Annotated in this window: 62 protein-coding genes and 1 pseudogene (1 of these 63 running past the window's edge); 30 read left to right on the forward strand and 33 right to left on the reverse strand. The window is 60.9% G+C overall.

Features of this window, described 5'->3' with window-relative positions; translation table 11 throughout:
* The first annotated feature begins 501 nt into the window (after positions 1-501).
* A complete protein-coding gene (locus tag GFM02_RS32080) occupies positions 502-687 on the forward strand; it encodes a hypothetical protein (RefSeq protein ID WP_017959487.1) in 186 nt (61 codons plus the stop codon).
* Between the two features lie 610 nt (positions 688-1297).
* Here the strand turns inward: GFM02_RS32080 and GFM02_RS32085 are convergent.
* From GFM02_RS32085 to GFM02_RS32120, 8 genes are all read right to left on the reverse strand, one after another.
* Positions 1298-1498 carry a hypothetical protein gene (locus GFM02_RS32085; RefSeq protein ID WP_168304912.1) on the reverse strand — a complete coding sequence of 67 codons (201 nt, stop codon included), beginning with the start codon at positions 1496-1498 and terminating at the stop codon, positions 1298-1300.
* A 317-nt stretch (positions 1499-1815) separates the two neighbouring features.
* On the reverse strand, positions 1816-1998 hold the full coding sequence (locus tag GFM02_RS32090) for a DUF3606 domain-containing protein (RefSeq protein WP_168304913.1): 183 nt from the start codon (positions 1996-1998) through the stop codon (positions 1816-1818).
* A gap of 128 nt (positions 1999-2126) precedes the next feature.
* A complete protein-coding gene (locus GFM02_RS32095) occupies positions 2127-2363 on the reverse strand; it encodes a hypothetical protein (RefSeq protein WP_017959490.1) in 237 nt (78 codons plus the stop codon).
* Positions 2364-2570: 207 nt separating this feature from the next.
* Positions 2571-3014 carry a pyridoxamine 5'-phosphate oxidase family protein gene (locus tag GFM02_RS32100; RefSeq protein ID WP_168323925.1) on the reverse strand — a complete coding sequence of 148 codons (444 nt, stop codon included), beginning with the start codon at positions 3012-3014 and terminating at the stop codon, positions 2571-2573.
* A gap of 61 nt (positions 3015-3075) precedes the next feature.
* Entirely contained in the window at positions 3076-3222 is a 147-nt protein-coding gene (locus tag GFM02_RS32105) for a hypothetical protein (protein ID WP_017959492.1), read from the reverse strand.
* Positions 3223-3293: 71 nt separating this feature from the next.
* A complete protein-coding gene (locus tag GFM02_RS32110; protein ID WP_168323926.1) occupies positions 3294-3656 on the reverse strand; it encodes a hypothetical protein in 363 nt (120 codons plus the stop codon).
* Between the two features lie 70 nt (positions 3657-3726).
* Positions 3727-3990: a DUF1488 domain-containing protein gene (locus GFM02_RS32115; RefSeq protein WP_003546348.1), complete on the reverse strand. Its 264-nt coding sequence runs from the start codon at positions 3988-3990 to the stop codon at positions 3727-3729.
* A 140-nt stretch (positions 3991-4130) separates the two neighbouring features.
* Positions 4131-4430, reverse strand: a complete 300-nt coding sequence (locus GFM02_RS32120) for a hypothetical protein (protein WP_168323927.1) — start codon at positions 4428-4430, stop codon at positions 4131-4133.
* Positions 4431-4619: 189 nt separating this feature from the next.
* On the opposite strand from GFM02_RS32120, the gene GFM02_RS32125 reads away from it, so the two are divergent.
* Positions 4620-5024 (forward strand): hypothetical protein, encoded by a 405-nt coding sequence (locus GFM02_RS32125; RefSeq protein WP_168272372.1) that lies wholly within the window; start codon positions 4620-4622, stop codon positions 5022-5024.
* A 71-nt stretch (positions 5025-5095) separates the two neighbouring features.
* Positions 5096-5461 carry a hypothetical protein gene (locus tag GFM02_RS32130; RefSeq protein ID WP_168323964.1) on the forward strand — a complete coding sequence of 122 codons (366 nt, stop codon included), beginning with the start codon at positions 5096-5098 and terminating at the stop codon, positions 5459-5461.
* A gap of 139 nt (positions 5462-5600) precedes the next feature.
* Here GFM02_RS32130 and GFM02_RS32135 read toward each other — a convergent pair whose 3' ends face one another.
* Entirely contained in the window at positions 5601-7106 is a 1506-nt protein-coding gene (locus tag GFM02_RS32135; protein ID WP_168323928.1) for a Do family serine endopeptidase, read from the reverse strand.
* Positions 7107-7715: 609 nt separating this feature from the next.
* On the opposite strand from GFM02_RS32135, the gene GFM02_RS32140 reads away from it, so the two are divergent.
* From GFM02_RS32140 to GFM02_RS32150, 3 genes are all read left to right on the forward strand, one after another.
* Positions 7716-8705 carry a LacI family DNA-binding transcriptional regulator gene (locus GFM02_RS32140; protein WP_348644004.1) on the forward strand — a complete coding sequence of 330 codons (990 nt, stop codon included), beginning with the start codon at positions 7716-7718 and terminating at the stop codon, positions 8703-8705.
* A 37-nt stretch (positions 8706-8742) separates the two neighbouring features.
* Positions 8743-9153: a GNAT family N-acetyltransferase gene (locus tag GFM02_RS32145; RefSeq protein WP_168323930.1), complete on the forward strand. Its 411-nt coding sequence runs from the start codon at positions 8743-8745 to the stop codon at positions 9151-9153.
* 125 nt (positions 9154-9278) lie between these two features.
* Complete coding sequence (locus tag GFM02_RS32150; protein ID WP_168323931.1) at positions 9279-10199, forward strand: LysR family transcriptional regulator; 921 nt, start codon at positions 9279-9281, stop codon at positions 10197-10199.
* On the opposite strand, the gene GFM02_RS32155 is transcribed toward GFM02_RS32150, so the two are convergent.
* A complete protein-coding gene (locus GFM02_RS32155) occupies positions 10200-11153 on the reverse strand; it encodes an NmrA/HSCARG family protein (protein ID WP_168323932.1) in 954 nt (317 codons plus the stop codon).
* Between the two features lie 269 nt (positions 11154-11422).
* The gene (locus GFM02_RS32160) at positions 11423-12397 is read right to left on the reverse strand and encodes a quinone oxidoreductase family protein (RefSeq protein WP_168323933.1); all 975 of its coding nucleotides are present in this window, start codon (positions 12395-12397) and stop codon (positions 11423-11425) included.
* 69 nt (positions 12398-12466) lie between these two features.
* Between GFM02_RS32160 and GFM02_RS32165 the strand changes: the two genes are divergently transcribed.
* Both GFM02_RS32165 and GFM02_RS32170 read left to right on the forward strand, forming a co-directional pair.
* Positions 12467-13378: a LysR family transcriptional regulator gene (locus tag GFM02_RS32165; RefSeq protein ID WP_205930557.1), complete on the forward strand. Its 912-nt coding sequence runs from the start codon at positions 12467-12469 to the stop codon at positions 13376-13378.
* Positions 13379-13486: 108 nt separating this feature from the next.
* Entirely contained in the window at positions 13487-14026 is a 540-nt protein-coding gene (locus GFM02_RS32170; RefSeq protein ID WP_020049046.1) for a hypothetical protein, read from the forward strand.
* Between the two features lie 2 nt (positions 14027-14028).
* Here GFM02_RS32170 and GFM02_RS32175 read toward each other — a convergent pair whose 3' ends face one another.
* The 3 genes from GFM02_RS32175 to GFM02_RS32185 form a co-directional block, all read right to left on the reverse strand.
* Positions 14029-14622: a hypothetical protein gene (locus GFM02_RS32175; RefSeq protein WP_020049047.1), complete on the reverse strand. Its 594-nt coding sequence runs from the start codon at positions 14620-14622 to the stop codon at positions 14029-14031.
* A 99-nt stretch (positions 14623-14721) separates the two neighbouring features.
* Complete coding sequence (locus GFM02_RS32180) at positions 14722-15153, reverse strand: GFA family protein (protein WP_080646647.1); 432 nt, start codon at positions 15151-15153, stop codon at positions 14722-14724.
* Between the two features lie 307 nt (positions 15154-15460).
* Entirely contained in the window at positions 15461-16102 is a 642-nt protein-coding gene (locus GFM02_RS32185; RefSeq protein WP_020049049.1) for a peroxiredoxin-like family protein, read from the reverse strand.
* Positions 16103-16563: 461 nt separating this feature from the next.
* On the opposite strand from GFM02_RS32185, the gene GFM02_RS32190 reads away from it, so the two are divergent.
* Positions 16564-16902, forward strand: a complete 339-nt coding sequence (locus tag GFM02_RS32190; RefSeq protein WP_026265055.1) for a hypothetical protein — start codon at positions 16564-16566, stop codon at positions 16900-16902.
* 230 nt (positions 16903-17132) lie between these two features.
* On the opposite strand, the gene cysN is transcribed toward GFM02_RS32190, so the two are convergent.
* The 3 genes from cysN to GFM02_RS32205 form a co-directional block, all read right to left on the reverse strand.
* Positions 17133-18629 carry a sulfate adenylyltransferase subunit CysN gene (gene cysN, locus GFM02_RS32195; RefSeq protein WP_131641531.1) on the reverse strand — a complete coding sequence of 499 codons (1497 nt, stop codon included), beginning with the start codon at positions 18627-18629 and terminating at the stop codon, positions 17133-17135.
* 1 nt (position 18630) lies between these two features.
* Positions 18631-19584 carry a sulfate adenylyltransferase subunit CysD gene (gene cysD / locus GFM02_RS32200; protein WP_003546395.1) on the reverse strand — a complete coding sequence of 318 codons (954 nt, stop codon included), beginning with the start codon at positions 19582-19584 and terminating at the stop codon, positions 18631-18633.
* A gap of 152 nt (positions 19585-19736) precedes the next feature.
* The gene (locus tag GFM02_RS32205; protein WP_020049052.1) at positions 19737-20495 is read right to left on the reverse strand and encodes a phosphoadenylyl-sulfate reductase; all 759 of its coding nucleotides are present in this window, start codon (positions 20493-20495) and stop codon (positions 19737-19739) included.
* Positions 20496-20915: 420 nt separating this feature from the next.
* On the opposite strand from GFM02_RS32205, the gene GFM02_RS32210 reads away from it, so the two are divergent.
* Positions 20916-21362, forward strand: a complete 447-nt coding sequence (locus GFM02_RS32210; protein WP_168287940.1) for an RrF2 family transcriptional regulator — start codon at positions 20916-20918, stop codon at positions 21360-21362.
* A gap of 43 nt (positions 21363-21405) precedes the next feature.
* Here GFM02_RS32210 and GFM02_RS32215 read toward each other — a convergent pair whose 3' ends face one another.
* Entirely contained in the window at positions 21406-22167 is a 762-nt protein-coding gene (locus GFM02_RS32215) for an SDR family NAD(P)-dependent oxidoreductase (RefSeq protein WP_168323965.1), read from the reverse strand.
* 156 nt (positions 22168-22323) lie between these two features.
* Here GFM02_RS32215 and GFM02_RS32220 point away from each other — a divergent pair, with 156 nt between their 5' ends.
* The 5 genes from GFM02_RS32220 (at position 22324) to GFM02_RS32240 (ending at position 24987) form a co-directional block, all read left to right on the forward strand.
* Positions 22324-23184 carry a LysR family transcriptional regulator gene (locus GFM02_RS32220; protein WP_246792551.1) on the forward strand — a complete coding sequence of 287 codons (861 nt, stop codon included), beginning with the start codon at positions 22324-22326 and terminating at the stop codon, positions 23182-23184.
* Between the two features lie 111 nt (positions 23185-23295).
* Positions 23296-23682 (forward strand): DUF6152 family protein, encoded by a 387-nt coding sequence (locus tag GFM02_RS32225; protein ID WP_168323936.1) that lies wholly within the window; start codon positions 23296-23298, stop codon positions 23680-23682.
* A 22-nt stretch (positions 23683-23704) separates the two neighbouring features.
* Entirely contained in the window at positions 23705-24178 is a 474-nt protein-coding gene (locus tag GFM02_RS32230) for a DUF6644 family protein (RefSeq protein WP_168323937.1), read from the forward strand.
* A 109-nt stretch (positions 24179-24287) separates the two neighbouring features.
* Positions 24288-24575, forward strand: a complete 288-nt coding sequence (locus GFM02_RS32235; RefSeq protein WP_168323938.1) for a type II toxin-antitoxin system HigB family toxin — start codon at positions 24288-24290, stop codon at positions 24573-24575.
* Positions 24576-24579: 4 nt separating this feature from the next.
* The gene (locus tag GFM02_RS32240) at positions 24580-24987 is read left to right on the forward strand and encodes a helix-turn-helix domain-containing protein (protein ID WP_077975883.1); all 408 of its coding nucleotides are present in this window, start codon (positions 24580-24582) and stop codon (positions 24985-24987) included.
* A 67-nt stretch (positions 24988-25054) separates the two neighbouring features.
* On the opposite strand, the pseudogene GFM02_RS32245 reads toward GFM02_RS32240, so the two are convergent.
* Both GFM02_RS32245 and GFM02_RS32250 read right to left on the reverse strand, forming a co-directional pair.
* Positions 25055-25222 (reverse strand): annotated as a pseudogene (locus tag GFM02_RS32245) (choline dehydrogenase); the annotation flags it as partial.
* Positions 25223-25309: 87 nt separating this feature from the next.
* Positions 25310-25849, reverse strand: coding sequence for a MarR family winged helix-turn-helix transcriptional regulator (locus GFM02_RS32250; RefSeq protein WP_168323939.1), 540 nt, complete (start codon positions 25847-25849; stop codon positions 25310-25312).
* Between the two features lie 89 nt (positions 25850-25938).
* Here GFM02_RS32250 and GFM02_RS32255 point away from each other — a divergent pair, with 89 nt between their 5' ends.
* On the forward strand, positions 25939-26739 hold the full coding sequence (locus tag GFM02_RS32255; protein ID WP_168323940.1) for an SDR family NAD(P)-dependent oxidoreductase: 801 nt from the start codon (positions 25939-25941) through the stop codon (positions 26737-26739).
* A 94-nt stretch (positions 26740-26833) separates the two neighbouring features.
* Positions 26834-27931, forward strand: coding sequence for an NADH:flavin oxidoreductase/NADH oxidase (locus tag GFM02_RS32260; protein ID WP_168323941.1), 1098 nt, complete (start codon positions 26834-26836; stop codon positions 27929-27931).
* Positions 27932-28163: 232 nt separating this feature from the next.
* Here the strand turns inward: GFM02_RS32260 and betA are convergent, their stop codons facing one another.
* The 3 genes from betA to betI all read right to left on the reverse strand — a co-directional run bounded on the left by betA (position 28164) and on the right by betI (position 32102).
* Positions 28164-29816, reverse strand: coding sequence for a choline dehydrogenase (betA, locus tag GFM02_RS32265; RefSeq protein ID WP_168323942.1), 1653 nt, complete (start codon positions 29814-29816; stop codon positions 28164-28166).
* 199 nt (positions 29817-30015) lie between these two features.
* Positions 30016-31479, reverse strand: coding sequence for a betaine-aldehyde dehydrogenase (gene betB, locus GFM02_RS32270; RefSeq protein ID WP_168323943.1), 1464 nt, complete (start codon positions 31477-31479; stop codon positions 30016-30018).
* Entirely contained in the window at positions 31476-32102 is a 627-nt protein-coding gene (gene betI / locus GFM02_RS32275) for a transcriptional regulator BetI (RefSeq protein WP_168323966.1), read from the reverse strand. The genes betB and betI overlap by 4 nt, the downstream gene beginning before the upstream one ends.
* Positions 32103-32255: 153 nt before the next feature.
* On the opposite strand from betI, the gene GFM02_RS32280 reads away from it, so the two are divergent.
* The 4 genes from GFM02_RS32280 to GFM02_RS32295 all read left to right on the forward strand — a co-directional run bounded on the left by GFM02_RS32280 (position 32256) and on the right by GFM02_RS32295 (position 36332).
* On the forward strand, positions 32256-32810 hold the full coding sequence (locus GFM02_RS32280) for an HdeD family acid-resistance protein (protein ID WP_168323944.1): 555 nt from the start codon (positions 32256-32258) through the stop codon (positions 32808-32810).
* Between the two features lie 214 nt (positions 32811-33024).
* Positions 33025-33264, forward strand: coding sequence for a ribbon-helix-helix domain-containing protein (locus GFM02_RS32285; RefSeq protein WP_168323945.1), 240 nt, complete (start codon positions 33025-33027; stop codon positions 33262-33264).
* Between the two features lie 113 nt (positions 33265-33377).
* A complete protein-coding gene (locus tag GFM02_RS32290; RefSeq protein ID WP_131666770.1) occupies positions 33378-35255 on the forward strand; it encodes a bifunctional diguanylate cyclase/phosphodiesterase in 1878 nt (625 codons plus the stop codon).
* Between the two features lie 78 nt (positions 35256-35333).
* Positions 35334-36332, forward strand: coding sequence for an NAD(P)H-quinone oxidoreductase (locus tag GFM02_RS32295; RefSeq protein ID WP_168323946.1), 999 nt, complete (start codon positions 35334-35336; stop codon positions 36330-36332).
* Between the two features lie 70 nt (positions 36333-36402).
* Here GFM02_RS32295 and GFM02_RS32300 read toward each other — a convergent pair whose 3' ends face one another.
* Complete coding sequence (locus tag GFM02_RS32300) at positions 36403-37842, reverse strand: MFS transporter (RefSeq protein ID WP_168323947.1); 1440 nt, start codon at positions 37840-37842, stop codon at positions 36403-36405.
* 92 nt (positions 37843-37934) lie between these two features.
* Between GFM02_RS32300 and GFM02_RS32305 the strand changes: the two genes are divergently transcribed.
* The gene (locus GFM02_RS32305; protein ID WP_205930559.1) at positions 37935-38567 is read left to right on the forward strand and encodes a helix-turn-helix transcriptional regulator; all 633 of its coding nucleotides are present in this window, start codon (positions 37935-37937) and stop codon (positions 38565-38567) included.
* A 25-nt stretch (positions 38568-38592) separates the two neighbouring features.
* Here GFM02_RS32305 and GFM02_RS32310 read toward each other — a convergent pair whose 3' ends face one another.
* A complete protein-coding gene (locus GFM02_RS32310) occupies positions 38593-39804 on the reverse strand; it encodes an MFS transporter (protein ID WP_168323949.1) in 1212 nt (403 codons plus the stop codon).
* Between the two features lie 278 nt (positions 39805-40082).
* Between GFM02_RS32310 and GFM02_RS32315 the strand changes: the two genes are divergently transcribed.
* A complete protein-coding gene (locus GFM02_RS32315) occupies positions 40083-41090 on the forward strand; it encodes an asparaginase (protein ID WP_168323950.1) in 1008 nt (335 codons plus the stop codon).
* A 131-nt stretch (positions 41091-41221) separates the two neighbouring features.
* Positions 41222-41962, forward strand: coding sequence for a hypothetical protein (locus tag GFM02_RS32320; RefSeq protein ID WP_168323951.1), 741 nt, complete (start codon positions 41222-41224; stop codon positions 41960-41962).
* Here the strand turns inward: GFM02_RS32320 and GFM02_RS32325 are convergent.
* Positions 41937-42692, reverse strand: a complete 756-nt coding sequence (locus tag GFM02_RS32325; protein WP_168323952.1) for a DeoR/GlpR family DNA-binding transcription regulator — start codon at positions 42690-42692, stop codon at positions 41937-41939. The two genes, GFM02_RS32320 and GFM02_RS32325, sit on opposite strands and share 26 nt — an antisense overlap.
* A 143-nt stretch (positions 42693-42835) precedes the next feature.
* On the opposite strand from GFM02_RS32325, the gene GFM02_RS32330 reads away from it, so the two are divergent.
* Both GFM02_RS32330 and GFM02_RS32335 read left to right on the forward strand, forming a co-directional pair.
* A complete protein-coding gene (locus tag GFM02_RS32330; RefSeq protein WP_168323953.1) occupies positions 42836-43192 on the forward strand; it encodes a DUF4406 domain-containing protein in 357 nt (118 codons plus the stop codon).
* A 364-nt stretch (positions 43193-43556) separates the two neighbouring features.
* The gene (locus GFM02_RS32335; protein WP_168323954.1) at positions 43557-44177 is read left to right on the forward strand and encodes a glutathione S-transferase family protein; all 621 of its coding nucleotides are present in this window, start codon (positions 43557-43559) and stop codon (positions 44175-44177) included.
* Here GFM02_RS32335 and GFM02_RS32340 read toward each other — a convergent pair.
* The 4 genes from GFM02_RS32340 to GFM02_RS32355 form a co-directional block, all read right to left on the reverse strand.
* On the reverse strand, positions 44162-44527 hold the full coding sequence (locus GFM02_RS32340) for an MmcQ/YjbR family DNA-binding protein (protein ID WP_168323955.1): 366 nt from the start codon (positions 44525-44527) through the stop codon (positions 44162-44164). The genes GFM02_RS32335 and GFM02_RS32340 overlap by 16 nt on opposite strands.
* Before the next feature lie 109 nt (positions 44528-44636).
* Positions 44637-45356, reverse strand: coding sequence for a hypothetical protein (locus GFM02_RS32345; RefSeq protein ID WP_168323956.1), 720 nt, complete (start codon positions 45354-45356; stop codon positions 44637-44639).
* Positions 45353-45922 carry a hypothetical protein gene (locus GFM02_RS32350; RefSeq protein ID WP_168323957.1) on the reverse strand — a complete coding sequence of 190 codons (570 nt, stop codon included), beginning with the start codon at positions 45920-45922 and terminating at the stop codon, positions 45353-45355. Before GFM02_RS32350 ends, GFM02_RS32345 begins: the two co-directional genes overlap by 4 nt.
* A gap of 150 nt (positions 45923-46072) precedes the next feature.
* Positions 46073-46270, reverse strand: a complete 198-nt coding sequence (locus tag GFM02_RS32355; protein WP_168323958.1) for a hypothetical protein — start codon at positions 46268-46270, stop codon at positions 46073-46075.
* A 167-nt stretch (positions 46271-46437) separates the two neighbouring features.
* Between GFM02_RS32355 and GFM02_RS32360 the strand changes: the two genes are divergently transcribed.
* On the forward strand, positions 46438-47334 hold the full coding sequence (locus GFM02_RS32360; RefSeq protein WP_168272718.1) for a LysR substrate-binding domain-containing protein: 897 nt from the start codon (positions 46438-46440) through the stop codon (positions 47332-47334).
* 3 nt (positions 47335-47337) lie between these two features.
* On the opposite strand, the gene GFM02_RS32365 is transcribed toward GFM02_RS32360, so the two are convergent.
* Together GFM02_RS32365 and GFM02_RS32370 are read right to left on the reverse strand one after the other, a co-directional pair.
* Positions 47338-48003, reverse strand: a complete 666-nt coding sequence (locus GFM02_RS32365; protein ID WP_168323959.1) for a glutathione S-transferase family protein — start codon at positions 48001-48003, stop codon at positions 47338-47340.
* 369 nt (positions 48004-48372) lie between these two features.
* Positions 48373-49740: a TIGR03808 family TAT-translocated repetitive protein gene (locus GFM02_RS32370; protein ID WP_168323967.1), complete on the reverse strand. Its 1368-nt coding sequence runs from the start codon at positions 49738-49740 to the stop codon at positions 48373-48375.
* Between the two features lie 255 nt (positions 49741-49995).
* On the opposite strand from GFM02_RS32370, the gene GFM02_RS32375 reads away from it, so the two are divergent.
* Complete coding sequence (locus tag GFM02_RS32375) at positions 49996-52293, forward strand: putative bifunctional diguanylate cyclase/phosphodiesterase (RefSeq protein ID WP_168323960.1); 2298 nt, start codon at positions 49996-49998, stop codon at positions 52291-52293.
* Positions 52294-52398: 105 nt separating this feature from the next.
* On the opposite strand, the gene GFM02_RS32380 is transcribed toward GFM02_RS32375, so the two are convergent.
* Positions 52399-53370: a glycerophosphodiester phosphodiesterase family protein gene (locus tag GFM02_RS32380; protein ID WP_168323961.1), complete on the reverse strand. Its 972-nt coding sequence runs from the start codon at positions 53368-53370 to the stop codon at positions 52399-52401.
* 111 nt (positions 53371-53481) lie between these two features.
* Here GFM02_RS32380 and GFM02_RS32385 point away from each other — a divergent pair, with 111 nt between their 5' ends.
* Together GFM02_RS32385 and GFM02_RS32390 are read left to right on the forward strand one after the other, a co-directional pair.
* Positions 53482-54288, forward strand: coding sequence for an alpha/beta fold hydrolase (locus GFM02_RS32385; protein WP_168323962.1), 807 nt, complete (start codon positions 53482-53484; stop codon positions 54286-54288).
* 88 nt (positions 54289-54376) lie between these two features.
* Positions 54377-54512: the 5' portion of a ligase-associated DNA damage response exonuclease gene (locus GFM02_RS32390; protein ID WP_168323963.1), read on the forward strand. Its footprint extends 875 nt past the window's final position; only the first 136 of its 1011 coding nucleotides appear in the window; it begins with the start codon at positions 54377-54379; its stop codon lies off the right edge, out of view.

Consider the following 54512-nt stretch of genomic DNA (forward strand, 5'->3'; position numbering starts at 1 on the left):
CGACGTGATGCGGTGCTGCGCAGCCGAAATGGCTCCGCACCGCAACCCGCCGCTACCGAACCAACAACAGCAACCAAAAACCGCTGGAGCGAACTCAAAACTGGATAAAACTTGGGGGCAAGGTCAATGAATATGCAAAGAGCCGTTCATTTGCGCGAGGCTTGGCATGCTGATGCTCCATTAAAGTTAGGCGGTTCGCCAAGCACAGCGCGGGTCAGGCCCCGTCGACCTCTCCATCTTCGTCGAGACTATGCGGGCCTTCAGTTCGCTGTTGCTGTTGCCGCTTTCGGCCAGAGCCGGGCCAAGGTTTTTCTCAGGCCATGCGCCCGGCCTTCCACGCTCGCCTCGGCGGGCCTTTTTGTTTTCAATCACAACCCTGGAACCGTCCCTCGGTGGTACTCCTGCTCGCCCCAAAAACGGCGCAAACCAACTCCTAAATTTTAGACATCCCTAACGAACAAAACGGCGGCCTGCTGGTTTTCCTCTCAGGAGGAAACAGACATGAAGAGCATGAGCAATCGCCAAGTTCGCATTCCCGGCCCACGAGAGCACGATGTTGCGGAGCATTGCCGCAAGTTTGGGATCGGCCCGGCAGAGGAGAAGAAGCTGAAGAAACTTCTCGGGCCGCGAGCGCCGCTCCATGAAATCCAGGCCAATGCTCCGCCGCGGCAGCCAAGGTGGCGTTAGTCCAAGCGCGAAGCGGTTTCCCCCGGGAATTGCATGAGACAAAAGGTCAGAGCGGTTCAGCTTCCATGAAAGCTGAACCGCTCTGAGTCGTGAAGGGGTCGCAAAAACCTGTCCATCTGATCGTTTCACGCCGCATTACGGCATTGATTCAAAGATTGAGCGAAACGGAGCAGCGCTGTGAATGTGGGTGAAAGAGGTTCTATTGCCAGGCCTTTCAATCATCGATCTTGTTTAAGATCTGGGCCGGCTGCCCGGCCAGCTCCACTCCGACTCGCTCAAAGCCCTGCTCCAGCGGGGTTTTTCGTTGGCGTTGTCGTGTGCCTATCGATCTTCACCCGGGCCGGAGTCTATTGGTGTGCCGGCCGCAATCGTGCCGGGGCAGGTGCCGATGGCCCTTCCGCGAATTTTTCGGGATCGTGGTGCCGTCGCTCTGCCGGGAACTTCCGGCAATATCAGGGGTTTTGCCGGCGGATCGCGCGGCAGGTCTCGTCTCCTGTACCACTGCTACCCCTGCAGTTGCTGCGCGGTCCACTGATGCAAGACGGAAGGCGTTTTGCTCTCGGTGATCGCCAGGGCGCAAAGCCGTACAGTTGCGCGCCCGCAAAGCGTATCAACGCCGTGGTTGCCGCGACAGCATGAGGATATAATCGTCGGCGATATCGGCAACCACCATGGCGGCTTCCGCGGCCGTGTATCCCTTGCCGATGGCGTCGCTGACGATCTTCATCACGGCAGGTTCAAGTGCTTCCCGGCAGTCGTACAGGCTTTCGACATGCGGGCATTTTGGACGAAATTCCAAGACGTTGTTCATCGCATACCCTCCATTTGATTTGAGCTCGGCCCCAGAATGGAAGCTGGCCTCTCCATGGGAAAGGCCAGGCTTGCGGTTCCGGCGAGCTGCTTCAGGAACCAGAAGTGTTGTCGTGAAGCTACGATGGCATAGAGGCTGATGTATTCAAGCGGATGCTGATGTTAAGGTAAGCCAGTAGGGTTAATTCGTCCACTGATGTTGCACTGTGGCATCGCAAGCAGATGCAAAGCCGGCAGTCGCGAATACAATGTCATCCAAACGTTGCTGCGGTATTGGGATGACGAACTGCATGAGCGCCTGCCAGACCATATTCTGCCCTAGACGCTGATACGCCGGCCGGCCTTGTCCGCCTCTTTGCGATTGGCGCCGTGTTTTTCGATGATGTCCTTGGCATCCTCGTTGGAAATGCGATGTTTCTTCGCGAAGTAGATGACGTCGTAGGGCCCGTCAGTCACGGCCGCTTTGGCAGGCTGGGCCTTTTTCGTTGTGTCATTGGTCATGATATTTCCTTTCAAGGCAATGTGGCGCCGGACATCAGGACATGTCAGCACCTATTCTCTCCGGAACGAGGATCGGAGAACCGGCACTCTCAAGCCGGCATCGGTCGAAGAATTGGCTTCGCGCCGTTTTATCGATGCGCTCGGGCCGTCATATGTTTTTCCCAGATCTGCGTTGCCTGCGCTGCCGTGCCGGTCTTGTGGAATCGCAGCAGGTGCAGTCCTTCGTTCCGTCGTTTTTCGTTAAAGGCGCTGTTTTCGTAGTCGGTGCCTTCGACAATGCTCTCACTTTGAAGAACGGCCTTCAATTCCTGCACGTAGTGCCCAGTGATGTTGAAAAGGGCTTCATTCTCAGGTGCGTCTGTCATCATTTTCCCTGTGGGTGGTCGTGTGGCATTGAACGCGATGCTGCTTCAGCAAGCCGCGTTGGTAAGATGCATCAAGCAATCCGCGCCCCTATGGGAAGGCTGGTATCGGACAGCGCTTAGCCGTGTCTGTTTGGAGTTCCATATATCGTGCAGCAAAGCCGCGCCGAGAATCGACGGTAGAGGCGCAGCAGGTCTGAAGGCGGCACCTTAAACCACTTGTCTCCCCGATACCATCTCAATCGAAATGCCGAAGAATATGGAGGGAGCAGGGCCGTCTTCGCTTTCCGAGTTTAAGGCAAGCGATCCGGGTTCCCACCAAAACGATTGCTTCTGCAGGAGAGACCAGGCGTGGAGGCGTTCGTCATGCCGGGCCGGCGTATCGGTCAGCTCATCATAGGTGCCCTGAACAAGCACGCTCTTCCACGTTCGGTTTTCGCCGAATTCTTCAACCTGAACACAGGCCGGTGAATGAGCCCGCAATAGGTCAATCTTCAGGCCCGGCATTGAAAATACGAAAAGCCGGGCTTTTTCATAGGCATACTGGATGGGAACGATATAGGGATATTTTTCGCCCAGGCATGCCAGATGGCCACGGGTGTGGCCTGCCAGAAAGGCGAGGCAATCTTGTTCACCCATTTCTCGCAGTTGCATCGCGCTATCCACTTCGTTTGATAGGCAGCGTCTTCGGCTCGCGGCAACAGTCTTTGCAGCGCTACCAGAACACATCGTTGAGAATGATATAGACGATAAAGGCCAGACAGATTGCTGGTGTCGATTTGACCAGAAAGTCGATGTACCGGAACCTGCCGATATGCTGGGCGAGGCGTTTCCACGAATGGATGTTGACCGTGGAAGACATGATGCCCTCCTTTGGTTGGGGCCGGATAACTCTGATTACCCCGGGAAGCAGCGCCCGTTCACAAGCTGCCACTACACCAGATATGGGCGCCAATCAGCTGCACTACAAGGCGTGGCGGATTGCCGGTCCGGCAGCGAGATCCCGCTGCTGTGCACGATCGCAAAGGGCGGCGCGGAGGTGCCAGGATTGCGGGGCACTTCCATACGCGATTGCGCTTCTACCTCAACCATTGCTTCGATCAGTTTCAGCCGATCGAGTTTCCGCCGTTGATCGTCGTAGAGCCTGCTGAGCAGCGCATAGGCCGGCCCGGAGGGTCTGCCTTTGCGCAATAGTTTCCTGATCACCATTTCCTGATCGGCAACGCGATGCGCCGCCTTCACGATATGGCGACGCGCCAGCTTCAGGTCTTTCGGGCGGTATCGTGTGGAAACCATATGCTTTGCTCCCCTGTCTCATCCGGCAGTAGCAGGATGACGGCCGTTTCGCTCGGTGTTCCCCCCGCGACTAGCGAAAATCCGCGGCCGTGAGCGTGAAGTTGTTTCCGCGTCGATGCTGATAGGCTCTCGATGCGGCCTCCTGAATGGAAGAACGCGCCGCATCAAAGGCATTGAGATAGGCGGCCTCGGAAGAGTTCTGGGTGATCGCGCTGCCGAGGGCTGCTTCTTCGACCAGAAACCGGACTTCGAACATGCCGTCATAGCCGGTGAAGCGGACGCCTTTTCTCGCTTCGTCGAAGCTGCGGCTTCTGTTGGGGAAAATAAGTGTCATTGCGGTTGTCCTTGGAAGTGGGCGCGGCCGACCTGCGGAACTCGGGCACCGGTGATGATGATGGATGCACGAGGGAGTGAGCAGCTTGATGCCAGATGGTTGGCCATCAGCCTGCCTGCATGTCCGGGCGTCGGCAGATCTCAATGGATGGTCTGCACGATGACCCGGTTTTCAAGCAAAGCTTCCGATGTCTTGATCAAGCGCATCGTACCCGTGATAACCTCATCGGAATAGAGCGAATCCGCACGGGAAATTTCGTCCGTCATATCGCGGAGAACTTTGTTGATCTCCAGCAGAGGCGGCACGAATTCCACCAATCCGGCGGCTGCCAGCCCGTGCGTCAGGCGCGCGACCGCCTCTCGCAAGTGATCGACCAGCGCACGCCTTTCCACCGGCAATGCCGACGGCTTTGTGAGGGTCGCTTCATCGTTGAACTGCATGATGCGAATCCTCCTATAGCTAAAATGGGTTCCGCCACGCCATTATCAATGGCCGCCGCGAATGAGGTTGCGGTCAGCCGGCAATAAGCGCAAGCTAATTTATCGGCGGGCACGATACGGGCACCGCTGCTTGGGGCGCGGCAGGAAATCTGCCGCCAGTCAACCCTAGCCCCAACGAAGGAGGACGCCATGTCTTCCACATCAGATCAGTTTTTCGATATCGCCAATTTGAGAATGCTCGATCGTATCCTGCGAAAGGCCGGCTTTCGCGGCGGCGAAACCCACGCGGCCGATGAGGGTGAGATCACCGCCACAAGTTTCCTCATCGGTTGTTTCCAGATGGGCATCGTCGATGAGGCCGCGTTGAGGTCGTCGCTGAAAATGTATCTCGCGACACAGTTGAGTTCAGGCCCACTTCCGCAAGCAATGGAAGACGCCTCCTTTGCCCGATGGCAGGATGACGGCGGTGCCCCGGTGAAAGCCCATCGGATCGCGCGGTATACGGCGTCCGGGCGTGCGGACGCACCGCTGCGGCCGCCGGCCTACCGCTTTCCCAAAACCAGGCTGCCTGAACGAGTATCCGAGATCCCGTGAACGGGCCTGCGGCGATGTCGCCGGCAACCCCGATCGATCGTCGTGATGACATGACGAACAAGGAAGAAGACATGTCTGGGATTCACGCCGATCAAAAGGAGAGGGCCAGGAAAAGCAAAATCATCGCTTTCTTGCGGAAAATCGCAACCTTAAGCCCGACTGCAGACGATCTCATAGCGCAGGCGCGTCAAGCGCGGTCATCGTCAGCGGAGGAGGGGATCGATAGTGCCGCCTATGGTCTGGCGCGTCCACACAAAGATCCGTTCGATAACGCGACGGCATTCAGTGCTTCCACCTATGACCATGACCTCCCGACGCGGCAGCAATTGGAGGCCGCGCAACGCAGCCACTCCGACGCGATAAAGCAGCAAGAGGCAAACCGCCAAACAGGCAAATTTCATAGGCGTGCAAAGCGGACGAAGCTGAAATCTCCCTGAGCAGGAGATAGAGGGGCGGACGGCGCCCTATAGATCTTTGCCGACTGAGCGGTGCTTGGCTTCTGGTGTCTCCGCTCCGTCCGTCGAAAAGCCCGCCTCAGGCAGGCTTTCCTGTTTTGCGGCAAAGCTCAGGCCACCGTCAGGCAGCCCCAAACGGCACGGCGACAAAAGTCTTGATGCCGTCGCGTTCGACGAGCAGCAGCACCGACTTGCGGCCGGCCTTACCGGCCTCAGTAATCGCAGTCTTGACGTCGCGGGCATTGTGGACCGGTCTGTCATTCACCGAGACGATGACATCGCCCGACTGGATGCCGGCGGCAGCCGCAGACTTGTCCGGGGCGACCTTGGCGACCACAGCACCGCTGATCGAGCGCGGCAGGTTGAGCTCTTGGCGCACGTCGGGCGTCAGATCGGCAAGGCCGATGCCGAGGCTCGGCTGGCCGGTGCTCTGGTCTTGGGCGTCCGGGTTCTCAGTCGCCGCCTGCTTCTGGCCTTCCTCATTGGTGCCGACGGTGACGTTGAGATCGATCGTCTTGCCGTCGCGCCAGACGCTGAGGGATTTTTTGGCACCCGGCGAAAGGTCGGCGACCAGGCGCGACAGGTCCTTCGGCGTCTTGACGCTCTCGCCGCCGACTGAGGTGACGATATCGCCGGGCTTCAGGCCGGCATGGGCGGCCGGCGTATCGGCAGTGACGGCGGCAACCAGCGCGCCGCCGGTCTTGTCGAGGCCGACGGCATCGGCGACATCCTTGGTGACCGGCTGGATCTGCACGCCGAGATAGCCGTGATCGATCGAGCCGTCCTTCTGCAGCTTGGCGACGATCGCCTTGGCCTCGTCGGAGGGAATGGCGAAACCGACACCGACGCTGCCGCCGTTCGGCGAATAGATAGCGGTGTTGATGCCGACGACATTGCCGTTGCGGTCGACCAGCGGACCGCCGGAATTGCCATGGTTGATCGGCGCGTCGATCTGGATGAAATCGTCATAGGGCCCGCTGTGCAGGTCGCGGCCGCGCGCCGAGACGATGCCTGCCGTCACCGTGGTGCCGATGCCGAAGGGATTGCCGATCGCCAGAATCTGGTCGCCGAGCTTCAGCCTGTCGGAATCGCCCCAGGCAATGGTTTGCAGCGGCTTGCCCGCCTCTATCTTCAACACGGCGACATCGGATTTCGGGTCGGTGCCGATCAGCTTGGCCGGCAGTTCCGTGCCGTCATCCAGCGTCACCTTGATGTCGACGGCATTGTCGATGACATGGTTGTTGGTGACGATCACCCCGTCGGGGCTGATGATGAAGCCGGAGCCGAGCGCCATCGCCTGCTGCGAAGGCCGCTTCTGCGGTGCCTGGCGCGGCAGCGGGATGCCCTGATCCTCGAAGAACTGGCGGAACTGCTCGTCCATCGGCGATTCCTGCTCTCCGGCGCTGACATCGGTCGCCTTCATTGTCGTGGTGATGGTGACGACGGCAGGCTTGTCGGCATCGACGATGGAGGCGAAGGAGCCGCTCGGCGCGAGAATGCCGCCGGTATCAGAGGGCGCGGCAACGGCGTTGGAGGCGTTGATGGCGAAGGGCAGGCAAGCTGCGCCGGCGATGATGGCTGCCCCGACAAGGGCTGCGGTGCGATGGTTGCGGAGGATGTGTGACACGGTGGTGATCCCTTGGGCGGTGGTCCCTTGCGAGAGCGTTGGCTTTGGATGGCGTCGTGGTTCCATGTCCTGGGACCTGGCGTCGGATGGCGTTTGGCGCCAATTCCTCTTGGGAACGCGCAGTCGTCGGGGCGGCGACGGGGGGAAGAGAAGAATTGGCGCTCGGGATTCATATGATCCCGCCCTGCGGATTTACAAATTAAAGTTTGATCATGTTTATATTGCCGATTTGTAAGATATGACTGGAATTTAATCTTCGCTGCCGATGCGCTCGGGCGACTGGTGCTCTCCGAAGATCCCGGCGCGACTTTCTCTCGCATCGTCTCCTCCACAATGTTTTCATTAGAAAATAAACGAACTTATTCGCGGGAAGCAGTGATCCGATTGCCGCATACGCCCGTAATTTGCCGAAAGACGATCCTGCTGCTGTTTCCGGAAATTATGGTCCCGGATCCTGTTGCGAATATAAAATGTTAGTAGACTCTAAATTATTTCTTCTTCAGAAAGTAAAGATCGCGAATCGAGAACTAGCGAGTCTCGCGGGCGACATACAATGGGGCGGTGAGGACGGCAGTGGAGCGGGGGCGGAAGGCCAGGCGCGGCGCGCATGTGAAGTTGAGCGATGTGGCGAAAAAGGTTGGGGTCAGCCCCATCACGATTTCGCGCGCGCTTCGCAATCCTGAAATCGTCTCGGAAGATTTGCGCGAGGTTATTCTGCGCACGGTAGACGAGATGGGGTATATCCCCAATCTTGCCGCCCGGGCGCTGGCCGGCCGCCACAACGGCACCGTCGGCGTCATCACGCCCGCTTTGCACCGGCCCGCCTTTGCGGGCCTGATGATCGGCATCGAGGATCGCTTGCGCGCTACCGAATTCGGTGTGCAATATTCCAACACGCTCCACCATGCCGATCGGGAGGCTGGCCAGCTGAAATCCTTCCTGATGCAGAAGCCGGCCGGCGTTATCATCGCCGGTGCCGAATCCTATCATGACCTTCTGCCGCTGATCGAAAATGCCGCCTGTCCGATCGCCCATATCACCGATCTCAGCCAGGAGCCGGAAAGGCTGGTCGTCGGCCTTGATCATCATGCGGCAGGTGCCGAACCCACCCGTTTCCTGCTGTCGAGGGGCTATGAGAGGATCGCCTTCATCGGCGGCAGCACGGATCTTCGCTCGCGCCGCCGCAGGGAGGGCTATGAAGCCGCGATGCGCGAAGCCGGCCGTTTCGATCCCGAACTTGCCATCGGCGCGGATGCGGCGGGCACCACCGGTCTCGGAAGGGAATTGTTGACCCGCCTGTTGCTGCGCGTTCCTGATGTCGATGCCGTCTTTGCCCAGAACGACGAACTGGCGCTCGGTGTGCTCATCGAATGCGGCGTGCGCGGCATCCGCGTGCCTGAGGATTTCGGCATCTGCGGCTTCAACGATCTGGAATTTTCGGCGTTCACCGAACCGTCGCTGACGACGGTGCACATACCGCGCTACGATATCGGTTACCGCGTCGCCGATATGCTGCTGCGCGCCGTCCGCGACGAGCCGCCCGGCGAAGACAAGGTCGATTGCGGCTTCTCCATCATCCCACGCGGCTCGACGCGGTAATTTGGTACGGTCTGCGACGATAAAGATGGAGCGAGCTTTGCTAAGAAGAGCGGTCATTTCAGACGTCCCTCGACTTAAGGCTATTCGGGCATCCGTCACTGAAAACGTCCTTGGCGATCCGTCCAATGTCCTCGATGTTCACTATGAATGGTTCGTCGCAAACCCCGGCATTTTCGCGTGGGAAGAGCAAAACGAAATTGTCGGCTTTTCTGCCGCTGATCCACGAGATGGCAGCATTTGGGCGCTTTTTGTTGTTCCCGGATTTGAAGGAAAAGGAATAGGTTCCGTTCTCTTCCGCGAAGCTTGCAACGTTTTGAAAGCCGCCGGTGTCCACCGTGCCTGGCTTACAACCGATCCAAACACGAAGGCGGAGCGGTTCTATCGGAACTCGGGATGGGAAGTGGCCGGGACGAAAGACAATGAGCTGCTCTTTGAGCGCACCCTCTGATCCATCCGTCGTGCGGGCCCCGCCCGCCTCGCCGGAATATGCCATCGAACTGCCGGCGCATGCTCGAACTAGGCATAGCCCAGATTATTCCCATACCGAGGGAATGACGATCACTGTGCTGAAAAATGGATAGGGTGGGACTGTCTCTCGACAGGATGCGTACCTTTGTTCGCGTCGCCGAACGCGGCAATCTGTCGATGGTCGCCAGAGAGCTGGGTATTGGTCAATCCACCGTGACGCGGCACCTCAATGAGCTTGAGGAGGCTGTCGGCGTGCCGCTACTCAGCCGAACCACGCGTCGCGTCACCCTGACCGATGAGGGCAGCCGCTATTATACCAACTGCCTGCAGATATTGCGCCTGGTCGAACAGGCTGCCGAAGAAGCAAGAGATGCCCGTCAGGCTCCCGCGGGCGCTGTTCGGCTTTCCTGTACGGCAGCGCTCGGTGTGATGCACATCACGCGCCTGCTCTTTGATTTCCAGGACAAGCATCCGGACATCCGGGTCGACCTCAACCTGACGGACGAGCGTATCGACCTGGTTCGCGAAGGCGTCGACGTCGCACTCCGTCTTGGGCCTCTCGCCGACAGTGCGATGAAACTTCATGCGCTCGGCGAAAGCCATCGGCTGTTGGTGGGCGCTCCGGCCTATTTGTCCGTCCACGGACGGCCGGAGCGCCCCGCCGATCTGTCACGCTACGAAACCGTCATAATGTCCAATGTGGCAGGCAGCGATCAGCTTGATCTTTCCTCTCCCGATGGCACAAGCCTGATGATCCCGGTGAGCGGCAAGCTGCGCGTCGATCACGGGCTTGCGGCGCGCAGAGCCCTTGCCGCCGGACGCGGCATTGGTCCCGCACACCTCTGGTTGGTTCACGATCTTCTGGACGACGGGCAGCTCGAGGTCTTGCTTGGCGACTATCGTCCTTTACCGGTTCCGGTGAGTTTGCTGATCGTTCCAGAGCGCGCCGCCATTGCCCGCGTTCGGCTTCTCGTCGACTTTCTTGTCGCCGAGGTTTCTAAATTGCCGGGAATCCGGCCGTCGTGATTAGAATCCGAAGGAGCGTTTATCGCCACGCCACCCCGTCTTCCGCAGATACTGCTCCCAGTTGAGCGTGGCGGGGTTCAGGCGACGGCTCCATTCAAGATCGTGCTCCTTGCCGAAATAGCCATATTCGACAGCATATTCCACCATCCCGAGAATCTCTCGAACGAGAAGTTCATTGGCGGCAAACTCTGGAAAATAGCGCAGCAGGCCATCCCTGGTGAAAGCGTTTCGATACTCGGCCTTGAGCCCGGTCACACGCTGAAAGGTTTCGACCATCTCCCGCGGAGAAATGATATCCCCGACGATCGGCAGCGTTTTCCCATTGTAACGCTCGGGGTTTGAGAAAATTTCGAGGACCACCGGCCCGGTTGCCGTCAGCGGATCGACAAAAGGCGCTCGGAAATCTTCGGGAAGATAAATCGGCAGCAGCAGCGTATCGCCCTCCATGCGCGGCACATAATATTCGAGAAGATTGGTGTAGAAGAACGCCAGCATGACGAAGGAATGAGAAATAGGCAGGCCGCGAATATGGTCGGCAACGCGCGCCTTGTCGGTAAAATGCGGCGCATACTTCGTCCCGCCGGTGATCTTGTCGACATTCTCGAGCGTGCTGAAAACAATATGCCCGACGCCGGCCTCCACGGCGGCATCCGCCAGTTGCTGCCCGAGAGGAGCCTCGATTGTCTCCGGCGGGGCGATCGGCGGCGTCATCAAAAATGCGCCGTCCGCGCCTTTGAATGCAGCAACGAGGTCCTTCCGAAGGCCAAGTTCCAGAGGGACGGTGACGATCTCAGCGCCGAGTTTCTCCAGGCGCAAAGCTTCAGGCGAATCCTTTTTCCGGGTGAAAGCTCGCACCCGGAAACGTTGGCTCTGAAGGAGTGCCGCGGCGACGCTGCGCCCTTGTTTGCTCGTTGCGCCGGCAATCGCGATCAGTGGCTTTTCATGTGCAGACATAGAGCTTTAAACCTTTCCCTGTCATTGACGCCGGCTACGGTGCCAGGCGTCGTTTTGCGGAGAGCGCTCGGCCTGTGCCGAGAGCCCACCTCGATGGCGGGCACCGTATCGCAACAGGTTCTATGGCTGTAGATCTCTGAAATACATAACATAATGCCATTTTTCGGATAAATGGCTGCCAGCCAGACGCGGACACAAATCGGTTCGCCTCTGGATCGGATGCGCCTAAAGCGGTCCATGGATTCTGCCGGCGCTCTTTCTCCGAGCAATCAAGGGATCAGCAGGATACTGCCCGCCGAGCGTCCGGATTCCATCTCTTCGTGCGCCTTCGCAACATCGGCCAAATGATATTCGGCGCCGATCTGCGAAACGATCCCTGTTTCCATCGCATCGACGGCAGCGAGAGCAGCCTCGCGATACTGTCCGATGTCAGCGCACCAGGCCATGATGCTCGGATGGCAGAGCGCCTTGCCCGGGCGAAGTTCCTCGACAGGTACCGGCGGAATAGCGCCGGCGGCCTGACCGATGGTGACAGCCATGCCGAATGGGCGGACAGAGCGTATGCTTTTGAGAAGCGTGTCGCCGCCGATCCCGTCATAGGCGACGTCGACGCCAAGCCCGTTCGTCAACCGCTTCACTTCCGCGACGATATCGGCGCCTCGTCCAACGATAAGGTGATCGGCTCCATAAGATGCGGCGAGTGCAGCCTTTTCGGAAGAGCCGGCCGTCCCGATCACCGTGGCATCGAGCGACCTGGCCCAACGAACGAGGATGCTCCCAAGCCCGCCCGCGGCCGCATGGATCAGAACCTGAGTGCCTGCACGCACATCATAGGTCTTTTTCAACAGCATATAGGCGGTCATGCCTTTGAGCAGCGAACTCGCTGCCGTTTTCGCCGAAACGGCATCCGGAAGCTTGATCGCCCTTTCGGCGGCAATATTCCTGGTGGAGCGATAGGCGCCAACCGGCGGCCCTCCATAGGCAACGCGGTCACCTTTTTGGAAGATGGAGACGCCAGGACCGACATCGTCGACGATGCCCGCCGCCTCGGCACCGATCACCGAGGGGTAGGAAGGCATGGGGTAGATGCCCTTTCGATGATAGACATCGAGAAAATTGGTTCCGATCGCCTCATGACGGATTTTTATCTCGCCATGACAGGGAGGTTCTGAATGGTGATGCTCCTCAACATGGAACTGGGTGACGTCACCTGGGGCATTCAGCCATACGATTTGGTCGGTCATCTCTCGTGCTCCTTCATGGGCACAAATTAGGCGATGGCATGATGTGTGAAAATTCCCTATTGTTTCACAATGATTGGGAGAGAATTAACAAAACTCGACTGGGACGACCTTCGGCATTTCCTGGCGCTCGCGCAGTCCGGAACGTTGCTTGGTGCAGCAAAGCAGCTCGGCGTCGAACACGCGACGATCAGTCGGCGCGTTTCGTCGCTTGAAGCCAGTCTCGGACGCAAGCTGGTCGACCGCCGCGGACGGCGCATCGTTTTGACCTCGGAGGGAGAGCAGGTTGCCAGGCACGCAGCTCTTGTCGCGGCGCAGACCGCGGCAATCGAGCAGCTTGGCCGCAGCAGCGCCACGGAATTGCGTGGCCATGTGAGGATCAGCGCGCCTCCCGCTCTCTCAAGCGTGCTGCTGGCAAAGCCGATTGCGGCAGTCAGGCGAAGCCATCCCGGTGTTGAGGTCACGCTCGTCGGAGAGAAACGCCTCGCCTCCCTGAACAGACGAGAGGCAGATATCGCCGTGCGCATGTCGCGTCCCGAGGACGGCGATTACGCCATCGTCAAGCTCGGCGAGACCAGCTTCCATCTCTACGCATCGAAGACCTATCTCGAAACGGTTCCACCGTCGGACTGGACCTTCATCGGTTACGACGAAACTATGAACACGTCACCGCAACAGCTGCGGCTGATGGAACTCGCCGCCGGCCGGCCGATCGCCGTGCGGTCGTCCGTTCTGGAGTTTCAGGCCGCAACCGCAAGTCTTGGCGCCGGTGTCGTCATGCTCCCCGATTTCGCCGTCCTGGAGTCCGGCGGTCTCCAGCGCATTGAGACCGAACATATTTTGACAAGAGAGATCTGGCTGGTTGTCCATTCGGATATCAAAGACGTCCCCTCCGTCCGCGTCGTCGTCGATGCGCTGAAAAACGCACTGGGGGAAGTAGTGCGCTCAGTTGGCGGGGAAGCAGTGAACTCGAAGCGGACATGACAATCCTCGAAGCTCCAGTTAGCGAGCATAAAGTCGCCCGATTCCTGGCGGGACGATCGGCGATCAGCCATTTAACCTGATCCAGAAGTGAGTAGAAGGAGGAATGAGATGCGCGAGATTGAGGGCATTGATAAAGCGATGGCCGTGTTGAAGCCTCACTGGGAAGAGATCGAAGATGACTTCCATCGGCACAACGCTCGCTTCCTCCAGTTAGCTTCAACGGACCACGATGCAATTGGCCGTGTGCTGCGGTCGCACTTGGTCGTCGAGAATTTTATGAACAGCTACCTCACTGAGTTCTTCGGTATCGAGGACTTCGACGAACTGCGGCTGACCTTTGCGCAGAAGGCTAAGATGCTTCCTGCAGGCAAGTCCAGCGCATCCTTCGTGCGACCAGGGATCATCCAGCTCAACAAGGTACGGAATAAATTCGGTCACCAACTGAACCATGCGGTCGAGTTCCAGGAGATCAACTCGATCATGCAGATCCTTGGAATCGCACGAAGCGAGACGAATTTCACCACTCCGATGGATGCGATAGAAGCCTTCGCCGCGATCGCCTGCGCCTTCCTATCTATCCCACCGAAGCATCTGCAGGGGGCTTTCATAGAAGCGTTCAAGCATGTCCATACCGAGATGCCAGATTGAAGTCAGGCCTTCGGAGACAGAGGTTCCAACTCCGTGCGAGGATCCCGGAGGATTCCTTTGCTATTCCGCCATCTCTCGACCGCACGCCTAAGACGACGTTTCTGCTCCTCCCGAGACTGCATATCGATCTTCGGAAAGAGAGATTGCCATGGCGAGGGATCGACATCGGGGTTCATGCTTTTCGGATTCGTCGCGTACCACCACACCTGAAACACCTGGGCTTCAACTGGCAGCCGCTTGGTGACCAGAAGATAGTCGAGCCATCCGCCGAAGAGGACGGCATCATTGGCTTCGTCGGCGAAGTCAGCCATTAGGGCTTCGTCATCGCGGACAGTTTTGCCGTCTTGCTCGTAGAAATGCTTGAAGGCGTTCCAGTGCTGATTCCTAAGACGCTTGAGCTTCCATTGATCGATGTCGGGGATCGTCTGCAGGATATGCGTCGAAATCGAGGGGAGGTCGGCTTCCTTTGCCAAGCCCTCAACGATCTCACTGCCACCACAGGCGAGTGAGTGGACCGAATAGGGATCCCTGTCCCGGATGAACAGGTCGAGGGCTGTCCCGAGCTGCGCCCTCGCGATCTGGATCTTAATACTCATAGGCGCTCCACAGGCTGCTGTCGAAGGAGTAGACGATCTCCCGGATCTCGTAGGTCTTGTTCGACGTTCGCTTCAGGCCAAAAGCCGAAGTTCGGTGCGCTACCGGCCTTCCGGCGTCGATTCATTCTTGAGGATTGGAAGGCTTTGAAAGTGTTCTACCGTTTCGTCAAGTTGCACCCAATTATGTTTCGATTGTTCGAAGACTGATAGGGCAGGTGGCGTGAAGGCCGGGTCGGCAAGGGAGCCTACCGCTACCCCGATCCAGGACGGCGCAGCATCGGCCTTCCAATAGACGGTCGAGCCGCATGTTGGGCAAAAATGCATTCGAACCTTGCGACCGCTCTCGGCGGTACGAATGAATTCTGTAGATGTTCCAGATATTTCGACACAGGCAATCGAGTAGAAAGCATTTGCGCTGAACGGCGCACCCGTTCTGCGCTGGCAAGCCAAACAGTGGCAGAGAGCTGTCAATTGTGGTGGCTCGCTGAGCATCAGTCTCAGAGCGCCGCAGGCGCATTGGGCATTGGCCATGGAAACTCCTCCCGCTTGCACGGTGAAATTAAGTTGAATGGCGGTGAAGCGCAGGCCCGAACCGCAAATGGTGAGGGTGGGCGATGTGTAGGGGCTGAGACCTGATTCAATTTCAGGCTCACAGAAGCTCAAATGTAGATCGCGGAAATGCTGAAGTCTAGAAGAAAGCCATCTGACCGCTACGGGCCGGAAGCGGATGCGGAGCCGTCATCGGCCCCGTCGCATCGTCGGCGGCGTCTTTCAGGACTTTATCGGATACCCTCGTGAGCACCATCCGGGCGGCTGGGCGTCGGGCGAGTTTTCGTTGTCAATGTGCGACTTGGGAAGCGACCGACATCAATTCCTGGGAATTCGGTGCCTGGAATGTCTGGAGCCCAGCCTCCAGAACTTCAGTGAAGCTCCAGCGTACAATGCCCTCCCGGTCGATTAGGAACTGACCGACAAGCTGCCCATGGTCGGCAGTCATCATCTGCTGATCGGCTTCGGTAATCTGATACCCTTCCTTCTTGTTGAGAAATTCGTCCATTGCCATCACGCCCATAGGCTCGGGCAACTCGCCCGGAAGCTCGATCCGTATCGCCATGGCCGTGTCGATCCCGACCTCGCGTAAGCCGAAGGCTTGGTGCGAAGCCCGTACCGGGTCGGAGGCAGCAAGAAGATCGGGTATCGGATGGTAACGGAAATAGAGCCGCGCGCGTTCGACCGGGGTGTTTACCACCGCCAGGGATTGGACGCCTTTCTCACGCAGCACCGGGTTGAGATATGCCATGGCCGCGACATGCCGCCGGCAGAACGGACAATGCAGGCCTCGAAACAAACCGATCAACAATGGGCTGCGGCCACGAAAATCATCAAGTGCGATCTTCCCCTCGCGCGAGATCGCATCAAACACAACGTTCGGGACCCGGTCGCCCGGTTGTAGCGGATGGTCGACATAGAGCGTGGACATGGACAACCTCCTCGCTCGGGGATCAGTCGAGAAAAGGCGCCACGTCAAATGCTTCGAGGTCTAGATTGAGTGTTGCAAGGCCTGACCTCTCGTTTTACCGCACCGCCAGGATCCGACCTAAGAATGGCCCCACATTGGTCCGCGGGCAAGCGGAAAACAGCGATCGTGAATGGAAAAAGTCCGTTTTCTGCAAACTCTGACTTTTTTAGCGGCCGTAGAGGCCGACACACAAAATTGAGCGGGGAACCTGCCAATTTTGCGTTCAAGCAGCGTGGGGCCGCGTAGCGGAAGTGGCACACAGAGCGGCTCGATCACATCGATGAGGGAAAGTCATTGCTGTTGATCACTGCGCCAGTTTCGCAGTCGCCATCCTACGCCGCACCACCAGTTGCACTGTAAGAAGTGATTTACCACGCGCGGCATGTTAGCTGATGACGATGAAACCGATGGAGGTAACGCCGGTGCCCAGATTTCTTGCAGTCTACACCATGAAACCAGAAGCCCTCGCGTCGTTCCGAAGCTTGCCTAAAGCCGAGCAGGATGCCGTCGATGCTGCCGGCATATCCCAGTGGTCGGCCTGGGAGGAACATAATGCTGCATGCATTCTTGATCGCGGTGGCATGGTGGGCAAGACGACACGCGTGACGAAGGACGGGGTACAAAAAGCTGAGAACCAGTTCTGTGGCTACCTGGTCGTGGAGGCGGAAACCGCTGATGCCGCCGCTCGCCTATTCCGGGACCATCCGCACTTCAATGTGTTTCCTGGTGACGGTGTAGATATTATGCCGTTTCTGACTTGAAGACGGTCTGGCGAACATCACCCACTTCCGCTTCTCTCACCTGGCTGTTGGAGGCGGCGGAAGTCCGCTAAGGGCCAATAACCGGCGTGAAGAGCTTGCCGCACCGTCCGAGGATCTGATCAATTTCATCACTGAAATTTGCGACAGCGCCGTTCGCGAAGACTCCGCCGGGCGCAGCAAGCGGATCCGGCCCTGCATAAGGGGCCAGCCTTGCTGGCCCCTTACCTATTTCAGATATCGCTTGCAGCGCTCGACCAGAGGTCGGCCGCTTCGGCTGCCGTCATGCGCCGTACCTCGGCCTCATGGCTGCGGCTGGCGAAGAGTTCGCTTGCCATGATCTGCTCGGCAAGGTCGGCCGGAAGCGAGAGGATGACGCGGGCTTCGCCGTTGTGCAGGCCGCCAAGTTCGGTGCGCTTGCCGGTCACCATGCCGCCGGCGACCGTGTTGTTGGTCTCCGGATCGATCAGGATGAAGGAGCCGGAAAGCCGGTTCTGCTCATAGGGGTCGAAGATCGCCGCTTCGTCGAAGACGAGCCGGACTTTGCCGATGGCGTTCATGTAGAGCCGCTGGGCGGCGTTCCAGGCGCCGGTTTTCAGCTCCAGCTGGCTGAGCGGCTGCACCTGCACGCGCTGACGGCGGCTGCCGCTCTTCAGCCAGTAGCGTTTGCCGGGCTCGATGCCCTCGGGCTGCAAGGCAACGATCTGCGCGTCGAAGGCAAGGCCGACCTGCGGCTGGGCGTCGATCGAGACGATCATGTCGCCGCGCGCCACATCCACCTGGCGGTCGAGCACCAGCGTGATCGCGTCGCCGGCAACGGCGGCGTTGCGGACGAGATCGAAGGTAACGATCTTGGAGACATTGGCGACCATGCCCGACGGCAGGATCATGACGCTGTCGCCCGGCTTGACCGAGCCGCCGGCAACCGTGCCCTGATAGCCGCGGAAGCTTTCGCCCGGACGCGACACGCGCTGGACTGAAAGGCGGAAGCCGACCGTCTGCGACGAGCGCACGGTGGCAAGTTCCAGCGTCTCCACCAGCGACGGGCCGGTGTACCAGGGCATGGCGGCCTGGCCGGAATAGACGACGTTTTCGCCCTTCAGCGCCGACATCGGAATGGCGGTGATCTGCTTGACGCCGAGCGACAGGGCAAACTCGCGGAATTCGTGGCTGATCTTGTCGAAGCCGGCGCGGTCGTAGCCCGTCAGGTCGATCTTGTTGACGGCGAGCACGAACTGCTTGATCCCGAGCAGCGAGGCGATCGTGGCGTGGCGGCGCGTTTGTTCCAGAATGCCGAGGCGCGCATCGACGAGCAGGATGGCGAGATCGGCAGTCGAGGCGCCGGTTGCCATGTTGCGGGTATATTGCTCATGGCCGGGCGTGTCGGCGACGATGAAGGAGCGCTTGTCGGTCGAGAAATAGCGATAGGCGACATCGATGGTGATGCCCTGTTCGCGCTCGGCCTGCAGGCCGTCGAGCAGCAGAGCGAAGTCGGGCAGGCCGAGGTCGTTCTGCTTGCCGGTGGAATCGCGCTGCAAGGTGGCGGCCTGGTCTTCCTTGACCGCCTTGGTGTCCCAGAGCAGACGGCCGATCAGGGTCGACTTGCCGTCATCGACGCTGCCGCAGGTGATGAGCCGCAGTGGCCTGGTATCGCGCTGGGCCTTGAGCGGCTCGGCGGCGGGCAGGTTGACGACGGTTGCGGCCGAGACGGCGGTTTGGGCTGCGGTCATCTCAGAAATATCCTTCACGCTTCTTCTTTTCCATGGAGCCGGACTGGTCGCGATCGATGGCGCGGCCCTGGCGTTCGGACACCGTTGCAATTTCGAGTTCGGCAATCACCTCTTCGAGGGTGGTGGCCTGTGAGCGGATGGCGCCGGTCAGCGGGAAGTCGCCGAGGGTGCGGAAGCGGATCATGCCTTCCTGGCGGACTTCGCCGGGTAGCAGTTCCAGGCGCGGATCCTCGGCCAGGATCATCATGCCGTCACGCTCCACGAAAGGCCGCTTCTTGGCGTAATAGAGTGGCACCAGCGGAATGTCTTCGGCCTGGATGTAGCGCCAGATATCGACTTCGGTCCAGTTCGACAGCGGGAAGGCGCGCACGCTCTCGCCCTTGCGGATCATGCCGTTATAGATGTTCCAGAGTTCCGGCCGCTGGTTGCGCGGATCCCAGCGATGATCGGGTGTGCGGAAGGAATAGATCCGCTCCTTGGCGCGGCTGGCTTCCTCGTCACGCCGCGCGCCGCCGAAAGCGGCGTCGAACTGGCCGGCATCGAGCGCCTGGCGCAGCCCCTCGGTCTTCATGATGTCGGTAAAGGCGGCCGATCCATGCGTAAACGGCGTGATGTTTTCGGCTTTGCCGCGCGGATTGATGTGCTCGATCAGATCGAGATCATACTTCTTCGCGGTCTCGTCGCGGAAGGCGATCATCTCGGAGAATTTCCAGCCGGTGTTCACATGCAGCAGCGGGAAGGGCACGCGGCCGGGATAGAAGGCCTTGCGCGCCAGGTGCAGCAGCACCGAGGAATCCTTGCCGATCGAATAGAGCATGACGGGACGCTCGAATTCGGCCGCAACCTCGCGGAAGATGTGGATGGATTCGTTTTCCAGCGCTTTCAGATGCGGGTCGAGCGGCGCCTTGGCGCTCTGCGGATTGCTGAGTTCCGTATCCGGACGGCTATCGGGCATGTGTTACTCCAGGCTATCGGTCGTTTGCGGGTGCCCGCAAAGCAATTCCTTGATGTTGGCTTTCCCCGGGAGTGTTGGCTTTCCCTGGGAATGTTGACTTTCCCAAGGCTGCGGCGGTCGCCGCGCCCTGATTGGGAAAGCCGTGGGGTGATTTACTGTGCGGCGATCGCTGCGGCCTCTTCGGCGACATGCAGGCCGCATTCGCGCGTTTCGTCCTGCTCCCACCACCAGCGGCCGGCGCGTTCCGGCTCGCCGGGCTTGATCGCCCGGGTGCAGGGCTCGCAGCCGATCGAGGGATAACCGCGGGCGTGCAGCGGATTGACCGGCACGCCATTTGCGGAAACGAAGGCCTTGATCGCCTCCAGGTCCCAGTCGGCGAGAGGATTGACCTTCAGCAGGTGGCGTTCGGCGTCGTATTCGGCAAAGGGCGTTTCGGCACGGTTGGCCGATTGACCGCGGCGCAGGCCGGTGATCCAGATCGCAGCACCTTCGAGGGCACGCGCAAGCGGCTTCAGCTTGCGCATGCCGCAACAGGCGTGGCGGGCTTCGACACTCTCGTAGAAACCGTTGAGGCCGTATTGCGCCGCATAGGCGTCGATATCGGCCTTTTCGGGCTCGAAACGATGGATATGGATGTCGTACTGGCTTTCGGTCTCGTCGATCAGCGACAGCGTCTCGGCAAACAACCGGCCGGTCTGCAGCGTCGCGATATCGATCGGCAGGCGGTGCGTGCCGATCTCGGCGGTGATCACCTGGTCCTCGATGCCGAGTGACGTCGTGAACACCACGCGGCCGCCAAGGCCGGAGACCAGCGACAGACGTCCGGCAAGGTCGAGACCTGCCAGTCTGTCGTTCAGCGCCTCGGCTTCCGCAATCGGCCCTTCTTCCGCAATCGTATTGATAGCAGTCATGAGAATCCCGTCCTTTGTTGACGTGAGTATCGCAGTTCACGCATGGATCGGACAGAAAAAGGGATTTCGAAAGCTGCGGGCGGAGGAGCAAATATCTCTCCGAAGCTGCCGCGATACAGAAAAGCAGCCGCCTGCGGATGAAAAGCCACATCGGCAGCTCGAATGTCTATAGAAATAGTAGAGTTACACGCAGCCTGTCAATCCGAAATCTGAAGTGATGCCGAAAATAGTGCAGAAGGCGCGGTTTTGGCATAAATTAAGCGCGCTTGGCCGAGGGCGAAAAACAAGGCCAAAACGCTTGTCTCTCAAGGCTTTCTCCGGCCCGTTCAAATTCCGTTCATGCTGGTTGTGCCATAGAGACAAAAGAACTTCTGTAGCGGTGCGAAGATTCGTGCCGTCTGTGTGTGTCGATGGTCAAAAATGATTACGCAAAAGGCGAAATATGCGCTGCGGGCGCTCACGGTCTTGGCTGATGCCGATGCCGACGAACCGGTGATGATTTCCGATATCGCGGCGCAGCAGAAGATCCCGAAGAAGTTCCTCGAACAGATCCTGCTCGACCTCAAGCATCACGGCATCGTCGTCAGCCGTCGCGGCAAGCAGGGCGGTTATCTCCTGCTGAAGCCCGCCCACACCATCACCTTCGGCGAGATCCTGCGCATCATCGACGGCCCGATCGCGCCGCTTCCGTGCCTGTCGATCACCGCCTATAGAAGGTGCGACGATTGCGACGGCGAACAGAATTGCCAGATCCGCCATATCTTCGCCAAGGTCGCAGACGCCACCCGCAAGGTGCTGTTCTCCACCACCATCGCCGACGCCGTCGCCCCAAAGCACAACGCCGAAGTCACCCGGCTGTTGGCTTGAGCTTTTAGCATTACGTCAGGAATGAACGAGGGTTGTATCGACCTTACGGCCGCAGGCCTCCTATCGTATAGCCGCCATCAACGGTGATCTCTTGCCCGGTGACGAAGTTGGCGTCTTCGGAAAGCAGCCAGGCGACGGTCCCAGCAACATCCTCCGATGTCCCGTTTCGCCCAAGAGGCGTGTGTGCGGCGAGGCGTGCGGCAAAAGCCGGATCGATAACATCATCTGCCATCGGAGTCAGAATGATGCCGGGATTGATGGCATTGATCCGGATGTTTCGAGGACCTTGCTCCACCGCGAAGGTCCGCATCATGGCAAGCAAGGCCCCCTTCGTGCTTGCGTAGGCTCCCGCACCCGGCATTACGCCGCCTGCCGTCCACGAGGCGTTGATGAGCAGGCTGCCTCCCTTCAGAAAGGGCAGGCAGTGCTTGAGCGTGAAGAAGGTGCCTCGAAGGTTGGTGGCGATCAGCGCGTCGAAATCGTCTGCATCGGTCACTGCCAGGGGTTTGAATTCGCCGAGAACCCCAGCATTGGCAAAGACGGCGTCCAGGCGTCCGAAGCGTTCGATCGTCTTCTCGACAGTCGCCGCGACGGCTTCGTTATCTGCAATATCGCAAGCAATCGCGATTGCCGCACCACCCGATGCCTCGATCTCCGACTGCAGTTGACGGATTGGATCCAGGCGGCGGCCGACAAGGGCTACCTGTGCACCTTCGGCCACCAGGCGAAGGGCAGCGGCCCGCCCCATACCCGTTCCAGCACCTGTAATGAGAACCGTTTTGCCGATGAATCGGGTTTGCGTCATGTTTTGCTCCTTAAAATGAATTGCGTCATGGCCGTTGTAATTCCAGCGGCATTTCACGATAATTGGAGAAATTGCGTATTCATTTGAAAGCAGAATTATCGAATGGGTCTTTTTCGCTCCATGCAGGTGTTTGTCACGACGGTGCAGGAAGGCTCGATGAGCGCAGCATCGGTAAAGCTCGGCATATCGCCGGCGATGGTCGGGCAACATGTGGCCGCACTGGAGGAGCGGCTCGGTACGCGCCTTCTGAACAGGACCACGCGTCGCCAGAGCTTGACGGATTTCGGCATGAGCTATGTCGAGCAGTGCAGGGACATCCTGGAGCGCGTAGCAATTGCGGATCAGGACGCAGAAGCATCACAGACGAAACCGCGCGGGCTATTGAGGATCACAGCGCCGACGACTTTTGGGGCAGAGGTTTTAATACCGGCTCTGCATCGTTATCGCGAGCTTGCCCCTGACGTGACGCTGGATATCACCTTGACGGATCGCAACGTCGATATCGTCGAAGAAGGTTTCGACATTGCTATCCGCATTGGAGAGTTGCCCGATAGCCGCCTCATCGCGCGTCATCTCGCTCCCTATCGAATGATGATTTGTGCTTCACCCGATTACCTCGAGCGCCACGGGAATCCCCGCCATCCAAGTGAACTTTCCGGCCACGAAACCATCGGCTTTACCCCGGCAGCACGGTCGCCATGGAAGCTGTCGAAAGGCAAGGATGAGGTCGAAGTCGTCCCTAAAACGGCAATCACCGTCAACAGCGGTCAGGCTGTCCGCATGGCCGCTCGGGCTGGACTGGGTGTCATCATGCAGCCATCCATTCTCCTGACGTCGGATATTCAGGCTGGCCTTCTCGTCCGGCTCTTCCCGGATTGGCATCTGCGTGAGCGGCCCATGTCGCTCATCTACCACCGTGATCGACGCATGACCCCGCGCTTGCGCAGCATCATCGCCTTTGCCATTGCAGAATTCGGCAGGGAACCTGAGGGCCAGGCAGATCGTCCTGCCGAATGACCTGAAGTCATTTGCCGGCAGAGACGCCTCTTGCTTCAAGATTTGGTGAAATCCCTTTTCTTCCAGTGGAGATGCTCCACCTGCCTGCCCAATGCTGGCAGGGAGAATATCATGTTTGGAATCTCAACACAGCGGATCGTGGCTGCGGCCATATTCTCGGCGGCCCTCGCGACAGGTGCTGCCGCTCATCACGGCTGGTCGTGGGCCGAGGCGGATCAGATCGAACTGCGCGGCACCATCGAGAAGATCTCGATGGGCGGTCCGCATCCGACGCTCGATGTCGCCACCGCCGATGACGGCGTCTGGCTCGTCGAACTCGGCAATCCGCGCCAGACGGAACGCTCCGGCTTCGTCGAAGGCGTGGCCAAGACCGGCGACCAGGTGGTGGCCCTTGGAAACCGTTCGCAGGATCCAAAGGAGAAGCGAATGAAGGCGGTGCGTCTCACCATCGGAGAGAAGCGCTACGATATCTATCCCGACCGCATCAAGACGAACTGACCTCTGGGCGAACTGACCTGTCGTGATGGACACGCTCGAATGGCTGTCGGCTACCACGCCTGCGCTCGCGCTCCGGCGTTCCGGAACGTTTTACATGTTGGTCAACGCAGCCCATATCCTGGCGATCGGCCTTTTGGTCGGCGCCATCCTGCCGCTCGATCTGAGGCTCGCCGGCTTCTTCCGCAAGGTGCCGGTTGAGATTGTCGCGCCGTTTCTATCACGCGCCGCCGGCGTCGGCCTTGCCGCGGCTATCGTCACCGGCTTTTGCCTCTTCAGCGTCCGGGCGGTGGAATATGCCGCCAATCCCGCCTTCCTTGCCAAGCTTTGCTTGATCGCCATCGGCCTTCTCAACCTGTCGATCGTTCATTTCGGGCGAGGCTGGAAAACGGCGGTATCGACAGGCATCGTCCGGCCCGGCCTGCGCTTCTCCGCCACCCTGTCGGCCGCGATCTGGATCGCCGCTGTGATCGCCGGACGGTGGATCGGATTTCTCTAAGGCAAAGACCCGCTTGCCGGTCTTCGATCTCATCCATAGCAACTTGCTATAATCAGATAGTTGCGCTAGATTGCAGCTATAGCAAAATGCGATACGCGATTCCGGATTTATGCACATCATCACGCAGAAAAAAATCTGGGAGGCGAAAGACCGATGGCCTCAAACAGCCAATGCCCTGGATACTTGGTATCGACTGATGAAGTCGTCGGAGCCGACAGACTTCGCCGACATGAAATCACTGTTTCCGGCAACGGACAAAGTCGGGCAGCATCACGTGTTCGACATTGGCGGCAACAAGCTGCGCTTGATCGCGATGGTGCACTACAAATTTAGGCAGGTCTATATTCAGCGGATTATGGATCATGCCGAGTACGACAAAGGAGCATGGAAGGGTTAGGCCGATGAGCGCACTTGTAAAACTGGTAAGCGAGCACTGGACGCATGTGGCTCCTCTTCTTGCCATGCCGGCCAATGAAGCTGAGTATGATCATCTCGTGAAGCAACTTGACGAGATTCTCGCTGAAGTGGGCGACGATGAGGATCATCCTTTGGCGTTGCTTGCGTCTCGCATGGCGGACCTTGTTGAGGCCTATGACGAGCAAAACCGCCCAATGCCTCCGGTGACTGGCGCCGATGCACTCCGTTATGTCATGGAGGAGCGCAGCCTTGGCCAGTCCGAGCTGCCGGAAGTGGGCGCTCAGTCCGTCGTGTCTGAGATTTTGAGCGGGAAGCGACAAATCAATGTTCGACAAGCCCGCGCGCTGAGTGAGCGATTTCTGATACCGGCATCCGTATTTCTATCGCTCTGACGATAGACATTCCCGACGACCAGCGACGACCGGTCGGTGGCAGTGCTGCCCAATAGCTCTCTACGCTTCAGCGGTCGCTGACGGCCGCGCGCGGATTGACCCGCGGCTCCTGGTTCGAGCGCGCCAGCGGCTGTTTGCCGAGGATATGGTCGGCCGCCTTCCCTCCGGTCATGATCGATGGTCCGTTCAGGTTGCCGTAGGTGACGTGCGGGAAGATCGAGCTGTCGGCGACGCGCTCCCTCCGCGGGCTCGAGCGGCACGGCGGTTTCAACATGCTGTTCGAATTCATCGCCCGAATCCTCTGCCGCGTCCATCCCCACGGTCAGCCTCGCAGCATGCGACGAGCTTCATAAGCTTCCAGGAACTCCGGAGAGGCGACGTCATCGGCCAGCGCGCGAAGCGCCGCTGCGGAAGGACCGAGCACCACCTCAACGCGCTGATTGGCATCAGCCCACAGGGCCAATGCCTCGTGCAGGCGTTGCTCGCCAGGCGTCGTCAGCATTGCGTGCTTCGTCCGGCCATCATGTTCGTCAGGCATGAGCTCGACCAGTCCGTCCCGGACGAGCGGGCGAAGGGCGTGGGTCAAAGCGGAAATGCTGACGGCAAGACGCTCGGCGAGCAACAGCAAGGTTGGCCATCCATGGCTGCCCTCGTGCAACGCTGCGATCTGGGTCAGAAGGCCGACTTGAGTGGCCTTCAGGCCGGTTGGCGCTACTGCGTCATCATAGATCTGCCCCAACCGCCGTGACGCGCGTCGAAGGGCGGTGTTTGTGCACACGAGTTCGGCCAGGAGCTCCGGCGGGGTCAGCCTGCCCGCGCGCAACTCCTCCCCTGGATCGCCAATCGAAAGTTTCTTGCCCATCCCAGTGAAATAGTTGAGGGCTCATCCATTGACAAGAGGACATCGCGACCATACGTAAACTTGAGCACTCAACCAAATAGGATTTTGACATGTCTGCATCATCGCTCAAGCCCGTCGCCCTCGTCACCGGCGCCTCTGCTGGCATCGGCGCCATCTACGCCGCGCGTCTCGCCGAAAAGGGGTATGACCTCATCCTCGTCGCCCGGCGGGCCGATCGTCTGAAGGCGCTCTCGGACAAGCTCGGCGCTGCCCACGGCACGAAAGTCGAGGTCGTGGAAGCCGACCTGACGAAAGACGCCGACCTCACCCGCGTCGAAAAGGTGCTGAAGGAAAATTCAGCGATCACGCTCCTCGTCAACAACGCCGGCAACTCGACCTTGGCTCCGGTCGCCAAGACCGCTGAGGAAGACGCGGCCGCGATGATCGCACTCAACGTCACTGCGCTCACGCGGCTGACACACGCCATTCTGCCTGCATTCCTCAGCCGCAACCACGGCGCGATCATCAACGTCGCTTCGGTCCTGTCCTTTCATGCCCTGCCGATCAGCGCGATCTACAGCGGCACCAAGGGCTATGTGATGAACTTCAGCCGGGGTCTGCAGCAGGAGCTGGCCGACACCAATGTCCGCCTGCAACTCGTCATGCCGGCGGCGACGGCGACCGAACTCTGGGATTTGTCGGGCGTACCGCTGGCGTCGCTCAACCAGGCGACCGTCATGACGTCCGAAAACCTGGTCGACGCCGCCCTGGCCGGTTTCGACAAGGGCGAAGATATCACGTTGCCATCCGTTGCCGACGCCAGTCTGTGGGACAAGTTCGACCAAGCCCGATCCACACTGTTCGCCGCGACGCAGACCGGTGAACCTGCGCCCCGTTACCGCGCCGTCTAGACACCCCGAAGGATCGAGCGCACGGATTAACCCCTACGCCAGCGGCGTTGGCAGATCCGTGCGGTTGATCGAACTTCATTTTAAGGAGATTCCATTGCCCAGCTTGTTCGACCAATTCACGCTGAAAGGCGTCATCCTCCGAAACCGCATCGCGGTATCCCCCATGTGCCAATATTCCGCGATTGATGGCGTTCCGAACGACTGGCACGCCGCCCATCTCACAAGCTTGGCGCGCGGTGGCGCTGGCCTCGTCAACGTCGAAGCCACGGCTGTCTCTCCGGAGGGGCGGATCACGCCGGGCTGCACCGGTCTTTGGAATGATGTCCAGGCCGAGGCCTTTGGGCCGATCGTCGCCGGCATCGAAAAGGCGGGCGCGGTCGCAGGGATCCAGATCGGCCATGCCGGCCGCAAGGCCAGTGCAAACCGCCCTTGGGAAGGCGACGATCATATCGCCGATAGCGATCCGCGCGGCTGGGAAACCATCGCACCGTCCGCCATCGCGTTCGGCGGCGGCTTGGCGAAGGTGCCGCGCGCCATGACGAAGGCCGACATAGATCGCGTCCGCGGCGATTTTGTCGCTGCAGCGATCCGCGCGCGCGACATCGGATTCCGCTGGCTCGTGCTGCATTTTGCTCACGGGTATCTTGGCCAGAGCTTCTTCTCGCCGCATTCGAACCAGCGCGACGACGAATATGGCGGCAGCGCCGATAACCGTGGACGCTTTCTCCTCGAGACGCTGGCGGCCGTTCGTGAAGTCTGGCCCGAGGATCGTCCGCTCACGGCTCGCTTCGGCGTCATCGAGTTTGATGGTCGCGACCAGGAAACCCTGCGGGACGCGATCGATCTCGTCGGAAAATTCAAGGAGGCCGGCCTCGACTTCATCGACGTCAGCCTCGGCTTCTCAACCCCGGCCGCCAATATTCCCTGGGGTCCAGGGTTCATCGCGCCTTACGCCGATCAAGTCCGCAAGGCCACAGGCCTCCCCGGTGCCGCAAGTTGGAATATCACTCAGCCGGAGCAAGCCGACGAACTCATCCGAAGCGGGCAGCTTGACTTGGTTATGATCGGCAAAGCGATGCTCGCCAATCCGCATTGGCCCTACGAAGCCGCGCGCAAGCTCGGTGTCGAGCGTCCGTCCTGGACATTGCCTGCCCCTTACGCACATTGGCTCGCATCCTACCGCGCTGCCTGATTGGTCGGGGCTCTCGAACAGCGTTGAGGGCCCCTGTCTTGGCATTAAAAAAACGAACCACGGCCCGCTGATTCATGGTCGCGATATCGCAGACATCGCGCCTCACGTCAGACGGTTGGGCCGTGACGGCGATCTTGCTGACGAACGCCTCGGTCGCTGGCTTTCTCCGCGTCCGCCGAAGTCTTTCGGTCACCTGCATAGACGGGCAAAGTAACGTCGGACGCCTCGCTTCTTATCGATCGCTGACGGCCGCGCGCGGGTTGACCCACGGTTCCTGGTTCGAGCGCGCCAGCGGCTGCTTGCCGAGAATATGGTCGGCCGCTTTCTCTCCGGTCATGATCGAGGGTCCGTTGAGGTTGCCGTAGGTGACGTGCGGGAAGATCGAGCTGTCGGCGACGCGCAAGCCATCGACGCCGATCACCCGCGTTTGCGGATCGACCACCGCCATCGGATCGTCCTTGGCGCCCATCCGGCAGGTGCCGCAAGGATGATAGGCGCTTTCCAGATGTTCGCGCAGAAAGGCGTCGATCTGTTCGTCGCTTTGCACGCCTTCGCCCGGCTGGATCTCCGGCCCGCGATAGTCGTGAAAGGCGCTCTGGCCGAAGATTTCGCGGGTGAGCCGCACGCAGTGGCGGAATTTTTCCCAATCCTCGGCATGGCTCATATAGTTGAAGCGCAGCACCGGATCGGCCTTGGGATCGGCGGAGCGTAAGCTCACGCTGCCGCGCGATTTCGACAGGTTATAGCCGACATGAACCTGGAAGCCGTGGCTCTTCGCCGCCGCCTTGCCGTCATAGCTGATCGCCACGGGCAGGAAATGATACTGGATGTCCGGCTGCTTCAGCCCGGGTGCCGAGCGCAGGAAGGCGCAGGCTTCGAACTGGTTGGAGGCGCCGAGCCCGCCGCGCGAGAGCAGCCATTGTGCGCCCGCCACCCCCTGCCAGAACCACGGCAGCCAGGAATAGAGCGACACCGGCTTGGTGCTCACCTGCTGGAAGTAGAATTCCATATGGTCTTGCAGGTTGGCGCCGACGCCCGGCCGATCGGCCTTCACTGTAATGCCCATGCCCTGCAGATGCTCTCCGGGACCGATGCCCGACAGCATCAAGAGCTTCGGCGAATTGAACGAGGAGGCCGAGACGATCACCTCGCGGTTCGCCTTCACCACCTCTGTTCTGCCGTTGCGCTCGATCTCGACGCCGGTCGCCCGCCCGTCCTCGATCACGATCCTCTGCGCAAAGCCGTAGACGATCCTGACATTTTGGCGCTTCAGCGCCGGTTTCAGATAGGCGTTGGCAGCAGACCAGCGGCGGCCGCCGAAGATGGTCTGCTCCATCAGACCGAAGCCTTCCTGCTTGCTGCCGTTATAATCCTCCGTCGTCTCGAAGCCGGCCTGTTTGCCGGCCTCGACGAAGGCGCGAAAGAGCGGATTGGTGAAACCGCCGCGCTGGACATGCAGCGGCCCGTCGGTGCCGCGCCAGCCTTCTTCGCCGCCATGCGAATGTTCCATCCGCTTGAAATAGGGAAGCACGTCGGCATAGGCCCAGCCGCTGGCGCCAAGCTCCTCCCAACGGTTGAAATCCTCGGCATGACCGCGCACATAGACCATGCCGTTGATCGAGGAGGAGCCGCCGATGACCTTGCCACGCGGCGCGGTGATGCGCCGGTTGTTGAGGTTCGCCTCCGGTTCGGACAGATAACCCCAGTTATATCGCCTCATGCTCATCGGCCAGGCAAGCGCTGCCGGCATCTGGATGAACGGCCCAAAATCGCTGCCGCCCGCCTCGATGACGATGACGCTGTTCTTGCCGTCCTCCGACAGACGGTAGGCGAGGGCGGAGCCGGCGGAGCCCGAGCCGATGATGACGAAATCTGCTTGTTGCATGACGTTCCCTTAGATTCTTTGCAACGGTTCGAAGACCCCGCCCCAAACCCCTCCCCACAAGGGGGAGGGGCTTAACTTGCGGCACCGGTTTTACCCTCCTTCGACCTCATCGTTTGTGGCGTTGATTTCGGAGTGAGGGGGAGCGGCAGGCTAGCCCCTCCCCCTTGTGGGGAGGGGTTGGGGAGGGGTCTTCACAGTCTCAATAAGGCGCCACCACCGGCCCCATGCCCACGTAGACCGTCTTCAGTTCGGAATAATGCTCCAGCGCGGCCAGCGAATTCTCGCGGCCGAAGCCGGATTGTTTCGAGCCGCCGAAGGGGATTTCTACCGGGCAGAGATTATAGGTGTTGATCCACAGCGTGCCCGCTTCCAGCCGGTCGACGACGCGGTGGGCACGGGTGAGGTCGGCGGTGAAGACGCCGCCGGAAAGGCCGAATTCGCTGGCATTGGCGCGCGCGATCACCTCGTCCTCGGCGTCGAAATCGAGCACGCACATGACAGGCCCGAAGATCTCCTCGCGGGCGATGGTCATGTCGTCGGTGACATCGGCAAACACCGTCGGCTGCACATAGTAGCCTTCGCCGGAGACATTGTTCGGAATGCCGCCGCCGGCAATGAGTGTCGCGCCCTCGGCCTTGCCCTTCTCGATGTAGGAGATCACCTTCTCGCGCTGCGCCCAGGAGACCATCGGCCCGACCTGCGTCGCCTCGTCCATCGGGTTGCCGATCAGCATCGCCTCGGTGCGGACCTTCAGCCGCTTCAGGAATTCGTCCTTGATAGCCTTCTGCACGAAGACGCGCGTGCCGTTCGAGCAGACCTGGCCGGTCGAATAGAAATTGCCGAGCATGGCGCCGCCGACCGCCGAATCGAGATCGGCATCGTCGAAAACGATCAGCGGCGACTTGCCGCCGAGTTCCATCGTCACGTGCTTGAGGTTGCCGGCGGCGGCGGCCGCCACCCTGCGGCCGGTCGGCACCGAGCCGGTCAGCGACACCTTGGCGACATCGGGATGGTTGACGAGCAGCGGCCCGGTGTCGCGGTCGCCCTGGATCACATTGAAGAGCCCTTTCGGCAGTCCCGCCTCGTGCAGGATCTCAGCGATCTTCAGCGCCCCGAGCGGCGTGTTCTCCGACGGTTTGAACACCATGGCATTGCCTGAGATCAGCGCCGGCGCAGCTTTCCAGCAGGCGATCTGCTGCGGATAGTTCCAGGCGCCGATGCCGACGCAGACACCGAGCGGCACCCGCTTGGTATAAGCGAAGTCCTGGCCGAGCGGGATATGCGAACCGTTGAGGCCGGCCGGCGCAATGCCGCCGAAGAATTCGAAGGCATCCGCACCCGAGGTCGGGTCGGCGACAACAGTCTCCTGGATCGGCTTGCCAGTATCGAGAGTCTCGAGTTCGGACAGCGCCCGGTTTCTCTCGCGCATGATGTCGGCAGCCCGTTTCAGGATGCGCCCGCGCGCCATCGGGCTCATCGCCGCCCATTCCGGCTGGGCGCGCTTGGCGGCGGCGATCGCCCGTTCGACGATCGCAGGCGTTGCGGCATGCAGTCGGGCGATCACCTCGCCGGTCGCGGGATAGAGGCTCTCGATGACGGTGCCGTCTGTATCCTCGACATAGTCGCCGTCGATGAAGTGCGAGGCTTTCGGCTGGGCTTTCATGTCATTTGTCCTTGGGTGGTTCGATGTGGTCGTCCCTTCTCCTTCCGGGGAGAAGGGGAGGCGGTGGCCAAAAGCGCATTCAGATAATCTTCCGTCAGCGCGATCGAGGCTTCAATGCCGATCGGCGCGGATTTCAGACTTTGCCTGATATAGAGCCCGTCGATCATCGCCGCAGCGCCTTCGGCGATGCGTTCTGCGGCCTCAGTGGACAGCAGCGCCTTGAGGTTGGCCAGCAGATTGGATCGCAGCCGTCGCGCATAGATCACCAGGAAGCGCCGCGTCTTTTCCGAGCGCTGCGCTTCGGCGTAAAAGGCAAGCCAGGCGGCAATCGTCTCCGGCGCGAACTGATCGGCGTGGAAGCTGACGCGGATCACGGCCGAAAGTCGCGCCCGCGGCGTCCTGGCGGCCTTAAGTGCCGCCACCGTATCGCTGCGCAACTGTCGGAGAAGCGAGCGGATCGTCTCGATCAGCAATTGTTCCTTGCTGCCGAAATAATGATGCGCCAGGGCTGGCGACACGCCGGCCTGCCGGGCGATGTCGGACATGGTGACGGCAAGCGAGCCGTGATCGCCGATCACCCGCAGCGCCGCATCGACAAGCGCCTTGCGGCGCACCGGCTCCATTCCGACCTTCGGCAACAGACCACTCCTTTGAAATCAGCGACAGGTTATTTTTGATTGACTGATCAATCAATAAAAATCTTTATCGATTTGCTCGAACCCAGATCTTTCCCTGCCGAATTGCTGCAGCATATCTCAACTGTCAGGAGGTGGGTCATGGCCGATGTCTTCGAGGGAACGCCGACATCTTCGCTGCAGTCGAAATGGATCTGGTTTGCCGGCCTCGGCGTGCTGCTGCTCGTCTGCGGTCTGATCGCGCTCGGCAATCTGATGCTCGCCACCGTCGTCTCGGTCTATTATGTCGGTATGCTGATGCTATTCGGCGGCGTGATCTATCTCGTCCATGCCTTTCAGGTGCGCGGCTGGGACCACGTGCCGTTCTGGATATTGAGCGGCCTGCTCTATGTGCTTGCCGGCATCTGCGCCTTCATCAATCCGATCCTGACCTCGGCGGCGCTGACGCTGTTCCTGTCGCTGGCGCTCGTCGTCGCCGGCGTCTTCCGCACCTGGGTCGGCATGCGCATGAAGCCCACCAAGGGCTGGCGCTGGATCGTCGCAAGCGGCGTCATCACCGCTCTTGCGGGTTTCGTCATCGCGCTCGGCTGGCCGGTGAACAGCCTGTGGATTCTCGGCCTGTTCCTCGCCGCCGATCTCATCGTCCAAGGCTCGACGTTGATCGCCTTCGGCATCGGCATCCGCAGTTCAAACTGACGGCCGCTGACCGTTCTTTTTTTGGCAAGAGCCGTTCTTTTTTGACAAGGCTAGGACAGGGGATTAGACTTAAGGGGTTACGGACCAATCCCAGCGCACGGATGGTCCTATGTGCGAATGCACCAAGGCACCGGCGAGATCGCCGAGAATGCTGAAAATGGTCATGCGTCCCCCAGAGGCAGGGATCTGCCTGATCAGAAAAGGGAGGAAATTCATGCCGATGGTCACCGTTTCCATCTCTCCGCAACAGGCAGCGGGCATCCGCGCCGCCGTCGACAATGGCGGTTATGCCTCGAGCAGCGAGGTCGTCCGCGAGGCGCTCCGCCTGTGGGATAGCACCCGCAAGCTCAATGAGTTCCGGGACGATGTTCTCGACGACGGCGCTCCATCCGGCGGCAGATGCGTCGCCGACATGTTCGCCGATCACGAGGCGGAGCGTCGTCGCTCCGCCTGAACAAGCATTTGATTGTATTGGAAAAATTGAATAAACGCGGAACGCGTAAGGTGCCCTTGCGCGTTTCATAAAAGTTTCACATTGGCGAAAGAGTTCATTGACCCTTCTGCGGCATGTTCCACGCGAAAAAGAACAAGTCACAGTGGAGATCAACCCCAATGAAGACCGGCCACGTGAAGACTGGGGTGTCCTTGGCTGCCACCGTCGCGCCGGATGTCCTGCGCCGCTACGCCAGCGATCAGATCGTAACCCTTGCCAAGCTCGTAGTCGAGAATGCCTTCCAGCCAATCGTCGAGGCCGGCACCGGCACGGTTTTCGGCTACGAATCCCTGATGCGGGGCCAGGATCGCATCGGCTACGAGACGCCGGTCGACATCCTCGACGAGGCTCACCAGGCCGGTCAGCTGCTGCAGCTCGAACAGATGGTCGCCAGCCGCGCGCTCGCCAAATTCGCGACGCTGTCGAATTTCTCCACCTCGACGCTGTTCCTCAATCTGGATGTCCGGCTCATTCCACATGGCGAAAGCCTGGTCGAGACCCTGCTGCAACACCTGCGCAAGGCCAATATCCCGCCATCCTCCGTCTGCTTCGAATTCTCCGAACGTTTCGACAATACCAGTGTGCCGGAATTTTCCGGCCTGGTTTCCAGGCTGCGCAAGGCCGGTTTTAAGCTGGCGATCGATGATTTCGGCGTCGGTCACGGCGAGATGAAGCTGCTCTGCGATTATGCCGTCGATTATCTCAAGATCGACCGCCATTTCGTCGCCGAGATCGACCGCAGCCCGCGCAAGCGCCATCTGTTGAAGAGCATCGTCAACATCGCCCATGTGCTCGGCACGCGCGTCATCGCCGAAGGCATCGAGACCGAGGCCGAATTCATCGCCTGCCGCGAATATGGCGTCGACCTCGTCCAGGGTTGGTTCATCTCCCGCCCGACGACGCATATATCGGAGCTGGCGCCATCCTTCCCGCATCTGCAGGAGCTCGGCAAGAGCAAGCGGGGCAGCCAGTCGCTCGACGAAATCCTCATCCGCAAGCAGATCGAGCTGCTGCCGACGGTCTACGAGAATGACAGCATCGACAGCGTCTTCGAACTCTTCCGCCGCAATCCGCGCCAGGCCTTCTTTCCCGTCCTCAACGCCAATGACGAGCCGCGCGGCATCATCCACGAGCATCATCTCAAGGAATATATCTACCAGCCCTTCGGCCGCGATCTCTTAAAGAACAAGATGTACGAGCGCTCTATCTCGCATTTCGTCGAGATGGCGCCGATCGTCGGCCTCGACAGCGATGCCGAGCAGCTGATGGCGATCTTCGCCAATATGGAAGGCAGCAACTGCCTGATCCTGACTGACAACATGCGTTATGCCGGCGTCGTCTCCGCCGCCTCGCTGATCAAGGTCATCAACGAAAAGCAGCTGAAGACCGCGCAGGACCAGAACCCGCTGACCGGCCTGCCGGGCAATCGCGCCATCCGCGATTACATGCGTCAGTCCGGCCGCGACGGCGATGAGCTCCGCCACTTCTGCTATTGCGACTTCGACAATTTCAAGCCGTTCAACGATGCCTACGGCTTCCATCTCGGCGACCACGCGATCTCGCTGTTTGCCGCGCTGATGCGCCGCTATTTCTTCGCCGAGCGCCATTTCCTCGGCCATGTCGGCGGCGACGATTTCTTCATCGGCGTCGTCGGCTGGAGCAAGGAAGAGCTGACGGAGATCCTCGACCGGCTGATCAGCGATTTTCATGACGATGTGCGGGATTTCTATTCCGATGAGGACCGTGCCGCCGGCCGTATCCTCGGTCACGACCGCACCGGCGCCGAAGCTTTGTTCCCGCTGATGCGCTGCTCGATCGGCGTCATCGAACTGCCGGAAGGCCTCGTTGTCGACGATATCAACCGCGTCAGCGCCGAAATCGCCATCATCAAGTCGGCCGCCAAGGACAGCGAGGAAGGTCTCGTCTTCCATTTGCTGGGCGAGGCGAATTGACGCCTTTGCCACATCATGCCTTCCCAAGCCTGCGGGGCTGATTTATTCCGGTTGCTTCCGATTAGGGAGGAGCCAGTCATGCCTTTGCCTCAGGATATGCGTTTCGTCGATCTGCCGTCCTTCGGCGGACCGGAGGTGATGACGATCGGCAGGCGTCCGCTTCCCGTGCCTCAAGACGGAGAGGTCCTGGTGCACGCCGAGGCGATCGGTGTCAACCGTCCGGATATTGCCCAGCGCCAAGGCAGCTATCCCCCGCCCAAGGATGCGAGCCCGATCCTCGGCCTGGAATTGTCGGGCGAAATCGTTGCCGTCGGCCCGGGCGTCAGCGGCCATGCCGCCGGCGATAAGGTCTGCGGCCTCGCCAATGGCGGCGCCTATGCCGAATATTGCCTGCTGCCGGCAGGCCAGATCCTGCCCTTTCCCAAGGGTTATGATGCGGTGAAGGCGGCGGCTTTGCCTGAGACCTTCTTTACCGTCTGGGCCAATCTTTTCCAGATGGCCGGGCTGACGGAAGGCGAGACGGTGCTGATCCATGGCGGTTCCAGCGGCATCGGCACGACGGCGATCCAGCTCGCCCGCGCCTTCGGCGCCGAGGTCTACGCGACGGCGGGCTCAAGCGAGAAATGCGAGGCTTGCGAGAGGCTCGGCGCCAGGCGCGCGATCAACTACAGGAGCGAGGACTTCGCCGAGGTCATCAAGGCCGAGACCGGACACGGCGTCGATATCATCCTCGACATGATCGGCGCCTCCTATTTCGAGCGCAACATCGCCTCGCTGGCGAGGGACGGCTGCCTGTCGATCATCGCCTTTCTTGGCGGCGCCATCGCCGAAAAGGTCAATCTCTCGCCGATCATGGTCAAGCGCCTGACGGTCACCGGCTCCACCATGCGGCCGCGCACGGCGGAAGAAAAACGCGCCATCCGCGACGACCTGCTCTCGGAAGTCTGGCCGCTGCTGGAAGCCGGCACCGTCGCCCCCGTCATCCACAAGGTCTTTGCCTTCGAAGAGGTCGTCGAAGCGCACCGGCTTCTGGAAGAGGGCAGCCATGTCGGCAAGGTCATGCTGCGCGTTGGCTAGAGCAATTCCAGCAAAAGTGTGCAGCGGTTTTGCGTCCGGAATTGTGCCAAAACAAAGAGATAGGGCGCTCTTAGTGCGTCCTATCGGACGCGCGGCGTGGTAATCTCAGCGACACCGCGACCGCCAGAACACCGGGCAGCGCCATCAGCAGATAGAGCCAGTGCGCTGCCGACAGCGCGCCTGATATGCCGCCGGGATGAACGAGGCCGGCGCCATTGGCGATGACGCCGGCAAAGGCGGCCCCGAACGCCCCACCGAGCGAACTCATTGTCGGGATCGCGGCAGAAGCCTTGTCCTTCTCGTTGTCGGCGACGAGCCTCAAGACCATGGCGACCAGATGCGCCCAGCCGAGACCGATGCCGAAGCCCATCATGAACATGCCGATCGCCGCCGGCACGATGATCGGCATATGCCCCTCGGGATTGTCCTTGGCGAGGAAGACGGCGAGGCAAGCGGTCGCCGCCGCCTCGATGAGGGCGCCAATGACGATTGCCCAATAGGCTCGGCCGCCGGCCCACGAGCCGCTGAGGAAGGCCGCGAAGGTCCAGCCGAGGGCGACGAGCGCCACGAGATAGCCCGAGACGATCGCTGGCACCCCATGCAAGGTTTGTAGGAAATAAGGAATGAAGACATCGCTGACGAGAACGACAGTCATGGCGAGCATCGCCAGGTAGACCCGTGAAATCGGCTGGGAAAGGTTGATGGCGCCGGAGGGCAGCAGCCGGTTCGGGCTTCGGCCCTCGATGACGATCATGCCGGCGACCGCGACGACCGAAGCCGCCATCAGCGCGACCTTCGTGGCTGTCGCCTCGATCGCGCCGGCCGCACTCACCATCAGCACGGCGGCAAGCAGCAGTCCGATCTGGGCAACCGGCGTCTTTGCCTGCTCGCGGTCGTCCTCGACGTCGGGCAACAGCCGTGGCGCCAGGAACGCCATCAGCAGGCCGAGCGGCACGAGCACGATGAAAGCATAGCGCCAGGCGTGGCCCGCGGAAAAGAAGCCGCCGAGCGTCGGCCCGATGACGGTCGAGACCCCCCAGATCGCCGCATAGAGCGTCGAGGCCTTCGGCCATAGCGGCTTGGGATAGACGAAGCGAATGAAGGCATAACCGAGGGCGGCAAGTGCGCCTGTTCCGAGACCCTGCACCGCGCGTCCGATCAGCACCACCGGCATTGACGGTGCGGCAGCGGCAATCAGGCTGCCGACGCCGAAGACCAGTGCTGCGATCACATAGACGGATCGAAGCCCGATGCCGCGCGGCCGCATGGCGACGAAGATCGAGCCGAGGACGGCGGCGGCGACGAACAGGCTGGTGACCCAGGAAAACAGTGCAAGGCCGCCGATATCGCGCACGATCGAAGGCGCGATCGTCGCCATGATGTAACTCTCCACCGCATAAAGCGTCACGCCGCCGGCCAGCATCAATGTTGCCGGCAAGTGCTCGGGCAGGAAGAGGCGGAAGAGGGAGCTGGCGCCGGGGATGGCTGCTGTCTGGTCGATATTCGACATGGGAGGACCCCGAGATTTTTGCTGGCGAAGGATTATTTTCCAAGTTATAAATTGGAAAATTACATGCCGCCTCGAATTAAACAAGACTTGACTTGGAAAATATGCGCCAGTCCCCAGCCAACCGGATCCTGATCCTGATAAAGACCGACGGCCCGCAACTCGCCGCCGCGATCGGCGACGCGCTCGGTATATCGGGCGAGGCCGCCCGCCAGCAGCTTTCGAAGATGGCGGAGGAGGGGCTGGTGGAACCGGTCACTGTTGCCGCTTCTGGCCGTGGCCGGCCGCGCCAGCTCTGGCACCTCACAACGAGCGGCAACCGCCGGTTTCCCGACGGCCATGCCGAGCTGACGGCAAATCTCCTCGGCACGCTCGTCGAACAGCTCGGCCCCGCAGCCCTCGATACCGTCATTTCCGCCCGCGAGACCGAGACGCTGAAGCGCTATCGGCAGGAGATCAGCCCGGCGCATGATCTTGCCGCGCGCGTCGAGGCCCTTGCCGGCATCCGCACCCGCGAAGGCTATATGGCCGATTGCTGGGAGGAGGCGGACGGATCCTTCATGCTGGTCGAAAACCATTGCCCGATCTGCGCCGCCGCCACCGCTTGCGCCGGCTTCTGCCGCTCAGAACTCGAAACCTTCCGCTCCGTCCTCGACGCCGACGTCGAGCGCAGCGAACACATCCTCGCCGGCGCTCGCCGCTGCGCCTATCGCATCACGCCGCGTTGAGGTGTGTCGATCGGAGCGCCGCATTTCACGCCGGTTGCCGCACCTGCCGCCTGCTGCTTTCGAGATAGAGCAGCACTCCGATCGATGCGAGGCCCGCGGCCGCGCCGACGAAGGCGGTGCCGGAATAATCGGTGATCGCGGTGCCGAAGGCAAAGAGGCCGGCGCTGACGCCAACGCCAATGAACGTGTTCAGCGAGATCAGCGAGGTTCCGAGCCCCGGCCGGTCCGCGATCAGATCCTGCAGATAGGTGATCGGCACGCTGAGGATCGCTGCCGCCCCGCAGGCATTGAAGAGGAGGAGTGCGTAGACGTGCCAGGGTGCGGAAGCAAAGCCGAGCAGCAGCAGATAGACGCAATAGATCAGCGCGCCGAAGGCAAGCACATGCGCGCTTCGGAAGCGGCGCTGCGCAAAGCCCCACATCATCATGAACGGCATCTCGAGCAGGGCCGTCAAACCTGCCATGAAGCCGACATCGACCACGGTGCCGCCGGCCGCATGGGTGATGATCAGCGGCAGGAGCATGGCGTTCAGCCGCTGCAGCCCGAACAGCATCGCCATGACGATGACGCGCGACAGCACATGCGGCACGAAAATCCGTTTCAGCGAAGCAAGGAAGCCGACTGGATCGGGGGCAGGACCGCCGGCGCCATTTCCGGGTGCGAAGAAGAAATACAGGCAGAAGCAGGTGCAGCTTGCCAATGCCGCGATCCCATAGGCCGGCGTCATCGACGGCGAACTGACGAGATAGAGGCCGATCAACCCCGGCGCCAGCGCCCATGAGCCGGAAAAGAGCGCCCGCACCATCGCGGTGATCGCCGCCCCCTGGCCACGGTCCATCTGGTTGGTCCTGGCGCGTAGGCTGGCGAACAGCAGCGAATAGGTGGAATTGCTCATCGGCACCAGCAACAGCGTGGAGAAGATGAAGACCGCGGGGCTATGGATGAGCGCGATCGACCCGAAGCCGAGCATGCCGGCGACGGAAAGCCCCAGCACCAGCGGCCGGCGCTCCTTCAGCCTGTCCGACCAGATGCCGAGCGTCAGGCTGGTCGTGACGTTGACGATCGAAGAGAAGAACACCAGTGCCGAATAGGCGCCGTTGCTCAAGCCGAGTTCGTTGATCCCGATGATCGACTGGTAGGGCGCGGTCGACGCATAGGTGAAGGCGAGCGCGACGAGTGTCACGGTCGGAATACGGATCCTGTTGTCGCGAAGGATCAAGGAAAAGGTGGATGGCATGGGGAGTGGTTCCTGATGCACCACTCTTAGTCGCATCGGATCCATCAGAGAAACGATAGTTTTCGATCGCCTCGGTCAATTTATGTGATGAATATTTGGACGATGTGATCGCGCTCCGAGCCCGCGGTGGGGTGACGTCCAGCCACATATCGACCCGGTGCTCCATCTGGCGGGCACCCGCGCAGCCGCCTGAGCCCCGACGTCACGTCAACCCCGTTGGCTTTCGTCGCGTGACGCGTTATGGACTGCCCATCCCGCCAGCATCCGGACAAAAGCTCATGACCAATCCCGTCACCGTCGAAGTCACCCGCGGCCTGCTCGTCGAAAGCCGCCATCGCGGCGCGGTGGCTGTGGTCGATGGCGATGGTAAGCTTGTCTTCTCGCTGGGCGACATCGAGGCCGCGGTCTTCCCGCGCTCGTCATGCAAGGCGATGCAGGCGCTGCCGCTAGTCGAGAGTGGTGCTGCCGATGCCTATGGCTTTGGCGACAAGGAATTGGCGCTGGCCTGCGCCTCGCATAATGGCGAGGACGAGCACGTGGCGCTCGCCGCCTCCATGCTGTCGCGTGCCGGCCGCGATATCGAAACACTGGAATGCGGCGCCCACTGGTCGATGAGCCAGAAGATCCTGATCCAGCAGGCTCGCACGCTCGATGCGCCAACCGCGCTGCACAACAATTGCTCGGGAAAACATGCCGGCTTCATCTGCGCCTGCTGCCATCAGGACGTCGATCCGACGGGTTATGTCGGCTATGAGCACCCGCTGCAGGTCGAGATCCGCGCGGCGATGGAAAGCCTGACCGGCGCCGTGCTCGGCGCGGAAAGCTGCGGCACGGATGGCTGCTCCATTCCGACTTATGCCGTGCCGCTCAGGAGCCTTGCCCACGGTTTCGCCAAGATGGCGACCGGCATCGGCCTGGAACCTTTGCGCGCCAAGGCATCCCGCAGGGTGATCGAGGCTTGCATGGCCGAACCTTTCTATGTCGCGGGTTCGGGCCGCGCCTGCACCAAGCTGATGCAGATCGCCCCCGGCCGCATCTTCGTCAAGACGGGCGCCGAGGGCGTCTTCTGCGCCGCGATTCCGGAAAAGGGCATCGCCATCGCGCTCAAATGCGAGGATGGCATGACCCGCGCCGCCGAAGCCATGGTGGCGGCGACACTCGCCCGCTTCTTCGAGACGGAGAGCGAGATACATGCGGCATTGATGGCCTATGCCGCAACGCCGATGCGCAATTGGAACGGCATCCATGTCGGCGATATCAGGGTCACCTCCGCCTTGGCGGGGTGAATGCGAACTTACATATATAAGTTATTAGAAAAATAAGAATTGCCTAATATAAAGAGGGATACGTCCTGCGATCGCGGATGCGCCCTTTCGCGGCGACGTGAGCACAGTCCTGGAAGCCGTGAGGGCAGGGCATGTTTGCAGGCCGCTATCTTTGGTGGATGCTGATGGGGATCGGCATCTTCATGTTCGCCGCGCTGAGCCTCGATTATATCACCTGGCTCACGATCCAGCTGTCCGGCTGCGGCGATATCGCCGGCGCCTGTGAGCCGGTCCTCCGGCTGATATCGGGCGTGCTCAAACCCGCCTGCATCTGGACCGCGATCGGCGTGCTCTTCACGGCGACGCTGCTCCGTCTTCACGCTCTCTCGCTCATCGGGTTCTGGGGGCCGATCGTCGCCATCTGGTTCGTCGCTTCCACCCCGATCCTGCTCTTCCTGGCGGTGGATGCGGCGGCTCTGACGCGGCCCGCCACCCTGGCGGTGCTGCCCGTCGCCTTCCTGTTTCTGGCGGCATTCACAGCCTATCTCATGCTTGCCCTGGAGGATGGCGACAGGCTGCCGCTTGCAGCCTCCGTGCCGTTGCGCCTCACACTCCGCCTGACGGCGGTTTACGGCGCGCTTGCCGGCGCAGCTTTCATGCCGGAACTGTCGCGGGTCGCCGGGACCCTGCTCGATATGCCGGCACTTTCCGTCGTCATCGCGCTGGCGCAGCCCTACCTGCAGACGGTGCTCACCCTTGGAACCGGCAGCATGGCGCCGGCCTATGCCGTGCTGGCGGCCTTCATCGCGGCCCTTGCCGCAAGTCTCCTGCCACATGCTGCCGCGCCGCAGCCCTCTCGTAGCGCCATCATGCTGCGGCGATTGCGCCGTTGAGATCGCGATAGGGTTTCAGCTGTTCGGCCGTCATCTCCATGGGCACGATTAGACCCGCCACGTCGGAAATGCCGAGCACCGGGCAGGGCGAGACGAGGTCGAACTTCTCCTCGGTCAGCAGCACATGCGTTTCAGCCGCGCAGCGGGCGATGTGCCGCTTGATCGCCGCTTCCTCGAAATCGCCGGTGGAAAGCCCGTGTACCGGATGGGCGGCCGTCACCCCGAGGAAGAAGAGATCGGGGCGCAGTTGCGCGATCGCCGCCATCGCCGCCGCACCCGTTGCCACCATCGAATGTTTGTAGAGCCGTCCGCCAGTGAGGATCACCTCGGCTGTCGGATGGTGTTCGAGTTCGGCGGCGATGGTCGGGCTGTGGGTCGCAACCGTCAGCGGCATGTCGCGTGGCAAGTGCCTGGCGACCTCCGCCGTCGTCGTGCCGCCGTCGAGGAAGATCATCTGTCCGGGCTTCACCATCGCCGCCGCCGCCGCCCCGAGCCGCGCCTTGATCTGCGACGAGACGCTGCGCCGCGCGGTGAAATCAGGCAGGTCTGGCGCCAGCGGCATCGCCCCGCCATGCACCCGTTTCAACAGCCCCTCCGCCGCCATTTCCCTGAGGTCCCGCCGGATCGTGTCTTCCGAAAGCGCGAAATCCTCGGCGACGCGCTTGGCGACCACCTGGCCATCACGGCGCAGGATGTCGAGAATGAGGGCCTTACGTTGGGTTGTCAGCATGGGTTCATTGCACGAAATTGAACATAATAGCCTAGTATTGCACGAAATGACTCGACATTCAAGAAATATCGTGCATTTTCACGAAATCCCGTGCATGAGGCCGGGAGAGTGCTCACGCATAAAGCGGAGCGAAGGAGTGGATCATGTTGATTTTGATTGCCGGGCCTTATCGGTCCGGAACCGGCGACGACCCGGAAAAGATGGCCGCCAACCTGAAGCGGTTGGAAGCGCCTTCGCATGCGCTATTTGAGGCCGGCCACGTGCCGATGATCGGCGAATGGGTGGCGCTGCCGATCTGGCACGCCGCCGGCGGCCGGTCGGCGGGCGACGCGCTCTACGAAGAGATCTTCCACCCGGTCGCCGGCCGGCTGCTGCAGCTCTGCGAGGGCGTGCTGCGCCTGCCCGGCGATTCCAAGGGCGCCGACAACGACGTCCGCATCGCCCGGGAACGCGGCATCCCGGTCTGGCACCGGCTGGAGGATGTGCCGGGCTGCGGCTGAGCGGTTCGCGGGTAGGCGAAGCCCCTACGTTGCCCTTCGCTTACGCTCAGCGCATTCGCGGCTTTGCCGCTCACCCCCTTGCTGCCTGCCGGCATCTTCTCCCCGCTGGGGAGAAGCCGACTCGTGGCGGCGCCTCGCTCCTCTGAGGCGTTGTAATGGAAACGAGGGCGCCCGTTGCGCCCTCTTCTCCCCAGCGGGGAGAAGGTGCCGGCAGGCGGATGAGGGGGCCACACGGCACACCATTCATTGCCCTTCGCTCGCGCTCAACGCACCTCACTTGTCCTGGGAGAAGCAAAACCCAATCCCACTAGTTCCGACCCGCGCACCGCTACGCTATAACCCTTGCCGAAAGGGAGTCGAAACCATGCTGACATTGTACTACGCGCCGGGAACATGCGCGCTCGCAAGCCTTATTGCCCTGGAAGAATCCGGCCTGAGCTTCGAAACCAAGAAGATCAGCCTGCGCGATGGCGAGCAGCGTTCGCCGGACTATTTGAAGATCAACCCGAAGGGCCGGGTGCCGGCACTGGTCACCGATTATGGCGTGCTAACGGAAACACCGGCGATCCTGGCCTATATCGCCCAGAGCGCGCCGGCCGCCAAGCTGGCGCCGCTTGACGATCCTTTCCAATTTGCCAGGCTCCAGTCCTTCAACAGCTATATCTGCTCGACCGTGCATGTGAACCATGCCCATCGCCCGCGGGGCTCGCGCTGGGCCGACGAGCCTGCGGCAATCGAGGCGATGAAGGCCAAGGTGCCTGAGAATATGGCCGATTGTTTCACGCTGATCGAGCAGACGATGTTCGAAGGCCCATGGGTGATGGGCGAAGCCTATTCGCTCGCCGATCCCTATCTCTTCGTCATGACCGACTGGCTGCCGTCCGATGGCGTCGATCCCGCCCGGTTCGAAAAGGCGAGCGACCATCACGCCCGCATGCTGCAGCGTCCCGCCGTGCAGCGGGCGCTGGCCTACGATCGGGCCTGATCCTTAAATCCGGCGGCAAGTTTCTTCGGCGCCCGGAACAGCCAGGCGCCGATCAGCCGCAGCCGCAATTCCTCGTCGCCGATCACGGCGGCGCGCACCGGCAGATGCGGCCAGCCGACATAATGATCGGTCTGAAAATAAACGTCGGGCGCCATCTCCAGCAGGTGATCCTTGTCGTCGAGCGAAATCGAGATCACGATCGTCTCGGCATTCTTCACCGCCACGAAGCTCTTGCCGCCGACCTTCAGCGCCGGATTGCCGTATGAGGTGCTCTCCTCGACATCAGGCAGCCCGGCTTCCGCCGCCAGCCGCTTCAGGCGTTCGAAGATCGCATCGGCGTCGTCGGCCATTGTTCCGCCCTTTCTGCCAGGAGCTTAGAGCATGATGCCGAAAAGTGCGAGCGAAAGGCACGGGCCTATCCGCGCGGGTGTGGGTAATAATTTGGCAAACCATCGTGCCTCAATGCGCATTGAGGTCACCATCCGAGACCTGGCTTATGGTTAGGAAGCGCTCGCGAACGATATCGGAGCGCCCGGCCTGCCCACGCAGATTGCCGTCCAGGAAATCATCGAAATCCTGATGTGCCATCAATGCGCGGAACCCGTCGGCAATAAAGGCACGGATCTCTTTTTCGGCCCTCTGGATCTCCATCAGAAGTTCTTCTCGCCCGTCGACAACGAGCAGTATGTCTTCTGCATCGCGGCTCAAATACAGATCGTTGTTACCGCGTCCTGTAAACGCCTCAAGCTTTGTTGCAACGAAAAGTGGTGGTGTGAGGGTATTGATAACGAGCGCGTCATCGAGAGCCTGTTGCGTCGCGGTTTCAATGCCCTTTGCATACCAGCGATTGCTAAATCCGAGGATAGCTTCGTCATCCGGCATGAAGTCGACTTTCAGCCGACCGAGTCGCATCCGACATATAACACTTTCGTCTGCAGCCTCGGAAAATCCTCGCTGGCGGAGTTCGTATAACAAGGCAGCCCATTCGGAAAAGCCTTCCAGATTCACGATGAGATCGACATCGTCGGTCGTTCGAACGCCTTCGATCGTAACGGGATCGGTTATGAACAGGGCGGTCGTGCAACCGCCGACGAACACCAGCCGTTTTCGTAGATCCTCGCCGAGCGCGTTGGCGACCGACTTCAGCATCTCCAGCAATTGGCCCTGTACCGCGTTCATTTTTGCTGCAGCCTTGAAGACAGATATTCGCTTGCGACGCCAACCTCTCGCTGGTTCCCCAGTCTAATGGCGTCTGCGAGCGCCAGATATTCATAAAGCCGCGCGTCCCTCAAAGCCGCCTCCGGGACGGTTTTGAATAGCGGATCGATCGACTGGCCTAGGTCCCGGCCGCTGGGATGGGGCCAAACATATATGTAGTTGCTGCCACTGATCAGCAGGTCCTTCAACATCGGGGCGGCGAAAGCGGTGGGGATACCTCGTTGCATCGCTCCAGCGTTTGCCGGAAACACGAACCGGAAGCCGTGCAGAATAAAATCGAGAATGTTCCTCCGGCTCGGTCTTGGCCGGCCGGATTGGCCATCCTTTGATGCAATTCCAGAGGAGATACTCCTCTTTATCGCCTGGCTGATTTCCGTCTTGCTTATCCCCAGCGATGCCTCCAGATTGCGCACAGAGTAGGGATCGCCGCCTTGCGATTCCAGCTGAAGCCACTCGTCTTCCTGATGTTCTTCCTGTTCTTGAAGGCTGACGAGCTTCAGTAAAATCACGATGTCTTGGCTTTTCATCCTAACTGTCCTTTGTCCTGGGACTGAGGACAATTAACACAGTTTAAGGGTCGGGTCAAAGTTGGATGACCCTCAAGCCGATAGAGCCCAATGCCGAAGAGGGTGATCGGTTTCGGACGACATGATGTTCTCTTTCTTTGACTTAGTGTTTCACGCGCATTTCTCCAACGGCGGCTTGGTTTCCGCCTGAAAGCCGGCCGGCATCCCGAGCGGGAGATCGGCGATTTCGCGCATCGACATGCGCTCGACATCGGGATGCCGCAACGGATCGTCCTTCCAGGCGGGATTATCCGCGATTTCCGCACCCAGATGAAGGGCAGGCCTTAAGAAAAACTTCAGCAACGACATGGCATGCCTCGCTTTCTTCCGTGGCGCGGAGGTGATCACCCAGCGGCTATCTACCTCTGAGCCGTCCCATCCGCCCGTGTTCGAATGGATTGCCTATGCTTGCAATGTCGACCTCTGCAGGAAGATTTTCAATTGAGAATAACGCTGAGGCGGTATAGAAAAACTATATGAAGAACCTGAATATGGTCCATCTCAACGGTCTGCGGGCGCTGGAGGCCGTCGGCCGTCTCGGCTCGCTGCAGGCCGCCGCCGACGAGCTCGGCGTTTCGGTCGGCGCCGTCAGCCAGCAGGTCATCAAGGCCGAAGCCCAGCTCGGTCAGGTGATCTTCGAGCGCACTGCCAGGGGAATGATCGCCACCGAAGCCGGCCGGCCGGTGCTGCTCGCGCTCGACGAGGGTTTTGCCCGTCTTTCGGCGGCGGTGTCGATCGCCAGCCGCAAGGACGATACCATCCTGACCATCTCGGTGGCCCCGGTTTTCGCCGCCCGCTGGCTCGTCTGCCGGCTCGATCGCTTCGCCGAGCGTCATCCCGACATCAAGCTGCGGCTGGATGCGACGACCAATCTGGTCAATCCGGCGCTTTGCGACGTCGATATCGGCATCCGCGTCGGCAGCGGCAAGTGGCCTGACGTGAAGGCCGAACTGTTATTGGCACAGGAGGTCTTTCCCGTCTGCTCCCCCGAGATGGCGGCGAATTTGAAGGAAGCCGCCGATATCCTCGCACTGCCTGCCATCATCGATGGCCGCGCCATGTTCACCTGGGAGGTCTGGATGCGCGAGGCCGGACTATCCGGCGCCACCCTTCCGACCCGCCACGTCTTCAACGACGCATCGCTCTGCCTCGATGCGGCGATTGCAGGGCAGGGCGTCATGCTCGCCTGGCAGACCCTTGCCGCCTTTGCGCTTGCCGAAGGCCGGCTGGCCGCCCCTTTCGGCATTCGTGCGCAGACCGGCTTCGGCCATTACTTCGTCACCGCCGAAGGCACGCGCGAGCCCAAGAAGGTGAGGGATTTCAAGGCCTGGATCCGCGAGGAAATGGCCGGCACGCTGACGCTTTTCAAGTAGTTTTCAAACCTCGACCGGCTCCTTGGCCCGCGCTGCCTGCATCGCCTTGTAGGCCGGGCGGGACTGGCAACGCTCGATCCAGGCTTTGATATTCGGATGCGCATCGAACAGGGCCTCTTCGCTCTGGGCGTAGCGCAGCACCTCGGCGATGTTGAGATCGGCGACGGTGAAGCGGTCGCCGACGATCCATTGCCGGTCGGCAAGGTGACTTTCGAGAACCGCCAGCGGCCTGCGCAGCGACCGGCAGGCAACCGCGATCGTCTGCTGGCCGCCTTCGCTGTTTTCGAGCCCGTCATCATAAGTGAGCACGATCTTCACCGTCTGCGGTTCGACCTGCGACGCCGCCCAGACCGTCCACATCGTCAGCAATCCGTCCTCTTCGACGGTTTGGCTGGAAAGCGGTCCGCCATGTCTACGTGCCAGGTAAAGATTGATCGCCAGCGACTCGTGCATGACGAGGTCGCCGTCCCTGATGCTGGGGATCTGCGCCATCGGATTGACGGCGATGAAAGCAGGCGAATGCGTATTGAGGGGCGCATCCGCTGAGAACGGTTCTGCCAGCCGCCTTGCCTGCAGCACTGGCACAGACTGGAATTCGAGCCCGAGCTCCTCCGCCATCCAGTAAACGCGAGACGCTCGCGATCGATAGACCCCGTAGATTGTCAGCATGAAACGTATCCCCTCGATCTGTGCAAAGACCGTAAATGCCGGATCAGGCTGCGAGAAGTCCCTGGCGCTGATGGGATGATGAAAGCTTTTGATGCACCAAGCAATTCCAGCAAAAAAGTGCCTAGCTTCTGTAGGCCGGGGAGAGTGTGGCGGAAACGCGCCCCCTTGCTCCGTCTTCCTCGGCCTTGTGCCGAGGATCCATGCCCGTGGCGGTTGATCGATACGGTGTGGATGCTCGGCACAAGGCCGAGCATGACGGAGCAAAGGGCGGGCGGGCGAACCACTCACGGCGCAAACGCCCGTGTCGGGAATGACGCAAAAACAAGGGGGGTAGCGCATTTCCATGACTCGGAGAAGCAAATGCCTTCCTCACGAGACGCGGTTTCTCTCGACGGTCAACTGTGCATAGGGCGAGCCGCCGCCCGCCAGCTCGCCGGAGACCTTCTTGTCCCATTGGAATCCTAAGACCGCCCCTTCGGCGGTCTCCTGGAACACATTGTCGGTGATGACGGCAGTCCCGGCGCCATCGGCGACCGAGACGGCGCATCCCACAGGCGCCTTGCGCACCACATTGCCGGTCACAACGACGTTGCGCAGATACGGACCCCAGCCGATCTGCAGACCCCAGCGCGGCGCGCCTTCGATCACATTGCCTGAAATCAGCGTGTCGGCCTCCGCCGCGATGCCGATGCCGAAGCCGACCTCGTGCTGATAGGGGCCGCGCAGCGTCAGGTTGCGCACGACATTGCCGGTGACGCTCGCCAGCCGGCCGCCCTCGTCGAAATTGGCGATCGAGATGCCGTTTGCCGCCCCGTCGATCATGTTGGCGGAAACGACGGCGCCCTCGAAGGCGAATTCGACATAGATCGCCGTCTCGCCCGAGCGCCGGCACTGGTTGCTGCTGATCTGGATATCCGAGGCCGAATTGGCGCGGATCGCCGTAAAGGCGCAATCGGAGATCTGGTTGTTCACCACCATCACGCCGTCGGCGCGGAAAATGTTGATGCCGTTGCCGTTTTGCCCGGTGCCGCCGTCATTGGCGCGGATATTGGAGATGCGGTTGCCGGAGACGACAGTGCCGTCCTCCGCCTTCTTCCAGCGATGCACCAGGATGCCGCCATTGCCGCAATCCGAGACCGTGTTGCCGGTGACCGAGAGGGTGGTGGAATCCACCGCGTAAAGCCCGGATTGGGCAGCCCCCGAAATACGGCTGCGCTCAATCCGCCCGCCGCAGCGCTCCAGTTGCAGGCCGTGCTTGCGGCTGCCGCCGATCTCACAATTGTCGATCAGCACCTCGTCGACGCCGGTAAATTGCAAAAGCCCGCCGGCATAGTCGCCAAGCCAGCGGTTGCCGCCGTCGATGACGAGATTGGAAAGCTCGATCCGCCGCACGTTCTCGGCCGCAAACAGGTGGCCTTCGCCGGTATAGACGATCCGCGAGGCGCCGGGCACACCAGTGATACGCGTATTGTCCGGCAAAGTGAGATTGGAGACCCGGTAGGTGCCGGGAGGCAGGAAGACCGGCACGTTCTCACGCGCCGCCTGTTCGATCATCTGCTGCAGGTTGCGGGTCTTGCGATTGCCGCTTTCGGGAATGGCGCGATATTCCACCGCGTCGATCGCCCCGCGCAGATCGGGCTGAGCGGCCGCCGTCAGCGGCGAGGCAAGCGTGCGCGATGCCCCTCCCGCAACGGCCGAGGCGGCTAGAAAGAAAAGCATGTCGCGGCGTGAGGGCATCCGGGGATCACTTGTCATAACGCGCCCGTAGCAGGAAACGTGCCAGGCGGGCATGTATTCTTTTGGCACAGGCTGGGCAAAGGCGGATGAAATTGCCGTTATGGCCGAGGCCGACGGCAGGATCTCGCCGCTTATTTTGTCGTCTTGTTCACCCTTTCATTTAAGCAAGCCGAAGGAAATGAGGACTACTTTGAAGGGAATTTCAATGATGACGAGTGCGGGATACGGCCTTCGGCCGGCGGGGAGAATGGCATCATGCACGAATTGGGTGCCAGGCGATGGGAATCAACCGATGACCTGACAGCCGAAACGCGACGCATCGTCGCCGCGACGGAGGCAATGATGGCATCGACCGCCCACCACCTCTCCGAGGGCATCGAGAACCTGCGCCTCAAGGCGATCGTCCACGAACTTCCGGATTTCCTCTACGTCAAGGACCGTGACAGCCGCTTCGTCTTCGCCAATGCCGTCACCGCCAGCAGCCTCGGCCTGCAGAGCGCCGCGCTGATCACCGGCAAGCGCGATTTCGACCTGTTCGATTTCGAGACGGCGCGCCGTCATTTCGACATCGAGCAGCAGATCATGGCAACGGGCGAAGCCCGCATCGACATGGAGGAATCCTACGTCCTTCCCGGCAGCAGAAGGCCGATATGCCGGCTGACCTCGAAGATACCGCTGCGCAACGATCGCGGCGAGATCGTCGGACTGATCGGTGTTTCCCGTGATATCACCGAACGCAAGCGCCAGGAGGATCTGCATCGCGGCCAGGCGGGCCTGCTCGAAATGATCGCCCGCAACGAGCCGTTGCCGATGATCCTCGAGGCGCTCGTGCTGATGATCGAGGCGCAGCTGGATGGGATTGACGGATCGGTGCTGCTGCTCGACGGCGAGGGCACCAGGCTCTATCACGGCGCCTCTCCCAATCTGCCCGGCGGTTACAGCCGCCTGATCGATGGCGTCACGATCGGCCCCAAGGTCGGCTCCTGCGGCACCGCGGTGTGGCGCGGCCAGACGGTGATCGTCGAGGACGTGACGATCGATCCGCTCTGGGAGGATTTCCGCGCGATGATCGCGCCGTTCGGCTTCCGCTCCTGCTGGTCGACGCCGATCGCCACCTCTGAGAATAACGTGCTCGGCACATTTGCGCTCTATTCCCGGGAAGTCCGCCGTCCCACCGAGCACGAGATGACGCTGGTGGCGCTTGCCACCCATATCGCCGGCATCGCCATCGAGCGCAAGCGTGTCGACGACCGCATCCATTTCATGGCCCATCACGACGATCTGACGGGCCTGCCGAACCGCGCCTTCCTGAAGGAACGGCTGGCGAGCATCCTCGACCAGGCCCGGCGCAACAACCGCAAGGTGACCGTCGCCTATATCGATCTCGACAATTTCAAGGACGTCAATGACGGCCGCGGCCATGCCGCCGGCGACGAGGTTCTGAAAGAGATCGCCGCCCGCATGGCCAACAGCGTCAGGGCGTCCGATATGGTGGTGCGCCTCGGCGGCGACGAATTCCTCGTCGTGCTCGTCCACCAGTCGAGCCATGATGCCGGCATCACGCGCCGTCTTCGCGAGCTGCAGAAGGCGATCAACCGGCCGATCCGCGGCGCGAACGGCGAGATCACCGTCACCTCGAGCATCGGCGTTGCTGCCTTCCCCTTCGACGGCGCGACCTCGGAAGAGCTTCTCGCCAATGCCGACCGCGCCATGTACCGCGCCAAGGAGCTCGGCCGCAACACATTGCAGCATCACGATGGCGGCAGCACGCCTGTCGGAATGCGGCTCGGAGAGCAGGAGGAACTGCACCAGGCGATCACCGGCGGTCAGCTGTTCCTGCAATACCAGCCGCAGGTCGATGTCGCCACCGGCCGCATCACCGGCCTCGAAGCGCTGGTGCGCTGGAACCATCCGGCAAAGGGCAGGATGCCGCCGGTCAATTTCATTCCGCTCGCCGAAGAGACCGGCCTCATCGTTCCCCTCGGCCTCTGGGTGCTGAATGAGGCTTGCCGCCAGGCGCGGCTTTGGCAGGACATGGGCCTGGCGCCGCTGACGATCGCCGTCAACGTCTCGGCCAAGCAGTTCGCCGATCCGGATTTCGCAACCCATGTCGCCGAGGCGCTGGAGCGCCACCGCCTGCAGTCCCGCTGGCTGGAGCTTGAAGTCACCGAAAGCGTGGTGATGCAGAATGCCGAACGCGCGCTCGCCATGATGGAAACGCTGCGGGGGCTTGGCGTGCGCCTGTCTATCGACGATTTCGGCTCCGGCTATTCCAGCCTGGCGGCGCTGAAGACCTTCCCCTTTGACCGCCTGAAAATGGATCGCTCGCTGGTCGAGGCGCTGCCCGGCGACAAGACCGCCGTCGCCATCGCCTCGGCGGTCATTTCGCTGGCGCAGACGCTGAAGCTCTCGGTTCTCGCCGAAGGCGTCGAAACCGACGCCCAGATGGATTTCCTGCGCCAGACGCATTGCGAGGAGGCGCAAGGCTTCCGCTTCTCCAAACCGGTCTCCCCGGAGGAGATCCCGGAATTGCTGCGGGCACGCAGTCTCTGATGCATGTCGCTCAAAATTGTGCCGCGGTTTTGGGAGAACGACATGCACAAAAGGAAACATTGAAAGACGTCGCATCGATCTGGTCGATGTGACGTCTTTCAAACCTTATTTCACCAGCCTGCCGATCGCCTCGATCTCGTTCGTCCATATGCCCGCCGCATAGTTTGGCGGCAGCTGCGCCAGTTGCGCGGGGTCGTCGATGCCGGTGGAGAAATCGCTGCCGCGATAGGGGCCGAGCACGAAAACCTCGGTCCCGGCATCTGCCATCCGGTTGAGAAAACGATCCGGCCAGCCCCAGAGCCACGGCGCGATGTTGATCGGCACCAGCATCATCGCATGTTTGCACTCGTTCGGCAGCAGGCCGGTCCAGCCATAGCCGATATATCCGGTGAGGCAGCCCTTCAGGCTGTTGCGCGAGGCGGTCTTGATATCGGGCACGAGCCGGCGGAGCACGTCGATCGGCTCGTCGCCACCATAGACGATGATCTCGGCCCGTCGCTCAGTGGAAAGCCCGTTGAGCACGGCGGCGAGCTTTTCGCCCTCGGACGGATCGCGGCTCTTGACGTTGATCAGGAAGCGCCGATCCGGAAAGGTCGACAGCACCTCGGCAAGCGTCGGCATCATGCCGATGCCCCGGCCGCGAAAGGGAAAGGTCTTGCCGCCATCGGCAGTATAGCCATAGCCGATGTCGAGCTTCCTCATGTCAGCCATCGAATGCTCGCGGGTGACGCCATGCCCTTCGGTGCGGCAGTCGAGCGTCCAGTCGTGAAAGACGGCGAATTCGCCGTCGGTCGTCGGATGCACGTCGATCTCGACGATATCGGCACCGGCCGCAAAACCTGCCTGCATCGACGGGAGTGTGTTTTCGAGATAGTCGTGTTTCGGCGCGAGCATGCGGCTCGCCGTACAGGTGTCGTTCTTGAGATCGGTTTCGTCGAACCGTTGGGCGATGCCGCGATGGGCGAGCAGCACCGGCTTTCCCGGCCGATGTTCGGCGAGCAGGCTGGTATTGTTGAGATAGATGCCGGCGGCTGCAACCGCGATCGCCGCGGTGCAATAGAAAAGCTTCCTGCCCAAAGTTGATCCCCCTCTGGTTGCATCGACGAGCAAGTGCTAGAAAGCGATTCCGGTTGTTCTTGGGCTGTATTCCGGCTTTTCTATGCTGCGACAACAATGAGTCCGATCGCTATGGAATTTGACGACGACGAGCTCATCCATTTCGAAGCGCACGGCGCCGCCCCGCTGCCGCCGGCGGCAGTCGACGGTCATATCGCGCATGACGGCGCCCGCATCTGGTATGCGAGTTACGGCGCCGGCCCTCCGGTCATCCTGCTGCATGGCGGCCTCGGCAACAGCGGCAACTGGGGCTATCAGGTCCCGGCTCTCTTGCGCAGCGGCCGCCGCGTCGTGCTGATCGACAGCCGCGGCCACGGAAGAAGTACCCGCGATTCCCGTCCCTATAGCTATGAGCTGATGGCTTCAGATGTGCTCGCCGTCATGGACGAACTGCATCTCGACAAGGCGGCCATTGTCGGCTGGAGCGACGGCGCCTGCATCGCTTTGATCCTCGCCATGGCGGCGCCGTCGCGCGTCGAGGGCGTCTTCTTCTTCGCCTGTAACATGGATCCGAGCGGCACGCGGGAATTCGTTCCGACCCCGGTCATCGACCGATGCTTCAGCCGTCATGCCAGGGATTATGCGGCGCTTTCCACCACGCCGGATGATTTCAATCGATTCGTCGAGGCGGTCAGCCTGATGATGCGGACGGAGCCGAACTATCAGGCCGCCGACTTGGGCCTGATCCAAGTGCCGGTCGCGATCGTCCTCGCCGAGCACGACGAATTCATCAAGCCGGACCATGCCGAATATCTTGCCCGCAGCATTCCGAACGCTGAGATGATCTATCTCACAGGCGTCAGCCATTTCGCGCCGCTGCAGCGGCCGTCGCAGTTCAATGCCGCTGTCGAATCCTTCCTCGATGGAATAGGATCGTGACGATCGCCGCAGTTGAGCCGCGGCCCATTCGCCAGTCCCTTCTTCCTGCCCTCTGGCCTCGCGTCCATTTCCCGCTATCTCTCGTTTCATGAGACCTGATGCGCTGCTTTATCCCGCCCCGGAGGGGCTCTATTGCCCGGAAGGCGGCTTTTATGTCGATCCGGTGCGGCCCGTCGAGCAGGCGCTCGTCACCCACGGCCATTCGGACCATGCCCGCCCCGGCC

Origin of the sequence: Rhizobium leguminosarum bv. viciae (genome assembly GCF_012276115.1) — a bacterium.
Taxonomy (GTDB): Bacteria; Pseudomonadota; Alphaproteobacteria; order Rhizobiales; family Rhizobiaceae; genus Rhizobium; species Rhizobium leguminosarum_T.

Coding starts and splice junctions, on each gene's coding strand:
- GFM02_RS32360 (WP_168272718.1), top strand. CDS start 46,438: ATGAAGAACCTGAATATGGTCCATCTCAACGGTCTGCGGGCGCTGGAG.
- GFM02_RS32185 (WP_020049049.1), bottom strand. CDS start 16,102: ATGTCCACGCTCTATGTCGACCATCCGCTACAACCGGGCGACCGGGTC.
- betB (WP_168323943.1), bottom strand. CDS start 31,479: ATGAAAGCCCAGCCGAAAGCCTCGCACTTCATCGACGGCGACTATGTC.
- GFM02_RS32280 (WP_168323944.1), top strand. CDS start 32,256: ATGGCCGATGTCTTCGAGGGAACGCCGACATCTTCGCTGCAGTCGAAA.
- GFM02_RS32105 (WP_017959492.1), bottom strand. CDS start 3,222: ATGTCTTCCACGGTCAACATCCATTCGTGGAAACGCCTCGCCCAGCAT.
- cysD (WP_003546395.1), bottom strand. CDS start 19,584: ATGCCCGATAGCCGTCCGGATACGGAACTCAGCAATCCGCAGAGCGCC.
- GFM02_RS32180 (WP_080646647.1), bottom strand. CDS start 15,153: ATGGCCAATGCCCAATGCGCCTGCGGCGCTCTGAGACTGATGCTCAGC.
- GFM02_RS32155 (WP_168323932.1), bottom strand. CDS start 11,153: ATGTCTGCACATGAAAAGCCACTGATCGCGATTGCCGGCGCAACGAGC.
- GFM02_RS32235 (WP_168323938.1), top strand. CDS start 24,288: ATGCACATCATCACGCAGAAAAAAATCTGGGAGGCGAAAGACCGATGG.
- GFM02_RS32325 (WP_168323952.1), bottom strand. CDS start 42,692: ATGCTGACAACCCAACGTAAGGCCCTCATTCTCGACATCCTGCGCCGT.
- GFM02_RS32085 (WP_168304912.1), bottom strand. CDS start 1,498: ATGAACAACGTCTTGGAATTTCGTCCAAAATGCCCGCATGTCGAAAGC.
- GFM02_RS32240 (WP_077975883.1), top strand. CDS start 24,580: ATGAGCGCACTTGTAAAACTGGTAAGCGAGCACTGGACGCATGTGGCT.
- GFM02_RS32090 (WP_168304913.1), bottom strand. CDS start 1,998: ATGACCAATGACACAACGAAAAAGGCCCAGCCTGCCAAAGCGGCCGTG.
- GFM02_RS32175 (WP_020049047.1), bottom strand. CDS start 14,622: ATGAGTATTAAGATCCAGATCGCGAGGGCGCAGCTCGGGACAGCCCTC.
- GFM02_RS32215 (WP_168323965.1), bottom strand. CDS start 22,167: ATGACGCAAACCCGATTCATCGGCAAAACGGTTCTCATTACAGGTGCT.
- GFM02_RS32300 (WP_168323947.1), bottom strand. CDS start 37,842: ATGTCGAATATCGACCAGACAGCAGCCATCCCCGGCGCCAGCTCCCTC.
- GFM02_RS32350 (WP_168323957.1), bottom strand. CDS start 45,922: ATGAAAAGCCAAGACATCGTGATTTTACTGAAGCTCGTCAGCCTTCAA.
- GFM02_RS32150 (WP_168323931.1), top strand. CDS start 9,279: ATGGATAGGGTGGGACTGTCTCTCGACAGGATGCGTACCTTTGTTCGC.
- GFM02_RS32130 (WP_168323964.1), top strand. CDS start 5,096: ATGTCTGGGATTCACGCCGATCAAAAGGAGAGGGCCAGGAAAAGCAAA.
- GFM02_RS32250 (WP_168323939.1), bottom strand. CDS start 25,849: ATGGGCAAGAAACTTTCGATTGGCGATCCAGGGGAGGAGTTGCGCGCG.
- GFM02_RS32320 (WP_168323951.1), top strand. CDS start 41,222: ATGTTTGCAGGCCGCTATCTTTGGTGGATGCTGATGGGGATCGGCATC.
- GFM02_RS32290 (WP_131666770.1), top strand. CDS start 33,378: ATGTTCCACGCGAAAAAGAACAAGTCACAGTGGAGATCAACCCCAATG.
- GFM02_RS32160 (WP_168323933.1), bottom strand. CDS start 12,397: ATGACCGACCAAATCGTATGGCTGAATGCCCCAGGTGACGTCACCCAG.
- GFM02_RS32335 (WP_168323954.1), top strand. CDS start 43,557: ATGCTGACATTGTACTACGCGCCGGGAACATGCGCGCTCGCAAGCCTT.
- GFM02_RS32355 (WP_168323958.1), bottom strand. CDS start 46,270: ATGTCGTTGCTGAAGTTTTTCTTAAGGCCTGCCCTTCATCTGGGTGCG.
- GFM02_RS32340 (WP_168323955.1), bottom strand. CDS start 44,527: ATGGCCGACGACGCCGATGCGATCTTCGAACGCCTGAAGCGGCTGGCG.
- GFM02_RS32365 (WP_168323959.1), bottom strand. CDS start 48,003: ATGCTGACAATCTACGGGGTCTATCGATCGCGAGCGTCTCGCGTTTAC.
- GFM02_RS32295 (WP_168323946.1), top strand. CDS start 35,334: ATGCCTTTGCCTCAGGATATGCGTTTCGTCGATCTGCCGTCCTTCGGC.
- GFM02_RS32100 (WP_168323925.1), bottom strand. CDS start 3,014: ATGCAACTGCGAGAAATGGGTGAACAAGATTGCCTCGCCTTTCTGGCA.
- GFM02_RS32255 (WP_168323940.1), top strand. CDS start 25,939: ATGTCTGCATCATCGCTCAAGCCCGTCGCCCTCGTCACCGGCGCCTCT.
- GFM02_RS32210 (WP_168287940.1), top strand. CDS start 20,916: ATGATTACGCAAAAGGCGAAATATGCGCTGCGGGCGCTCACGGTCTTG.
- GFM02_RS32385 (WP_168323962.1), top strand. CDS start 53,482: ATGGAATTTGACGACGACGAGCTCATCCATTTCGAAGCGCACGGCGCC.
- GFM02_RS32165 (WP_205930557.1), top strand. CDS start 12,467: ATGATTGGGAGAGAATTAACAAAACTCGACTGGGACGACCTTCGGCAT.
- GFM02_RS32115 (WP_003546348.1), bottom strand. CDS start 3,990: ATGACACTTATTTTCCCCAACAGAAGCCGCAGCTTCGACGAAGCGAGA.
- GFM02_RS32120 (WP_168323927.1), bottom strand. CDS start 4,430: ATGCAGTTCAACGATGAAGCGACCCTCACAAAGCCGTCGGCATTGCCG.
- GFM02_RS32315 (WP_168323950.1), top strand. CDS start 40,083: ATGACCAATCCCGTCACCGTCGAAGTCACCCGCGGCCTGCTCGTCGAA.
- GFM02_RS32110 (WP_168323926.1), bottom strand. CDS start 3,656: ATGGTTTCCACACGATACCGCCCGAAAGACCTGAAGCTGGCGCGTCGC.
- GFM02_RS32370 (WP_168323967.1), bottom strand. CDS start 49,740: ATGCCCTCACGCCGCGACATGCTTTTCTTTCTAGCCGCCTCGGCCGTT.
- GFM02_RS32095 (WP_017959490.1), bottom strand. CDS start 2,363: ATGACAGACGCACCTGAGAATGAAGCCCTTTTCAACATCACTGGGCAC.
- betA (WP_168323942.1), bottom strand. CDS start 29,816: ATGCAACAAGCAGATTTCGTCATCATCGGCTCGGGCTCCGCCGGCTCC.
- GFM02_RS32330 (WP_168323953.1), top strand. CDS start 42,836: ATGTTGATTTTGATTGCCGGGCCTTATCGGTCCGGAACCGGCGACGAC.
- GFM02_RS32225 (WP_168323936.1), top strand. CDS start 23,296: ATGTTTGGAATCTCAACACAGCGGATCGTGGCTGCGGCCATATTCTCG.
- GFM02_RS32170 (WP_020049046.1), top strand. CDS start 13,487: ATGCGCGAGATTGAGGGCATTGATAAAGCGATGGCCGTGTTGAAGCCT.
- betI (WP_168323966.1), bottom strand. CDS start 32,102: ATGGAGCCGGTGCGCCGCAAGGCGCTTGTCGATGCGGCGCTGCGGGTG.
- GFM02_RS32080 (WP_017959487.1), top strand. CDS start 502: ATGAAGAGCATGAGCAATCGCCAAGTTCGCATTCCCGGCCCACGAGAG.
- GFM02_RS32220 (WP_246792551.1), top strand. CDS start 22,324: ATGAGCGCAGCATCGGTAAAGCTCGGCATATCGCCGGCGATGGTCGGG.
- GFM02_RS32205 (WP_020049052.1), bottom strand. CDS start 20,495: ATGACTGCTATCAATACGATTGCGGAAGAAGGGCCGATTGCGGAAGCC.
- GFM02_RS32310 (WP_168323949.1), bottom strand. CDS start 39,804: ATGCCATCCACCTTTTCCTTGATCCTTCGCGACAACAGGATCCGTATT.
- GFM02_RS32345 (WP_168323956.1), bottom strand. CDS start 45,356: ATGAACGCGGTACAGGGCCAATTGCTGGAGATGCTGAAGTCGGTCGCC.
- GFM02_RS32285 (WP_168323945.1), top strand. CDS start 33,025: ATGCCGATGGTCACCGTTTCCATCTCTCCGCAACAGGCAGCGGGCATC.
- cysN (WP_131641531.1), bottom strand. CDS start 18,629: ATGACCGCAGCCCAAACCGCCGTCTCGGCCGCAACCGTCGTCAACCTG.
- GFM02_RS32125 (WP_168272372.1), top strand. CDS start 4,620: ATGTCTTCCACATCAGATCAGTTTTTCGATATCGCCAATTTGAGAATG.
- GFM02_RS32375 (WP_168323960.1), top strand. CDS start 49,996: ATGCACGAATTGGGTGCCAGGCGATGGGAATCAACCGATGACCTGACA.